This is a genomic window from Brevundimonas sp. A19_0 (genome assembly GCF_017744255.1).
GTDB lineage: Bacteria > Pseudomonadota > Alphaproteobacteria > Caulobacterales > Caulobacteraceae > Brevundimonas.
In genome coordinates this window covers 393157-448125 of the sequence record NZ_JAGHQP010000001.1, presented here as the reverse complement: position 1 = coordinate 448125, position 54969 = coordinate 393157, and the positions used below count along the sequence as shown (strand labels likewise).

The following is a 54969-nucleotide window of genomic DNA, read 5'->3' as shown; positions in this document are numbered from 1 at the left end:
TGCCGGCGACATGATCGCGCCCTTCCTGGCAGGGCCGCAGGACTGAACGTGCCGATTTGGGGCGAAAAGGCTTGAACCGCCGCGCCTTTCCGTGAACGATCCCGGGCTCGGGGGTGGGCGAAGGATGAGGTGCTGGATGCGACGGATCGTGCCGACGCTGGTGATTGCAGGGGTGGTTCTGGCCGGGCCGGTGGCCTGTGGCGGACAGAATACCGAAGCGTTACGGCGCGACGCCGTCGGGTGCTCGACCTATTTCACCGTTCTGAACGCGCAGATCCTTGAGGGTGACCCGGCCTTTGCCGATCGCATCATGGCGGCCCTGGTCGATCCGGCTGCGGTCGATGCCGATGCCCGGTCCGAGGAAATCAACCGCACCCTGGTAGAGATGTCGGCCGGCACCGACGCCTGGCGCGCCGAGCTGCCGCCGGAAGAGGTGACGACGCTTGAGGCGGAGCAGACCGCGTTGGCCCGCCGTCACGTCGCCGAAGACCGCTCGACCGAGGCGGCCGAGCGGATTTCGACCTGTGTCGAGACGTGGGAGCGGCTCGACCGCTAGATCAGTCGTCCTGGGACGGCGTGTGGATGACCTGGGTTTCCGGCTTGTCGGTCGCCACGATGATGCAGCCAGCAAGGGCGGGCGCAGCCAGGGCGGCGAGGGTGGCCAGAAGGGTCAGGCGGCGAAGCATAGGTGTATCCCCCGAAGGATGTTGACGTTACGCGCCTGTTTTCGCGCCAACAGGCGGCGCGTGCACGTGAATAATCCTCAATGCGGCGGGGAGCCGGGCCGGCGTCAGCCTAGCGCGGGGCGATAGGGGTTGGCCACCTGCACCCGGGTGCCCGGGGCAAGGCCCATTTCCTCGAAGGTCCAGCGCAGTTCAACGCCGTCTTCCGAGGGATTGGTGCAACCGTCGTCCCTCACCCGGCGAAGGGTAACGCGCGCGCCGTCATAGGTCTGGCGCACCACGGGGATCAGGTCGCTCTTTTCCGTGCAGCCATTGCTGCTGATCCAGAACAGCACCGTGCCCCGGCCGATCGCCGCGGCGCGGATAGGCTCGACCACGCCGGGGCCGTCTTCGACCGCCGGGCGTCCCGCCAGCCAGCCGGGCAGGCCTCCGCACCCCGCGAGGGTGAGGGCCAGCAGCACCGCCGCTCCGCCCGCGGCCAATGATGTGCGATGTACCGACATGGCAGGTCCCGTCGCCTTCCCGAGCGTCAACAATGCCTCAATTCGCCGCATCTGGCATCCCCGAACCCGACGCCATCCACGAAAAAGGGCTCCGGATCGCTCCGGAGCCCCACTTTCTTGTGCTACCGCTCGGTTCGCGGAACCTCGCTGCTTGAGCGCATTTGCTGGTCTTGCGCTCAAGTCGCGAGTGACCGCGTCACGAGCATAGCGCCCCAATCAGGACGAATAATATTCGACGACCAGGTTGGGCTCCATCTTCACCGGGAACGGCACATCGGCCAGTTCCGGCACGCGGACCCAGCGCACCGAGAAGCCGCGATCGCCGACTTCCAGATAGTCCGGAATGTCACGTTCCGACGACTGCATGGCCTCGAGGACCAGCGCCATGTTGCGCGACTTTTCCTTGACCTCGACGACGTCGCCGACCTTCACGCGGTACGAGCCGATGTCGACCTTCTTGCCGTTGACGGTCACGTGGCCGTGGCTGACAAACTGGCGGGCCGCCCACACGGTCGGCACGAACTTGGCGCGGTAGACGACGGCGTCCAGACGCGATTCCAGCAGGCCGATCAGCAGCTCCGAGGTGTTGCCCTTGCGACGGGCGGCTTCCTCATAGGTCTTGGCGAACTGCTTTTCGGTGATGTTGCCGTAATAGCCCTTCAGCTTCTGCTTGGCCTTCAGCTGCAGGCCGAAGTCCGAGACTTTCGACTTGCGGCGCTGGCCGTGCTGGCCGGGGCCGTACGAACGCTTGTTGACCGGGGACTTGGACCGGCCCCACAGGTTTTCACCCATGGCGCGGTCGATCTTGTACTTGGCGCTGTGGCGCTTGGACATGTGTCACTCTCTATCGTGATGCGGCCCGGCATCCCCGATATTGGGAATGCGATCTCAACGGCGGTCCACGCATCGTCCGTCATTAACCCCGCCCCGGTCTTGCGACGGGACGTGAAGGCGGGGCTTATGGCGGCCCAGCCCTCCGGAGTCAATGCCGATGCCTAGGGCTGAGCGGCCGTTTCCGGCGCCCAGACGAAGGTTTCGCCCTGCCGGCGCACATGGCCCAAGCCCGGCCAGAGGAAGTGAACGGCATAGAGGCGCAGGTCCTCATCGGCGGCCCGCTCCCACAGGGCCTTGCGGCTCGCCTCGGCCGTGTCGGGATCGCCATCGAACTGGATGGTCCAGTCCGGCCGCTGGACCGAGATCACCTGATGGTGGCCGGTGTCGCCGATGTAGAGCAGGCTCTGGTCCCCAGAGACGATCTCATAGGCCGTATGGCCCGGCGTATGGCCGTCGACCGGCACGGCCGTGACGCCGGGCAGCACCTCGGCACCGTCGGCGAAGGTCTCGACCTTCGGCGTGATGGCCGCTACCAGACCCGCCATCTCGCCATTGGCCTGCAGGGCAGCCCATTCCTCGGCCGTCATGCGGATGGTGGCATTCGGATAGGCAAGGGTGCCGTCCGCCTTGACCAGGCCGCCCACGTGGTCGCCGTGGCCATGGCTGATGAGGATGTCGGTGATCTGTTCCGGCGACACGCCCGCGGTTGCCAGGCTTGCCGTCAGCTTGCCGCCGGCGGGACCGAAGGCCGATCCGGCGCCCGCGTCGAACAACACGACCCGGTCCCCGGTCTTCACCAGCATGGGCTGGATGCTCAGGCTGAGCGGATCGGTCGGCACGCCGGCAGAGGTCAACAGGGTGTCGACGTCGGCCTTGGGCTCACCCATGGCGAGGACCGAGCCGTCGTTCGGCACTTCCAGTCCACCGTCACGCAGCGCCCAGGCCTCCAGTGTGCCGATCATGAACGGGTGGACGTCGGCGCTTTCGACCCGGCTGTCGGCGGCCGGTCGGTCCGCAGGCTCCGTCCCGGAATTGCAGGCCGCGAGCCCCAGGCCCGCGCTCATCAGGATCGCCGCCACAGCGGCAGAAGTGGTCAGTCGCATTGTGCATGCCCCCATAGGAAAAGCGCCCGCCGGACGATCCGGCGGGCGCTGATAGCTGCGGCCTAGGAAACGGCCTTGGCGTAGAGGTCGTTGACCTCGTTCCAGTTTACCACCGACCAGAAGGCCTTCAGATAGTCGGCCCGGCGGTTCTGGTATTTCAGATAATAGGCGTGCTCCCAGACGTCGGCGCCCAGCACCACGGTGCCCTGTTCGTCGGCGACGTCCATCAGCGGATTGTCCTGGTTCGGGGTCGAGGTGACCTTCAGCTTGCCGTTCTGGACGATCAGCCAGGCCCAGCCCGAGCCGAACTGGCCGGCGCCGGCGGCGTTGAACGCCTCCTTGAACTTGTCCATGCCGCCGAGGTCGCTGTCGATCGCAGCCTTGAGCGCGGCCGAGGGCTCGCCGACCTGATCCTGCGGGGCCAGCAGCTTCCAGAACAGGCTGTGGTTCCAGTGGCCGCCGCCGTTGTTGCGGACGGCCTTGGGCAGTTTCGACATGGTCTTGAACATATCTTCCAGCGACTTGCCTTTCAGGCTGTCGTCGCCGTCCACGGCCTCGTTCAGCTTGTCGACATAGGCCTGGTGGTGCTTGTCGTGGTGGAAGGTCATCGTCTCCTTGTCGATGGCCGGTTCCAGGGCGTCATAGGCGTAGGGAAGCGGGGGCAGGGTAAAGGCCATGTTTCGGGCTCCTGATCTGGGGTGAACCTTGGCCGTACACATAGGTCAGGCCGTCACAAACCCAAGGGACCGGAGGTCGAATTCGTTCCGAAAATGCCGGATCAGGGCAGGGGGGCGTGCGCCTTGATACAGTCGCGCACGGCCCGCTTCAGGTCGCCGGGGATCGAACCGGGGTCGGTGCCCTCGGCCGCGAACACGGCGCGCATGGCGGCATCATAGCCATTCGGCAGGGCGGCGATCACCCGCGCCTGCCCCTTGGGGTGCAGGCAGATGCCCAGCTTCACGCACAGTTCGGCGAACATGGCCTCACGGTCGGGTTCTCTCATGGATCAGGCCTTCATCCGCGGGTCGCGGGCAATATCCGCGCCTCGATATACCCGGCGGGCGGATCAAACTCTTCTTCGCGACGCATCCACCTTCCCCTCTCTTCGTCAGTCAAAGGACGACGAAGACCGCACCGGAGGGGGTGCTCCAAGGACCCCACCCTCTCCCCGGTATACGTGCCAGTCCCATGAGCGGGGATTTCCAGTGCGGTTGGCATGGTCTCGGTCATGGGATTGCTTGATGGCCCTGAAATACACACCAGAGACCACGACGAGATGGCTTCATCCGTAGGGTTGTTCAGCGTGGCGGATAGTGTCGAGGCCTGTATCGCTGTCGGTGTTTCCACCCCCTCCGGGAGTGAGCCATCGACATTGAGAGGGATTTCGCGACCAGGCATTAAGGTCAGATCGCTAAGATAAGGAAACTCCGAGCTGAACGGGGTGTCAACGGCTTCAGACTTGGGGGCTTCAGCAGCATCCTCACCGCCGGAGCAACCGGCACCCAAAATTGCGAAGGCGGCAATAGCGATCGAGGTTGCTCTGATGGTCATGGTTCGTCCTAGCTCTCGACCGACGCATGGAGCCGCTTCGCATGGAAGGCGAGATGATCGTCGATGAAGCTCGCCATGAAGAAGTAGGAGTGATCATAGCCCGGCTGCAGGCGCAGGGTCAGCTTCTGCCCGGCCAGGTCTGCTGCGGCGGTCAGCAGTTCAGGCTTCAGCTGATCGGCGAGGAAGGGATCGGCGTCGCCCTGATCGATCAGGATGTCGTCGTACTGGCCGTGGCCCGCGCCCGCCTCGATCAGCAGGGCGGCATCGTGCCGGGCCCAGCGGTCGGGATTGGACCCCAGATAGGCGCCCAGCGCCTTCTCGCCCCAGGGGCAGCGGGTCGGCGAGGCGATCGGGGCGAAGGCCGAGACCGAGGTGAACAGGTGCGGGTGGTTCAACGCCAGCGTCAGCGCCCCGTGCCCGCCCATGGAGTGGCCGAAGATGGCCCGGCGCCCGTTGGTCGGAAGCTCCGCGTCGATCATCTCGACCAGATCGCGGACGACATAGGTCTCCATGCAGAAATGCGGCGACCAGGGCGCCTCGGTCGCATCGACATAGAAGCCCGCACCCTGCCCCAGGTCATAGGCCTCGTCGTCGGCGACACCCTCGCCGCGCGGGCTGGTGTCGGGCGCCACCACGATCAGGCCCAGCCGGGCGGCGGCCTCATAGGCGCCGGCCTTGGTGGTGAAATTGTCCTCGGTGCAGGTCAGGCCGGACAGCCAGATGGCCACGGGGAAGGGGCCGTCGCCCGGGGGCACGAAGACCGAAAAGGCCATGGCCGTGCCGGTCGCCGCACTGTCGTGCCGCGCATAGGACAGGGTGCCGCCGTGGACGCGGTGTGTCTTGACGATATCCACGGCGGCGTCTCCTTCAGTCTCAGTCGTGATCCTTGCCGGCGGTCTTGTTCCCGCGAGCCAGGGCGAAGACCACACCCGACAGCGCCGCGAGCGCGATCAGGTTCGGCAGGGCCATGGCGGCGTTCGAGATGTCGCCCATGCGCCACACGAACTCGATGTGCTGGAACGATCCGACGAAGATCATGACCACCCACAGCAGGCGCCAGGGAATGGCGACGCCCTGACCGAACAGATGGGTCGCGGCCCGCTCCCCATAGTAGCTCCAGGTCAGCAGGGTGGTGAACACGAACAGGATCAGCGCCACCGACACGACCAGCCCGCCAAGCGTGGTCTGGCCGAACAGCATCTGCGGGAAGACGGCGGAATAGGCCGCCAGCGTCATCTCGAAGCCGCGCAGGTCCGAATTCCAGACGTGCTCGACCGTACCGGCGCCGGCGGGGAAGGCCCCCTGCACCGTCAGCATCACAAGGCCCGTCATGGTGCAGATCACCATGGTGTCGATGAAGGTGCCCATCATGGCGAACCGGCCCTGACGGGCGGGGTCGTCGGTCTGGGCCACGGCGTGGGCCATGGGGGTCGAGCCCTGACCGGCCTCGTTCGAGAACAGGCCGCGGGCCACACCGGCGCGGATCGCCATCATCACCGCTGCCCCGGCGAAGCCGCCGGTCGCGGCGCTGGGCTGGAAGGCGCTGCCGAAGATCATGCCGAAGGTGGCCGGCAGGTCTTGGAAGTTCAGGATCAGCGCCAGCAGCGCCAGGATCAGATAGGCGATGGCCATGACCGGCACGACCTTCTCGGCCACGCTGCCGATCGACTTGATGCCACCGATTATGACGACGAAGACGGCGCCGGCCACGATCAGGCCCGCGCCCCATTCCGGCATGGGCGCCAGCGCCACGATCGAGTCGGCGATCGAGTTCGCCTGGATCATGTTGCCCGTGGCCACGGCCGAGAACAGGGTGCCGAGGCAGAACAGGATGGCCAGCCAGCCCCACTTCTTGCCCAGACCCTTGCGGATGTAGCTCATCGGGCCGCCGCGATAGGTGCCGTCCGGCCCCACGTCACGGAAGCGGATGGCGAGTGAGCCCTCGGCGAAGGCCAGCGCCATGCCGAACAGGGCCGTCACCCACATCCAGAACAGGGCCCCCGGTCCGCCGAGGGTAATGGCGGTCGCCACGCCCGCGAGGTTGCCCGTGCCCACCTGTCCCGACAGGGCAGTAGACAGGGCCGCGAACGGCGAGATCTCGCCCTTGCCCGACGCGTCCTTTTTAAACAGTCCGGCAAACGCCTCGCCCAGCTTCAGGATCGGATAGAAGCGCAGACCGATCATGATCCAGGCGCCGACGCCCAGCAGCACGATCACCATGGGCGGGAAGGGCAGAACCTCCGCCCCGTTCCAGGTCCCGCCCCAGATGAAGTCACTGACGTTGGTGACCTGGTCGTAGAAGGCCTGCACGCCTGCGGGCGTTGCTGCGTCGCTCATTCCCCATTCCCCCGGGATGCCGATGAAAGGGGGCACCTTAACGGCCTGTCCCGGAATGGGAACGCTTTTCTGACCTTGCGGCGTTACCCGGGCCGGTGCAGCGCGCAGACCTTGTTGCCCGACGGATCGCGCAGATAGGCCAGCACCAGGGTGCCGAACGGACCGTTGCGCTCGCCGGGCGGATCCTCAATCGCCTTGCCGCCCGCGGCCACGCCGGCGTCGTGGAAGGCCTGGACCATCGCGGGCGACTTGGCGGCAAAGCCGATGGTGCCGCCGTTGGCGTGACAGGCCGGCTCGCCGTCGATCGGCGTGCCAATGGCAAAGGCCCCCATCCGCGTCCGCCACCAGAAGCGGCCCTTGGGGTCCGGCCCCTGTCCCGGCTCATGCCCCAATGCGCCCAACACGGCGTCATAGAAGCGGCGCGAGGCCTCGACGTCATTGGCGCCGACGGTGATGTGGGTGAACATGGCTTCCCTCCCGATGAACGATGTCCGTTGTTTTAGCGAACGGACGCAGACGCGCAAGGTGCGATCTGCGATGGCGCCTCGACGCTGATCTTCCGGGCGGCTACGCTTGCCGCTTCCTCAGCCTTCGGGACGATCCATGATGAAGCGCCTCGCCGCCACCGCTACCGCTGCCCTCCTGCTGTGTCTGTCTGCGGGGCCGGCTCTGGCCCAGGCCACCGTGCGCGTCGAGCGCAATGCCGTCGAAGCCCACATGAATTTCCTCGCCGGGCCTGAGCTTCAGGGGCGCGGCAGCGCCACCCGGGACGAGGCGATCGCCGCCGCCTATGTCGCCAGCCAGTTCCGTCTGGCGGGCCTGACGCCGGTGCCCGGCATGGACGGCTATCTGCAACAGGTGCCGGTGGTGATCACCACACCGTCGGGCGAGGCCCGGCTGACGGTGGGAGACATGACGCTCACCCAGGGCGAGGATTTCGCCATCCTGACCGGAGGGCTGGGCGCGGCCGGGGGCACGGTGACGGTCGCCACGGATGCCGCTGCCCTGCCGACTTCGGCCGAGGTGCTGATGATCGCCCCGCCCGAGGGGCCGGGCGTGCGGGCGGTGTTCGGCGCGGCCATGCGGTCGGGCGCGAAGGTCGTGGTGATGCGCCGTACCGAGGTTTTGGCCCAGGCCACGGCGAGCGGTGGTTCGCGCGATCCGGTGATCCGGCTGGCGGGTGATACGCCCCGGTCGGGGCCGGTTGTGCTGGTCGTCTCGCCCGAGGCCTGGGACCGGCTGGCTGCGGGTGCAGGCAGTAAGGCAGCGGCCTTCGACCCCGGCGCATCGGACGTGGTGGAAGGCGTGACCACCAATGCCATCGGCTGGCTACCCGGCACCAATCCCGAGGCCGGCACGATCATGGTGTCGGCGCACCTCGACCATATCGGGGTCCGCTCGGACGGCGTCGTCATGTATGGCGCCAACGATGATGCCTCGGGCACGGTCGCGGTCATCGAGCTGGCGCGCGCCCTGTCGGGCACCGGCCCGCACCGCATGAATGTGATGTTCGTGGCCTATGGCTCGGAAGAGGCGGGCCTGCTGGGCTCGCGCTACTTCGTCGACCATCCGCCGGTCGCGCTGGACACCATCAAGGCCAATCTCGAGATCGAGATGATCGCCGATCAGGACCCGCAGCTGCCGCCCGGCGTGATGATGATGACGGGCTTCGAGCGCTCGAACTTCGGCCCGGAGCTCAAGGCCCGCGGCGCCCTGATCGGACCCGACCCCTATCCCGAGCAGAACTTCTTCCAGCGGTCGGACAACTATGCGCTCGCCCTGCGCGGCGTGGTCGCCCACACCATCTCCGGCTGGGCGACCATCCCGACCTATCACACGCCCGAAGACACGATCGACAACATCAATTTCGACTATATGACCCAGGCGATCCAGTCACTGGTCGTGCCGCTGACGGCGCTGGCCGAAGGCGATTTCGTCCCGACCTGGGCCGAGGGCGGCCGCCCCGAAGGGCGGTAAGCGCGGGGTCTAGAACACCACCACCGACCGGATGCTCTTGCCCTCGTGCATCAGGTCAAAGGCCTTGTTGATGTCTTCCAGCGGCATTGTGTGGGTGATCATCGGGTCGATCTCGATCTTGCCGTCCATGTACCAGTCGACGATGCGGGGCGTGTCGGTGCGGCCGCGCGCGCCGCCAAAGGCACTGCCGCGCCAGACCCGGCCGGTGACCAGCTGGAACGGGCGGGTGGCGATCTCCTTGCCGGCCTCGGCCACGCCGATGACGATGCTCTCGCCCCAGCCGCGGTGGCACGCTTCCAGCGCCTGACGCATGACCGTGGTGTTGCCGGTGCAGTCAAAGGTGTAGTCCGCGCCGCCGCCGGTCAGCTCGACCAGATGGGCGACGACATCCGAGACATCCTTCGGATTGACGAAATGGGTCATGCCGAATTTGCGGCCCCACTCTTCCTTGTCATTGTTGATGTCGACGCCGACGATCATGTCGGCCCCGACCATCTTCAGGCCCTGGATGACGTTCAGCCCGATGCCGCCCAGGCCGAACACCACGCAGTTGGCGCCGGGCTCGACCTTGGCCGTATTGACCACCGCGCCCACGCCGGTGGTCACGCCACAGCCGACGTAGCAGGCCTTGTCGAACGGGGCGTCCTTGCGGATCTTCGCCAGGGCGATCTCGGGCAGCACCGTGTAGTTCGAGAAGGTCGAGCATCCCATGTAATGCGCGATCGCATGCCCCTTGTAGCTGAAGCGGCTGGTGCCATCCGGCATCAGGCCCTTGCCCTGCGTGCCCCGAATGGCGGTGCACAGATTGGTCTTGCGGCTCAGGCAGCTTTTGCACTGGCGACATTCGGGCGTGTACAGCGGGATCACATGGTCGCCGACCTCGACCGAGGTCACGCCCGGCCCCACCTCGACCACCACGCCCGCACCTTCATGGCCGAGGATCGAGGGGAAGATGCCCTCTGAATCCAGCCCGTCCAGCGTATAGGCGTCGGTGTGGCAGATGCCCGTGGCCTTGATCTCGACCAGCACCTCGAACGCCTTCGGCCCCTCCAGATCGACCTCGACGATCTCCAGCGGCTTCTTCGCTTCAAAGGCTACGGCGGCGCGGGTCTTCATGGGGGGCTCCTTCGTCCTCGACCGGATTGGCATTCCAGGCAGAGCGGATCAAGGCTTGACACATTTCCGCAGGAGGCAGGAGATGAGGCGTGGGCCGGTCGCGAAAATCCTATCTTCTGGTGCGACGGTGGGTTGACCGTAGCTGGATTGACCATGGGCCAAGGCCTCCGGCCATTCTCCCGACGCTTCTTCTGTGTCTGCTGGCACTTCTCGTACCTCACACTCCCGTCACGACGGCCCTGTTGGGGCTGGCGGCAGTCTGGTTCGCCTTTGTGACATGGCGGGGGATCCGACTGCTTCGAGCGATGGCGGTTTATGGCGACCGGCAGTTTGATCGTAAGGACAAGTACAGCCTGGCACCGGAATACAGACGTTCAGAAAGCACCCTTCGCGCCAACCGGCGAAAGCGGCCGGCTCAAACGTGACCCACCGCAACATCGTCATCCTGACCGGCGCGGGCATTTCGGCGGAGTCCGGCGTGCCGACCTTTCGCGCCTCGGACGGGCTGTGGATGGGCCATCGGATCGAGGATGTCGCCACGCCCGAGGCCTTTCACCGCGATCCGGCGACGGTCCACGAATTCTACAATGCCCGCCGACGTCAGCTGACCGAGGTCCAGCCCAATGCCGCGCACCGGGCGCTGGCGGAGCTCGCCGCGCGCTGGCCGGGGGCGCTGACACTCGTCACCCAGAATGTCGACGATCTGCACGCCCGCGCCCATGCGGAGGTGGAGCCCGCGTCCGGCTTTCGCCTGATCCCCATGCATGGCGAACTGCTGAAGGCCGCCTGCACCCGCACGGGGCGGATCAGTGACTGTCCCGGCGATCTGACGGTCGACAGCGCCTCGCCCCATCACCCCGAAGGTCGCCTGCGCCCGCACATCGTCTGGTTTGGCGAGATACCGCTGGAGATGGAGGTCATCCACGACGCCTTGCAGGCCTGCGACCTGTTCGTCGCCATCGGCACCTCGGGCGCCGTGTATCCGGCGGCCGGTTTCGTCGAGATCGCCCGCCACGCGGGCGCCCGCACGGTCGAGCTGAACCTCGAGCCGTCGCTGATTTCCGACCTCTTCGACGAGACGCATTTCGGCCCCGCAACCCGGGTGGTGCCGGAGTTCGTCAGATCGCTGTCAGGGTAGCTCGAAGCTCAGCACCATCTCTGATCCGGGCGAGAAGCGCGGGCTGCGGCTGATGACCAGCTGGGTGGAGCCGCTGCGCCAGACGGCTATGTCGGTGGTAGACTGTCCCTCGATGGATTGCACCAGCGGCTGCAGCCCCAGAGCCTGAACGAAGGGTTCGGCGGCCGGGGCCATGTTCGACGCCCCGCCCTCATAGACGCCGACGGAACACAGGCCGCGCCCGTAGCTGAGGTCCAGCGTCACCGTGCCATGATGACGGCGCGTCAGCCGCACATAGGCCCACGGCTGATCGGACTCGAGGTCCATCCCACTCTCGTCGGCAATGATCTCATAGCGCAGCTCCTCCGCCGCCCGGATGGCGGCCGCGACATCTCCGGTGCGGGCATAGGGCACGCAGATCTGACCCAGAACATCCTCGACAATCGCCGGCACATTCATCGACTGGGCCGAGGCGGGTGCCGCCATAGCCATCAGGCCGACGGTGGTCAGTCCGGAAAACAGCAGGGTTCGCATGGGCGTCTCTCCGGTTCACGGAGACTGTCCGCCCGTGGCGCAGGTGGCGCCAGTGATCAGTCCTGACGGTCGGCGTCGCGTTTCGCCGCCAGCTTGGCCAGGGCCCGTCCGCGACCCTTGGCCAGGGCATGGATCACGCCGCGAAAGGTCGCGACCTCCTGCGCGCTCAGACCCGCGCGGCCCAGCATGACGCGCAGGTTTCGGCTCATGGCCGGCTTCATCTCGGGGGGATGGAAAAAGCCCCCCGCCTCAAGCTCGGTCTCCAGATGACCGTACATGCCTTCCAGCTGCGCCTGCGATGCGGGCGGGGCCTCGTCGCGGAAGCGCGGCGGCGGGGCGTTCAGCACGCCGGTGCGCCACTCATAGGCATTGATCGCCACCGCTTGCGCTAGGTTCAGCGAGTGGTGCTTCGGGTCGATCGGAATGGTCACGATGCCCTGGGTCAGGGCGATGTCGGTCGTCTCGAGACCCGCGCGCTCGCCGCCGAACAGCAGGCCAATGCCCTGTCCCTGGGCGGCGGCATCATGCAGTCTCGCCGATCCCTCCCGCGGGGTCAGCACCGGCAGACGCAGCTCGCGATGGCGCGCCGTGGTGGCATAGACCAGCGTCAGATCGGCGACCGCCTCGGCCACGCTGTCGAAGACCTGCACCCCCTCCAGCACCCAGTCGGCGCCCGACGCCGTGGCCCACGCCCGGTCCTGCGGCCAGCCGTCGCGAGGCGAAACCAGCCGGAGCTTGTCGAGCCCGAAATTGGCCATCACCCGCGCGACCGCACCGATATTGTCGGCCAGCTGCGGCTTGTCGAGGATGACGACGGGCGGTGTCAGGGCGGGCGCGTCGTCCAAGGCTCAGTCCTGACCGATCATGGCCAGCCACGGGTCGGCGGTGCCGGCCTCGACCTCGGACACCTTGACGTTCGGCCAGCCGACCGACCGGGTTCCCGCCTCGCGCCAGGCCAGCACGATCAGGTCGCGCAGTTCCGAGGCCCCGGCGGCCAGACGCACCGTGGCAAAGTTCACGCCGCGCGGGTCGGCCTCGACGAAGCCCCCGGCCTTCTCCAGACGATAGAAGGGCACCACCTCGCCCAGCGAGACCAGCAGATAGTCGGCCATGCGGGCGCGTAGCTCAAAGCCATCCAGACGCGGCGCCATCATGGCCGCCTCGATGCCCTGCAGGTTGACGCGGTCGCGGACGAAATCACCCTCGAACATGCCATGCGTCCGGCGCGAGCGGGTGAAGTCTTCGGGGTTGTCCGTGTCGCGGTCCCAGCCGTTGTAGTGGATGGTCGTGTGCAGGGGCTGGGCGCCGTCACCAATGTAGTGCGACAGCATGCCGATATCGCGCAGGATCAGCGCCTCGCGCCGCAGCCGGTCCTCCCGGTACCAGGCCTGACGCGCCAGATCGGTCTCGCGGGCCTCTGCGGCGGCCAGGATGCGCCAGTAGGCAAAATCCTGAACCACCTGCTGCCAGGCGTCCATGATGGCATAGGGCAGATAGCCGGCGTCATTGACATTGATCCCGGCGGCCAGCAGCTGGGCGTCATACTCGGACTTGAGCTCCGGCAGCGCACGGATGTCCGGGCCGGCCTCCGTCATCACACGTCCGTCGGCGATCATGTCGACGAAGTGGGCCGTGTCCCGCTCGCGGTCGTGGGGCTGGCCTCCGCCCTTCCAGCGATCGGGCTCGCGCGACAGCTCGCCCACCTGGGCGGCGGCTTCCTGGGTGCGCAGGAAGGCCGGCAGCTCTTCGGGCAGGGCGCGCATGGCGGCCTGACCCACCATCCGGTGTCCACTGGCGCCCCAGGCCGCGACGTCCGCAGCGGGCAGGGCGATCAGGGTCAGGGCGACGGCGGCGGCAATCAGGCGTTTCATGGCAGGGCTCCGGCAACTGCGGGCGGGGTTAAATCCATGCGGCGATGGCGTCCAGCGGCTTCTTGTCCAGCGCGGCCAGCGGCACGGTGGCGTCGTCCGCCGGATGTCCCGCGACCAGCAACAGGAACGGCTTTTCCTCGGCGGGGCGACCGCAGATCTCGCTGAGGAAACTCATGGGCGCGGGCGTATGCGTCAGGGTCGCAAGGCCGGCCCGGTGAAGGGCCGCGATCAGCAGGCCGGTGGCGATGCCGACGCTCTCGGTGACGTAATAGTTCTTCTTGGCGTCGCCGGGGCGCGGCCCGCCGCGCTTCTGGGCAAAGATGGCGATCAGCACCGGCGCCACCTCCAGGAACCCCTTGTCCGGGTCGGTGCCCAGCGGCGCCAGCGCCTCCAGCCATTCCGGCGGCGCCTTGGTCTCGTAAAAGGCCTTCTCCTCGGCCTCGGCCGCCGCGCGAATGCGGGCGCGGGCCTCGGCGCTTTCGATGACGGAGAAGAACCAGGGCTGGTGATTGGCCCCCGACGGGGCGGAGCCTGCCGTCAGCAGCGCCTGTTCCACGACGGCGCGCGGCACGGGCCGGTCCGAGAACTCCCGCACGGTCCGCCGCCGGCCCATCTCGTCGCGAAACGCGGTGGCGCGCGCGACGGCTTCGGCATCCGACAGCGCCGCATAGCCGATCAGCGGCGTCGAGGGGTGATCCTTCATCGGGCGGCTCCACGGCAGTGAGCGCCCTTGATAGCCCGGCAGGGGCTCAGGGTTCCACCCGCACCGGGATGGCCAGGGTGCGCATCGGCTTTTCGGGCTCCCAGCCGGGGGCCTCGTTCAGCACCAGTTCGCCTTCGCCGGGTGCGGCAGCTCTCAGGTGGAAGACGAACCAGCTGGCCCCGCCGGTCTCGCCCCCGTCGCGCTGGGCGGTGGTGGTCGGTCCCGTCCCGGTTCCCAGCAGTTCCAACCCGTCGGGCAGGGCGGCGATCTGCCAGTCGAAATTCGAGCGCAGGGTCACCGCGAAGGTCTGGCCGGTTCTCACCGAAACCGGGCCGGTGGCCTCATCCACCACCAGCGCCACTCCCTCGGGCACCGGGGCGGGCAGGGGCCCGTCGGGCGAGGGCGTCACCCTGTCGCAGGCATAGACGGCCAGCACAGTGACGGCGACCACAGCCAGAAGTCCTAACCGCACGATCCGCATGAGTTTTCTCCCTCTTGGCCTCTACCCTGACGGCAACCGGTCCACAGGCCAACCCACAGGACCTGACCGACCATCGCTATCCCTGCCGTCTTCTTGTCCCATTCGGTGGGCACACCCCCGGCGCCGGTCGGGTTGAGGGCCGGTGATTCAGCGATCCGATCATGTTCAAGACCCTCGCCCTGGTGCTGGCCCTGGTGACCCCGTCGGTCACCTCATCCATCGATCCCGTTCCCTACGAAACGCTCGTTTCGGCCGAGGCCGAAGCGGCCGAGCACGGGTTCGCCGCCGATGTCTGGCTGGCCCTGAGCGAGGAACAGAAGGCCCTGGCTGTACGCCCGGCCGACTGGAACCTGTCGGCGCGCCTCTATCACGCAGGCGGGGGTGGAGCGACCGGCAACGACTCGCTGGGCTGCCGCCCGATCGCCATGCGCACCGTGGCCATCGACCCGCGCGTCGTGCCCCGGCGCACCCGTTTGTTCATCAAGGAAACGGTCGGTCTGGTGCTGGCCGACGGCACCATCCACGACGGCTACTGGTATGCCTCGGACACCGGCGGGGCCATCAAGGGCAACAAGATCGACCTCTACACCGGCCACGGCCGCGGATCGATGGCGCCGATCATGCCGCTGAACATGCGCAGCCTGACGGTGGTCCATGCCGGCACCTTCGACGGCTGCCCGCCCGCCTGGGACTGATCCTCAGAACCGGCGCTTGCCGGTGACGGTCTCGAAGAACATCCGCCAGTCGCCCATCAGGCTCCACAGCGGGTATTTGAAGGTCGCCGGCCGGTTCTTCTCGAAGAAGAAATGCCCGACCCAGGCAAAGCCATAGCCGACCAGCGGCATGGCCAGTAGCCACCAGGCGTTCCGTGTCGCGATCGCGGCAACCAGCACGACCAGCACCAGCGCCGATCCCACGATGTGGATGCGCCGGCATGTCCGGTTGGAATGCTCGTGGATGTAGTATGGATAGAAGGCCTCGAACGAGGCGAACCGTTCGTCAGGGGCGTGCGTGCTCATGGCCGAACACTGTCCCCCGACGCCCGGTAAGGCAAGACGTCAGATCAGCCCGCCCGCTTCTGAGGCTTGGGGCCCTTGCGGAAAGGCGGCTTTGACCGGGCCGGAGCGGGAGCACCCTCGGCGCGCGGCTTGGGTGCACCGCCCTTGAACGGCGCATTGCCCCGCAGCTTGCCATTGGTCTTGGGGCTGCCCTTGGCCTTCCACGGCTTGCGGTCCTCGGCCGGGGCGGCACCGGTGTCGGGCCGGAAGGCCGGCTTTTTGGCCTTCCAGGCGGGACGCGCGTCTTCGCCACCGACAGCTTCGCTCTCGGCGCGCGGCGCATAGGGCTTCTTGACGAAGGGCCGCTTGGGTCGGGCCTCATAGGCGCCGTCGGGGGCCTCCGAGGGGCTGACCGTGATCTCGGGCTTCCTGGCCGCGGCCAGCGTGCTCTGGAAGGCGTCCACCGCATCGCGCGCGATCTCGAAGCGCGTCTCATGGGCGAAGGTCCGGATCGAGCCGATCTGGCGCTTGGTGACCCCGCCCAGACGGCAGATCACCGGGATCAGCCATTTGGGATCGGCCGGACGGGGGGCAGAGTTCCGGCCCACATCGGCGCGGAACCACACCACTTCGTGCGGCTGCAGGCGTTCGGTCGGCCAGGCGGTGTCCGCGTCGCCGCGTTCCCGGCGCGCCGGACGCTCGCCCGGGTCGGTCAGTTCCTCGGGCGCCGGCATCTTGGCCCGCTGCAGGCGGATGAAGGCACAGGCGATCTCTTCCGGCGTGCGCTCGGCCATCAGCCGCTTCGCCAGGGCGAAATCCTCGTCCGTCACGGATTCATCGAAGATCGAGCCGGCGATCAGGCGCGCCTCGTCCTGCGCGCGGATGGCGTCGGCACCCGGCGCGGCATCCCAGCTGGCCTCGACCCCGGCCGAGGACAACAGCATTTCGGCCCGGCGGCGCTTCGGATTGGGCACCAGCAGAACGGACACGCCCTTCTTGCCGGCCCGGCCTGTCCGGCCCGACCGGTGCAGCAGGGTCGCCCGGTTGACCGGCAGTTCGGCATGGATGACCAGCCCCAGGTCGGGCAGGTCCAGCCCGCGCGCGGCCACGTCGGTGGCCACACAGACCCGCGCCTGACCGTCGCGCAGCGCCTGCAGGGCATCGGTGCGCTCCCGCTGACTCAGCTCGCCCGACAGGCCGACCGACTGGAATCCGCGTTCCCGCAGGGCCGCCTGCAGGTGCTTCACCGACTCGCGCGTCGAGCAGAACACCAGCGCGCCCGGCGCCTCGAAGAAGCGCAGCACATTGACCACGGCGTGTTCGATCTGGTTCGGCGCAATCCGCATGGCGCGGTATTCGATGTCGCCGTGCGGCTGGCTCTTGTTGGTCGTATCGATCCGTACCGCGTCGCGCTGATAGCGCTTGGCCATGAGGGCGATGTCGCGCGCGATGGTGGCCGAGAACAGCAGGGTCCGGCGCTCGGCCGGCGATTGGTCCAGAATGAACTCAAGGTCCTCGCGAAAGCCCATGTCGAGCATTTCGTCGGCCTCATCCAGCACCACCAGCTTCAGCTGGGACAGGTCCAGATTGCCGCGGTCGATGTGATCCTTCAGGCGGCCGGGCGTGCCTATGACGATATGGGTGCCCCAGCCCAGGGCGCGGGCTTCCTTTCGGGCGTCCATCCCGCCGACGCAGGTGCCCAGCTTGGCGTCCGTCCCGGCGTACAGCCAGGTCAGTTCGGTCGCGACCTGCAGAGCCAGTTCACGCGTCGGGGCGATCACCAGCGCCAGGGGCTTGTCCGCCTTGCCGAACCGTTCGGCCTCGCCGAGCAGGGTCGGGGCCGCCGCCAGGCCAAAGGCCACCGTCTTGCCCGAGCCGGTCTGGGCCGAGACCAGCAGGTCCGCCCCGGAATGGTCGCCCTCCAGCACGGCTTCCTGAACCGGGGTGGGTTCGGCATAGCCACGGTCGGCCAGGGCGCGATCAAGCGCGGGGTGGGTAGCGGGAAACGGCATCGAAGGTCCTGAACAGCAAGAGGGGTCGCCGAAACGACCGCGCCCGGCCAAGGCGTGAACCTCGGGCCGGGCGGTAAGGGAGGCCGCCTCTATACACGGATAAAGGCCATGGTGGGGCGGGTTTTGCGCGAGCCCCTTCCCCGCGTCCCCATTCCGGTGTCAGCTGGCCGCATACACCGCCCTCAAGTAGCGCGGCCCCGCGAGCCGAGCGACAGGGCAATCAAGGAGCCCCTCATGGCCTTTCTCGACATTACCGTCATCCCGGTCCCGACCGCCAACAAGGCCGCCTATCTGGAGCATTCGCGCCAGTCGACGGTCTTCTTCAAGGAGCAGGGTGCCCTGAAGGTGACCGAGTGCTGGGGCGAGGACGTGCCTGACGGCAAGGTCACCGACTTCAAGAAGGCCGTTCAGCTCAAGACCGATGAGACCGTCGCCGTCGGCTGGATCACCTGGCCCGACAAGGCGACGCGCGACACGGCATGGGAGGTCCTGATGCAGGACGAACGCATGATGAAGCTGGACATGCCGTTTGACGGCAAACGCATGATCTTTGCGGGCTTCGACGTCCTGATCGACGGCTAGGACGACCGGGGCACCAGACCGGAAGCCTCGTCCGGAGGGGCACTCCCGGGCGGGGCTTGCGCTTTCCCGAAGTCTCGCGCTCGACGGGCGAAGCAGAGACAGGCAGACTGGGGATGTGCGCGTCCCTCCCGTTATCCAGTCCCTCCGCGAAGGCACGGCCGTCGCGCATCAACGTCTCGACGAAGCCGTCGACCTCGAGGTCCGGGTGCGCCGGGCGGACGACCGCCTCGACCTGGTCCGGGCTTTTTACCGGTTTCATGCGGCGGCCGAGGCCGTCCTGCGGCGGTCACTGACGGGGGTCGACGGATATGATCCGGAGCGGGCCTCGCGCCTTCCCGTGCTCCGGTCCGACCTTCAGGCATTGGGGGCCGCCGAGCCCCCGGTAGACCTGATGCCCGATGGGTCAGACCGGGCCGGGGGCCTGGGGTGGCTCTATGTGGTCGAGGGCTCGGCTCTCGGGGGGCATGTCCTGTCCCGCCAGCTGTACGGCCAAGGTATCGATTTGACGGGGCTCGGGTTTTTGAGCTTTTATGGAGATGATGTCGGTGTTCGATGGCGTCAGGTGATGGCGATCATCGACCGCGAGGTCAGCACGCAACACGCCGATCCGGGACGCGTTGTCTCGGGTGCCCGGCACGCCTTCGACTTCGCCTTTTCCGTCCTTCGTTCCCCCGCTATTCCCCAGAACTCCCTGTATGATTGATGCCGCCAACCTGACCCTGACGGATTGCGATCGCGAGCCGATCCACATCCCCGGCGCCATCCAGCCGCACGGCCTTCTGTTCCGCCTCTCCGACTCCGGCGACGTCGTTCAGGGAGCCGGAGATATCGAGGCGCTGACCGGCGTTGACGACTGGCTGAACCGCCCGCTGGCCGACTTGATCGGGGCTGAACTCGCCCGCGCCGCGCGTCAGGTGGAGCCCGCCGTCTCGACCTTCGTCGGGCGGTGGCAGGACCAGGCCGGCGTTCCCCATGACGTCTCCGCCCTGCGTGGACCGCAGGGCCTGCTCGTTGAGCTGGAGCGGGCCTCGGACGAAGGCGTGATGTCGGTGGCCCGGATGGCGCAGCTGGATGAGGCGGCCGCCGCCTTCGAGCGCACCCGCACCCTCGATCAGCTGACGGACGAGGCCGCCCGCACCTTCCGCCGCCTGACCGGCTTTGACCGGGTCATGATCTACCGCTTCCTCGAGGATGACTCGGGCTGCGTGGTGGCCGAGGCCCATGCCGAGGGCATGGCGTCCTTCCTCAATCAGCATTTCCCGGCCGGGGACATCCCGCGACAGGCCCGCGCCCTCTATGTGCAGAATCCGGTGCGGATCATCCCCGACGCCGGCTATACGCCCCGCCCCCTCCGTCCGGCGGAGGGCGATCATCCGCTGGACCTCAGCGAATGCGTGCTGCGCAGTGTCTCGCCCGTCCACCTGCAGTATCTGCGGAACATGGGCGTCGGGGCCTCGGCCTCCATCTCGATCGTGATCGACGGCCGCCTGTGGGGTCTGGTCGCCTGCCATCACAACACCCCGCGCCTGATGGACCGCGAGACGCGCGCCGTCGCCGCCGTTCTCGCCCGCAACCTCGCTCGCCAGATCCAGGGGCGGATGGAGGCGACCGCCTATCGAGAGCGGGTCGAACAGCGCCTGATGGAAGAGCGCCTGATCGCCGACCTGCCCCTCGACCGGACGTTGATGGATGGCCTTGCTGCCGAGCTTCCCAGCCTGATGCGGCTGGTCGGCGCGACCGGCTTCGCGGTCGTCGGCGAACGCGATATCCACCAGACCGGCCTGACCCCCGATACACGGGCTCTGGCCGACATGGCCGACTGGCTGCGCGCCCGTCCCCACGGCCGGCTGGTGGTCAGTCGCTGCCTTGAAAAGCTGACGCCTCTGGGCAAGCCGTGGGTCCGCGAGGCCAGCGGCCTGGTCGGAGCGGTCGTGGGCGGGGCCGAACCGGTCTGCCTGCTCTGGTTCCGCGCCGAACATGTCGAGACGGTCCGCTGGGCCGGCGACCCTCACGCGGGGGTGCGCAACGGCTCGCCGTCGGCCCTGACCCCGCGCGCCTCGTTCGATGCCTGGGCGGAGACCGTCCAGGGCCAGTCGCGGCCCTGGACCCCGGCCGAGGTCGAATCTGCCCAGCGCTTCCGCGACGCCCTTGTGGAGTTCAGCGAAATCCGTGCGCTGCGGCGTCGCAACAGCAGTCTCGCGGCCGAGGTGGCGGATCGCGACCATCGACTGGTGCGTCAGGACTTCCTGCTGCGCGAGGTCAATCACCGGGTGCAGAACAGCCTTCAGCTGATCTCCAGCTTCCTCGGCCTGCAGGTACGCGAGCATGGCGGAGGGCCGGGCGCTCCGGCGCTTGAGGAAGCGCGCCGGCGGGTAAAGGCGGTGTCGCTGGTGCACAGCCGCCTCTACCGGTCCGAGACGGTCGAGACGGTCGATCTGGCCCGCTATCTGTCGGAGCTCATCGACGACCTCGGCGAGGCCTCAGGCCCGGAGTGGGGCGACCACATCCGCCACGACCTTGCACCGCTGGCCATCGAGCCGGAGCGCGCGGTGACCGTCGGTCTGATCTTCACCGAACTGGTCATCAACGCCCAGAAGTACGCCTATTCCGGCGAGCCCGGGCCGATCTCGGTGACGCTGGAGCCGCTGGACTCGCGGCTCAGCCTGCGCGTCGCCGATCAGGGCAAGGGTGAGCACACCAAGGGCAAGGGCTTCGGCTCGCGCATGGTCGAGTCCATGGCCCAGCAGCTGGGCGGCAGCATGTCCTACAGCCGGGGCAAGACCGGCCTCACGGCCGACCTCATCATCCCAGCGCGCCTCGACAGCAACGAATAAGCCGGGAGGCCCCGCAGGGCCGCTCCGTCCCTAGCTGTCGAGGAACGACCGCAGCTTCCGCGACCGGCTGGGGTGCTTCAGCTTGCGCAGCGCCTTGGCCTCGATCTGGCGGATCCGTTCGCGGGTCACGCTGAACTGCTGGCCGACCTCTTCAAGGGTGTGGTCGGTATTCATGCCGATGCCGAAGCGCATGCGCAGCACCCGCTCCTCACGCGGCGTCAGCGAGGCCAGCACGCGCGTGGTGGTTTCCCGCAGGTTCGACTGGATGGCCGCATCGATCGGCAGGACGGCGTTCTTGTCCTCGATGAAGTCGCCGAGGTGCGAGTCTTCCTCGTCGCCGATCGGGGTTTCGAGCGAGATCGGCTCCTTGGCGATCTTCAGGACCTTGCGCACCTTCTCCAGCGGCATGGCCAGCTTCTCGGCCAGCTCTTCCGGGGTCGGCTCGCGGCCGATCTCGTGCAGCATCTGACGGCTGGTGCGAACGATCTTGTTGATCGTCTCGATCATGTGCACCGGGATACGGATGGTGCGCGCCTGGTCGGCGATCGAGCGGGTGATCGCCTGCCGGATCCACCAGGTAGCGTAGGTCGAGAACTTGTAGCCGCGGCGATACTCGAACTTGTCGACCGCCTTCATCAGGCCGATGTTGCCCTCCTGGATCAGGTCCAGGAACTGCAGACCGCGGTTGGTGTATTTCTTGGCAATCGAGATCACCAGGCGGAGGTTGGCCTCGACCATCTCCTTCTTGGCCTGACGGGCCTCGCGCTCGCCCTTCTGCACCTTCTGGACGATGCGGCGATAGTCGTCGATCGGCAGGCCGGCTTCCGAGGCCACGGCGGCGACGTCAGCGCGGATCTGGCCGATCTGGGCGGATTCGTTCTCGCTGAACTTGGTCCAGCGCACCCCCAGCTCCTTGACCCGCTCGCCCCACTCGGGGTCGAGCTCCGAGCCGAAATAGGCCTTCAGGAATTCGGGGCGCGAGATGCCATAGCTGTCGGCCAGGCGCAGCAGGCGGCCTTCCAGCGACATCAGACGCTTGTTAATCGCATACAGCTGGTCGACCAGCGCCTCGATGCGATTGTTGTTCAGCTTCATGGACTTGAGGCGATCCGAGATCGCCACCGACAGGCTCTCATAGGCCTTCTGGTCCTTGGCCGAGAGGGTTTCGCCCTTCAGACGGGCCTCGACCAGCTTGTCCTGCAGCCGGCGGAAGGCGCCGAAGTCGTTGGCGACCTCGTCCAGCACTTCCATGACGCCGTCGCGCAGTTCGGCCTCGAGCGCCGAGATCGACATCCCGCCGCCGTCGTCGAAATCGTCCTCGTCTTCCTCTTCCTCGGCTTCCTTCTCCGCTTCCTCGGCAGTGCGCGGAGGCTTGGGCTGGCCGGGAATCGGCTGGGGCGGCTGGTTGTGCGGCAGGCTGGCGGGGTTCAGCACCCCATAGGTGGCGTCGAGGTCGATGACCTCGCGCAGCAGGATCCGGTTGTTCAGCAGTTCGTCGCGCCACACCATGATGGCCTCGAACGTCAGGGCGCTCTCGCACAGGCCCGAGATCATGGCGTCGCGACCGGCCTCGATCCGCTTGGCGATGGCGATCTCGCCCTCGCGGCTCAGCAGTTCGACCGAGCCCATCTCGCGCAGATACATGCGCACCGGGTCGTCGGTGCGGTCATAGGTCGGCTTGGCGTCGGTTTCGGAGACCGAGGTCTCGGCCTTTTCGGCCACCTCGGTGCCCTGGGCGGCCTCGCCGTCCTCTTCGGCCTCGACGACGTTGACGCCCATCTCGGACAGCATGGCCAGGGTGTCCTCGATCTGGTCGGGGGTCACCTCTTCGGACGGCAGGACCTTGTTCAGGTCCTCCATCGTCACATAGCCACGGGTCTTGGCCTGCTTGATGAATTTCTTGACGCCGGCATCGGTCAGATCGAGCAGGGGACCGTCGTTCGAGGTTTCGTTCTCCTGGGTGTCCGTCTGCGCGCTCATCCCGTTATCCGTCTCCGACCTGCCGCCGCACTGTGGCTAAACGGCACTATATGAACAGGAAAACGCCCGCGCCCTCGTTAGGCTCCTGCGGTGTCTTCCCAAAGGCTTCCCGACTTGATCGCACGCCGCAGGGCATCGCGTTCCGCCTTCAGCTGTGTGAAGGCCGAACTGTCGAACGCCCGGTGGGCCTCCGACTTCGCCAAGGCCAGCGCCCGCTCCAACGCCGCAATGCGGGTCAGGGCTTCGAACGCCTGCGACCACAGGGTGCGGGCCTCGCCGAGGGGCAGATCTTCTGCCAGGAAGGGCGCACCGGACTTCGCCGCCGCCTTCTCGACCTCGTGCAACAGGGCCTCGTAACCCGATTGCGCCAGATGGCGATGAAGGGCACCAGAGTCAAGGGAAGAAGGGCCACTCAGCCGGTGCCCGACCATCGTCTGGGTCAGGCCCTCGAGCGCCGGATCGCCAAAGCCGGTCTCGGCCACCGTCTCCAGATGGGCGTCCAGTCGCTCGGGATCGGCCAGCGCCGCAAGCGCCAGGGCGGCCGCCATCGGCTCGATCGAGCGGTTGAAGGCATGCAGGGCCTCGGCGCCCTCGGGCGTCTGCCCCAGCGGGGCGGGGGGCGCACCCCGGCGCCACTCCCGTCCGGGACGGTCCGGGCGCCCTGCGGTGCGGGGGGCGCGACCGGGCATGACGGCATCGAACCGCTCGTACAGGTCGCGCCGGTACTGTTCGGCCAGATCCCGGTCGGTGATCGCCTCGGTCGCCTGCCGCAGCCGGGCCTTAAGCCCCGCCCGCCGCTCGGGCGTGTCCAGCGGTTCGGCCTCGGCCTCCTTCTGGAACAGTACCTCGACGAAGGGCCGGGTCCGGGCCAGCGCCTCGCGCAGGGCCGGCGCCCCCGCCTCGCGCAGCATGTCGTCGGGGTCCCGGCCGTCGGTCAGCAGGCAGAAGCGGAAGCTCCGCCCCGGCTTCAGCAGCGGCAGGGCCCGTTCCACCGCCCGGCCGGCGGCTCGTTGCCCGGCCGCATCGCCGTCAAAGCACAGAATGGGCTCGGGCGTGACGCGCCACAGCCGCGCCATCTGCTCCTCGGTCAGGGCCGTGCCCATGGGCGCGACCGCCGGAATGCCCGCCCTCTGGCAGGCGATCACATCCATATAGCCTTCGACGACCACCAGCCCTGCCTGTTTCGAGACGCCCAGCAGTTTCCTCGCCTCGGGCATGCCGTAGAGCGTCGCCCCCTTGTGGAAGAGCGGGCTCTCCGGACCGTTCAGATATTTGGCGCGGTCGTCCGGATTCATGGCCCGGCCGCCGAAGCTGACCACCCGGCCCCGGTCGTCCAGGATGGGGAAGATCAGCCGGTCGCGGAACCGGTCATAGGGCGATCCGCCACCCTCGGGCGAGATCAGCAGGCCGGCCTCAACCAGATCGCCCGGCGTCGCCCCCTTCTGGATCAGGGCGGTCTTCAGCCCCTCGCGGTCGTTGGGGGCATAGCCCAGACCGAACCGCTCCCACTGGTCCTCGGGCAGACCGCGCTTTTTCAGATATTCGCGCGTGCCGGTCCCGACCGAGCGGCGCAGATTGGCGGCGAACCACTTCATGGCCAGCTCGGTCCAGTCGAACAGGGTGCTGCGCCGCTGTTCCTGGGCAGCGGCCTGCGGGTCGGGCGCGGGCAGCGCCAGCCCCGCCTCATTGGCCAGCCGCTCGACCGCCTCGACAAAGCTCAGCCGCTCGGTCTCCTGCAGGAAGCTGATGATGTCGCCGTGCTTGCCCGAGCTGAAGTCGTGGAAGAAGCCCTTCTCGTCATTGACGAAAAACGACGGGGACTTCTCCTTGGTGAAAGGCGACAGGCCGACGAATTCCCGCCCCTGACGCTTCAGCTTCACCGTCCGGCCGATCACGTCCGACGGTCGCAGCCGCGACTTCAGCTCCTCGATGTATCGTTCGTCGAACCTCACCGCGTCCCTATAGACCGGATTTCGCGCGCGCGTCAGGGACTCACGGCGGTCCCGCCTGCCGCCCTAGCGCCAGATCGACCCGTCCGTCGCGCCGGCGCGCCCGACCTCATAGATTTTCCGCATCGACTCGACGCTGAAGTCCAGCGGATCGCCCGCAGCGTCATCCGGCAGGGTGGCATAGCGAAAGGCGATGCCGTTGCGCTCGGCGAAGGCCCGGTTGCCCGCCAGGGTGTTGACCAGACTGGTCAGCATCAGGGTGTCGAGGCTGCGCTCCAGAACCCGGCCGAAGCTGTCCTCTGTGACCTTGAAGGCCGGGCCCGTCCGCCCGTTGACGATCACATGGATGCGCCCTCCGTTCAGGGCCCCGGTCTCGTCATGGAAGGACCAGAAGGTCTCCGGGAGGGCGAGAAAGGGCGTGGCCACCCCGCCGTCGACATGCATCTCCTCGAACTGCTGGCCGCCGCCCTCGGACGGGATCAGCACGGGCGGGAAGGCGCCCGGCACGCTGGCCGAGGCGATCAGGACATTGCGGAACAGGGCCAAGGCCTCGGGTCCACCCCGCTGCGCGATGGCGCCAAGGTCCCAGACGACGCCCCGCTGCGCATCCAGGTCGGTCGTCGCCACCAGCAAAAGACGCCCCTTGGCAGCCTCCGCGGCGACAGCCTCGACCACGGCCTCATCGATATAGCGCTCGACCAGCTCGCGCAGGGGATCGCCCTTGTAGAGGCCCGAGCCAAAGAACGCCCCCAGCCCCTGTGGCTGCAGCAGATTGCTGGCCGCGCCCCCCGTATAGGCCTCGGCCAGTTCATCGTCCCAGTCCGGGCCGAGGAAGACGAACGGAGCGGCCAGTGCGCCGGTCGAGACACCGGTCACCACCTCCATGTCCGGGCGCTCTCCCGAAGCGGTCCATCCCGCCAACACGCCGGCCCCGAAGGCGCCGTTCGACCCGCCCCCCGACAGGGCGACCAGGTCCAGATGGCCGTCGGGACCGATGGGAATGCCTTCTCTCAGCCGGGCCTCGAACACGCCCACCTGATCGGGATCGTCCAGATAGAAGCGATAGGGGTCGCGCTCGGGCGCCGTGAGCCCCATCGGCATCGCGCCCATGCGCGCCTCGGGTCCGAAGCTGGAGCGCTCACCGCTGACGCAGGCGCCGGTGGCCAGCACGAGACAGGCGATGAGGGCGAGGCGAACCATGGGGTCTCCCTTCGCGGATCAGACGACCGAGGACACAGCCCCCGTCCGGACTAGGCCATCAGCTTACGGAACCGCTCGAAAAGATACAGGCTGTCGGTCGGCCCGGGGCTGGCCTCGGGGTGGTGCTGCACGCTGAACACCGGCTTGTCCTTGAGCGCGATGCCGCAATTGGTGCCGTCGAACAGGCTGACGTGGGTCTCGGTCACGGCATCGGGCAGGCTGTCGCGATCCACGGTGAAGCCGTGGTTCATCGAGACGATCTCCACCTTGCCGGTAGTCAGGTCCTTGACCGGGTGATTGGCGCCGTGGTGCCCCTGATCCATCTTGATGGTCTTCGCGCCCATGGCGAGCGCCAGCATCTGGTGGCCCAGGCAGATGCCCATCACCGGCGTCCCCGAGGCGACCAGCTTCCGGATTTCGGGCACGGCATATTCGCCGGTCGCGGCCGGGTCGCCCGGGCCGTTCGACAGGACCACGCCGTCCGGCTTGCGGGCCAGGATGTCCTCGGCCGCCGTGGTGGCCGGCACCACGGTGATCTTCGCGCCCGTCGAGGCCAGCGCCCGCAGGATGTTCTTCTTCACGCCATAGTCGATGACCACGACCGACTTGTCGGCCGCGTCGACCCGGGGATAGCCCTCGGGCCAGTCCCACAGCCCCTGATCCCAGTCGAAGGCCTGAAGCGTCGAGGCGTCCTTCGCCAGGTCCAGTCCGACCAGACCCTGCCAGCCCTGCGCCTGCGCGACCAGGGCATCCAGATCGAACTGGCCGTCGGCGCTGTGAGCGATCACCGCGTGCGGCGCGCCGCTCTCGCGGATGCGGGCCGTCAGGGAGCGGGTGTCGACGCCGGCCAGTCCGACGACATTGCGGCTCTTCATCCAGGCGTCGAACGACTGTCCCGAGCGCCAGTTGGCCGGTGCGGTCGGCACGTCGCGGAAGATGGCCCCGCGCGCCGAGGTGGCCGCGCTCTCGCCCATCTGCTCCACATCCTCGGCGTTCACGCCGACATTGCCGACGTGCGGGAAGGTGAAGGCCAGGATCTGGCTCATATAGGAGGGGTCGGTCAGGATTTCCTGATAGCCGGTCATGGCGGTGTTGAAGACCACCTCGCCAAGGGCCGCGCCCTCTGCGCCGCAGCCGAGGCCCTGCAGAATGGTACCGTCAGCGAGCGCCAGCACGCCGGTTACGCCGGGAAGGGTTCGGGTCATGGCGGCATCCTATCGCGGAGTTCGCCCCCGCGCACCCGTCGCGTATCGACAGGGGCCGGAAGCGGCAGGGTGTTAGGAGGCCCGGACCGCGCGGTCAACCGGCACCGTTACAGGCTCAGCTTTTCCATGGGGGCAAAGACGGCGTGGGTGGCCCCGGCCTCATGGGCGGCGGGGGCCCATTCCGGCCGCAGATTGACCAGCAGCACCTGGGGCACGACCTGCCTCGCGACAGCGATCAGATCCCGCGCGCCGCTCTTGCCGTCCGCCGACACATGATCGACCCCGGCGAAGTCGAGGGTGACACAGGCGGCGTGAATGCCCTCCAGCTGTCGGACCAGTCCGGGGTCCGGCGCCGCATGCAGGATCATGCCGATCGGCCCGGTCCGGAACTGCTCGAACACCTCGGCCACGGCATCGAGACGCGAGCTCTCGGCCCCGCCCATGATCTCCAGCGACAGGCCGGTCGGTTGGGCCTCGTCGTGCGTCCCGGCGTACAGCAGGGCAAACCGGCCGTGGCTGGTGGCCAGCGTCCGCCAGAAGACCGGCAACACCCCGGTCAGCCCCGGCGTGCGCCTGAGCAGGGTCACCCCCATGCGCAAGGTCTGCAGGTCGATCCGCCTCAGGTCCGATCCTTCCAGAGTCCCGCGCCCGAACAGGCTGAGGCCCGCCTGTCCCCCCGTGTGCCGGATGATCCGGCGCACGCGCCGGGAAACGGCCTGACCCGTATCGAGTTCGACGATGTCCTGGGCGATCAGGCTGATGGACAGGCCGCGTCGCCCGCGGCTGGTCAGGCTGAAACTGGCCTCTTCCGGCTGATAGCGACGGGGGGGCTGCGACGGGTTGGCCGTCCCGATGAGGTTGGGGTCTGTCAGTCCGGCCCTGTCCTGAGGACCGTAGGGGAAGAGGGCCATGGGTCACCCTCCAGGTGACAACCGGGTTTCCGGCTCATGCAACCTGAACCTGCAAGTTGAAGGAAGGCTCAAGAAGTCCGGTGAATCTGCGGTTCACCCTGTCGGAGGTCAGGGGATGATCGGCTGGCCGTCCCAGGCGAACACCTTGCCGGTGTCGGCGGGCGAGAGCCCGGCCGTCACCGTCAGCAACTGGGCTGCCGCCCGCGCGGGCGTGAACAGCTTGTCCGGCGCGACCCCGGCCTGAAAGGGCGCACTCAGATCGGTCGCTACCGTGCCCGGGTGCAGACCCACGACAATGCCTTCGCGATGGGTGCGGGCATGTTCGATGGCCAGGTTGCGGATCAGCATGTTCAACGCCGCCTTGGACGCCCGATAGGCGTGCCAGCCGCCCAGCCGATTGTCGCCGATCGACCCCACCCGTGCGGACAGGGCGCCGAACACCGACCGGCCGGTGCGCGGCATCAGCGGCAGGAAATGTTTGGCGACCAGCGCCGGTCCCACGGCATTCAGCCGGTAGTCCCGCAGCAGATGCTCGGCCGAGAGCGCCCGATAGGTCCGCTCGGGCGCATGGTCGCCATGCAGCACGCCCGTCGCCACGAGCACGAGGGCAGGGGGCGGCCCTTCCGCCACTCTGTGCGCCGCCGCCGCGATCGAGGCCTCGTCCTCGAGGTCCAGCCCGGTTCCGGACCGGGAAAGGGCGTGCACCACGGCATGCCCGCCTGCCGTCTCCAGCGCCTCGACCAGCGCGGCCCCGATCCCGCCCGAGGCGCCGATCACGACTGCAGATGTCTCGCTCATCACCTCTCCCCAGAAACGGACGCCGGTGCTAGGCAGCGCCCATGCCCATCACCACCCTCGGCCTCGATGCCGACGACACCCTCTGGCACAATGAGACGATCTTTCGCCTCACCCAGGCCCGGTTTCTCGACCTTCTGACCGATCACGACAATGCGGTGATCTCGCACAGGCTGGCCGAGGTCGAGCGCCGCAACCTGCGCCTCTACGGCTATGGGGTGAAGGGGTTCACCCTGTCGATGATCGAGACGGCCATGGAGCTGTGCGACGGCAACCCCCCGTCCTCGGCCATCCGCGAGATCCTGGCCGCCGGACGGGAAATGCTGTCCCACCCCGTCGAGACCCTGCCCGGCGTGACCGAGACCCTGGCGCACCTGACCGACACCTACCGGCTGGTGCTGGTGACCAAGGGCGACCTGATGGATCAGGAACGCAAGCTGGCCGCCTCGGGCCTGGGCGAGCTGTTCTCGGGCGTCGAGATCGTCTCGGAGAAGGACCGCTCCACCTATGAGAGGGTGTTTGCCCGCCACGGCACCGGTCCGGAAGAGGGCGTCATGGTCGGCAATTCCATGCGCTCCGACGTGCTACCGGCGCTCGAGGCCGGCGCCTGGGGGGTGCACATTCCCTATGAGGTCACCTGGGCCCATGAACTGGCCGACGCCCCCGAGGGCCACCCCCGCTATGTCACCCTCGCCCGCTTCGACGAGCTGCCGGAATGGCTGGCGCGGATTGATCGCGATCCGGGCTGATTCAGGCCTTGCTAGCGGCGGCCCGCGTCTTTAGACCGGCCGCTTAACCGACAACCAGATGCGACCGCGCCGGGCCCTGCCCGCGGCGCGTCTTCGCGCGCCAGAGGACAGGCCCTTCGTGACCGCTGCCGATATCCCGCATGACGAGCGTGATGCCATGATCCGGGCGGCCCTGGCGGAGCACGGCGACAGCGGCGTCACCCCGCGTCACACCCTGTTCTACTTCTATGGCGAAGGCGACCACGACGACCTGAACGAGGTGGCCCGCCGGGCCGGCTTCGTTACGCGCGGCGCCGACGACTCGACCATTCTGGAAACGACCATGGCGGTGGACGAGACCTCGTTCGCGCCCGTTTCCGCCATGATGCAATCCTGGGCCGCGGCCTTCCAGCTTGACTACGACGGCTGGGAGTGTGCGGTCGTGACGAACTGACAAGAAGAGGCCCGCGATGCCCAGACGCACAGACATCCAGTCGATCCTGATCATTGGCGCCGGCCCGATCGTCATCGGTCAGGCCTGCGAGTTCGACTATTCGGGCGTGCAGGCCTGCAAGGCGCTGAAGGCCGAGGGCTACCGGGTCATTCTGGTGAACTCGAACCCCGCCACCATCATGACCGACCCGGAGGTGGCCGACGCCACCTATATCGAGCCGATCACGCCCGAGTTCGTCGAGAAAATCCTCGAGAAGGAGCGGCCCGACGCCCTCCTGCCGACCATGGGCGGCCAGACGGCCCTGAACACGGCCCTCGCCCTCGAGCAGTCGGGCGCGCTGGCCCGTCTGGGCGTCGAAATGATCGGGGCCCGCGCCGAGGTGATCGACAAGGCCGAGGATCGCCAGAAATTCCGCGACGCCATGGACAAGCTGGGTCTGGAAAGCCCCCGCTCGCGTGCCATCCATCACATCGACGAGGCCGAGGACGCCCTGGCCTTCGTCGGCCTGCCCGCCATCGTGCGCCCGTCCTTCACCCTGGCCGGAACCGGCGGCGGCATCGCCTACAACGTCGAGGAATTCCGCGAGATCGTCGAGCGCGGCCTCGACCTGTCGCCGACCACCGAGGTCCTGATCGAGGAAAGCGTCCTCGGCTGGAAGGAGTATGAGATGGAAGTCGTCCGCGACAAGGCGGACAACTGCATCATCATCTGCTCGATCGAGAACGTCGATCCGATGGGCGTCCACACGGGCGACTCGATCACCGTCGCCCCCGCACTGACGCTGACCGACAAGGAATACCAGCGGATGCGCACGGGCTCGATCAATGTGCTCCGTGAAATCGGGGTCGAGACCGGCGGGTCGAACGTCCAGTGGGCCATCAACCCCGACGACGGCCGCATGGTCGTGATCGAGATGAACCCCCGCGTGTCACGCTCCTCGGCGCTGGCGTCCAAGGCGACCGGCTTTCCGATCGCCAAGGTCGCTGCCCGTCTGGCCGTAGGCTACACCCTCGACGAACTGACCAATGACATCACCGGGGTGACCCCCGCCTCGTTCGAGCCCTCGATCGATTATGTGGTCACGAAGATCCCCCGTTTCGCCTTCGAGAAATACCCCGGCTCCGAGCCCCTGCTGTCGACCTCGATGAAGTCGGTGGGCGAGGTCATGGCCATCGGCCGGACCTTCCAGGAGTCGATGCAGAAGGCCCTGCGCGGTCTGGAAACCGGCCTGTCGGGCTTTGACGAGATCGAGATCGACGGCACCACCGACACCGATGACGACAGCGCCATCCGGGCCGCTGTGGTCCGCGCGCTGGGCACGCCCACGCCGGACCGCATCCGCGTCATCGCCCAGGCTTTCCGCCACGGCCTGACGGTTGAGGAAGTCCAGGCCGCCTGTTCGTACGAGCCGTGGTTCCTGCGCCAGATCGCCGACATCGTGCGCGAGGAAGGCCATCTGCGGGTCCGTGGCATGCCGACCGAGGCGCGCGCCTTCCGCCAGCTGAAAGCCAAGGGCTTTTCCGACGCTCGCATCGCCGCCCTGACCGGCATCACCGAGGCCGCCGTCCGCAAGGCCCGTCGCGGGCTGGACGTCCGCCCGGTGTTCAAGCGCATCGACACCTGCGCCGCCGAGTTCGCCTCGGCCACCGCCTATATGTATTCGACCTATGAGACCGGCGCCCTCGGCCAGGTGCCGGAGTGCGAGTCGCGTCCCTCGGACCGCAGGAAGGCCATCATCCTCGGCGGCGGTCCCAACCGGATCGGCCAGGGGATCGAGTTCGACTACTGCTGCTGTCACGCGGCCTTTGCCTTTGCCGAGATCGACGTCGAGTCGATCATGGTCAACTGCAACCCCGAGACGGTCTCGACCGACTATGACACCTCCGACCGCCTGTATTTCGAGCCGCTGACGGCCGAGGACGTGCTGGAGCTGATCGATGTCGAGCGCCGGGAGGGCGAACTGGCCGGCGTGGTCGTCCAGTTCGGCGGCCAGACCCCGCTCAAGCTGGCCCATGCCCTGCAGGAAGACGGTGTGCCCATCCTCGGCACCTCGGTCGACTCGATCGACCTCGCCGAAGACCGCGAGCGCTTCCAGCAGATGCTGAACGATATCGGCCTGATGCAGCCGCCCAACGCCCTGGCCCGCTCGGCCGAGGAGGCCGCCGCCAAGGCCGAACAGGTCGGCTATCCGGTCGTGCTCCGCCCCTCCTATGTGCTGGGCGGCCGCGGAATGATGATCGTACACGACCGCGAGCAGCTGGACCGCTATGTTCACGAGGCGATGAAGGTCTCGGGCGACGATCCGGTCCTGATCGACCACTATCTGAACCGTGCGACCGAGGTCGATGTGGACGCCCTGTGCGATGACGAGACCGTCTTCGTGGCCGGCGTGCTGGAGCATATCGAGGAAGCCGGAGTTCACTCGGGCGACAGCGCCTGCTCCATGCCCCCCTATTCCCTGTCGAAGGAAGTGGTGGCCGAGCTGATGCGCCAGACCGAGGCCATGGCCCGCGCGCTCAAGGTGCGCGGTCTGATGAACGTCCAGTTCGCCATCGAGGAGCCGCACTCGGACAATCCGCGCATCTTCGTGCTGGAGGTCAATCCGCGTGCCAGCCGCACGGCCCCGTTCGTCGCCAAGACCATCGGCCAGCCGATCGCGGCCATCGCGGCCAAGGTGATGGCCGGAGAGCCGCTGGCCTCCTTCCGGCTGGAGCACCGCCCCTATGACCACATCGCGGTCAAGGAAGCGGTCTTCCCCTTTGCCCGCTTCGCCGGGGTCGACACGGTCCTCGGGCCCGAGATGCGTTCGACGGGCGAGGTCATGGGCCTCGACTGGAAGCGCGAGGGCGAACCCGACATGGCCGAGGCCTTCGCCCGCGCCTTCGCCAAGAGCCAGATCGGCGGCGGCACCACCCTGCCGGTCAAGGGCTGCGCCTTCGTCTCGGTCAAGGATTCCGACAAGCCCTTCATCGTCGAGCCGGTGACCCTGCTGCTGAAACAGGGCTTTGACGTCATCGCCACCGGCGGCACCCATGCCTGGCTGGTCCAGCAGGGCCTTCCCGTCGGCCATGTGAAGAAGGTGCTGGAAGGGCGTCCCAACGTGGTCGACGCCATGAAGAACGGCGAGGTCCAGCTGGTCTTCAACACCACCGAGGGCAAGCAGTCCCTGCAGGACAGCTTCAGCCTGCGGCGCACGGCCCTGATGATGAAGATCCCCTATTACACCACGACCGCCGGCGCCCTTGCGGCCGTCCAGGCGATCGCGGCCATCCGCAACGATGATCTGGACGTCCGCCCGCTGCAGGCTTACGCCTGACGCAGGAGATAGAAAGGGGAGGGGCAAACATGCGCCATTCATCGCTCTTGGGAATGGTTGCCGCAGTCGTGATCGGATGTGCGGCAACTCCGGCGCTGGCGCAGGAGCAGGAGGCGCCCCGGATCAGTGCCGAGCAATGGGCGAAGCTGACTCCGACGCTCGACCTGTTCTTTTCGCGCCTCCAGGCGGGTGACGTCGAGGAGGCCTATGACGGGCTGATTGGCGATACACCCATGCCGAACCGGGCGGCCGTGATGCCGACGATGATCGCCCAATCGCAAAGCATGTTGTCGCTATATGAAGGCGTTCTTGGCTGGGAGGTTGTTGATCAAGAATGCCTGATCGAGACGGTCTGCCGGGTCCGGTACGTCGTTCACTCCGCGCAGCTTCCGGTCTTCTTCACATTCGATGTCTATCGGGCGCCCTCCGGCTGGAAGGTGACCAGCATCACGTTCACTGATTTGGCATCGCGGGTCTACTGATGTCCGCGGTCACCGCGACTACCTGAGCGACAGCCGGTCCCGGCGGGTGCTGTGGCTGCTCAAGGACCTGGGCCTGACAGAAGTTTAACGGGACAACGGCCTCTCCGACTGGCCCTGATGGGTCGGGGAGGTACGTCATGGTGAGACGACAGCGGATTGGAGCAGGATTCTACGCCCTGCTCTTCGGGGTCATGGTCCTGACGTTCGTGGTGCACGAGGCCGGCCATTGGGCTGCGGGCCGCGCCCTGGGCTATGAGGCCTATTTCAGCCTGAACAGCGCGGGCGTGCGCGACCCGTCGATCCCCGTGGAACACATGATCGCCGTCCGCGCCGGCGGCGTGGTCATGACGTTGCTTCAGGCCCTGCTGGGACTGACGCTGGTCCTGACACGCGGCAGTCTCGCGGCCTATGCGGTCCTGTTCTCGGCGGCCTTCATGCGTTTCATGGCCGCGGTCATGACGATGATGCAGCCGAACGACGAGGCCGCCATCACCCTGGCGATGGGGTGGGGACGGTGGTCGGGGCATGCCCTTGTGGTCGCTGTGCTGGTCGGGATGACAATTTGGGGTGCCCGGCACCTCCGGATCGGGTGGAAGGCCAATCTTCTGGCCTGGGCAGTCGCCAGCGTGGCCGTTACCGCCGTGGTCGGGCTGGACATGGCCTTGCAAGGCGGGCTTTGATCCGGACATCACCCCTCCAGCGCGTCGGATGTCCCCATGATCACTGTGCACCACCTGAACGACAGCCGGTCCCAGCGGGTCCTGTGGCTGCTCGAGGAACTGGGCCTGCCCTATGAGGTGAAGCGCTATGAGCGCGACGCGAAAACCATGCTGGCGCCGCCCGAGCTGAAGGCCATCCATCCGCTCGGCAAGTCGCCGGTGATCGATGACGGCGACGTCCGCGTGGCCGAGACCGGCGCCATCGTCGACTATCTGGTCGAGACCCACGGCAAGGGGCGTCTGGCCCCGCCGTCCGGCACCGAGGCGGGTCGCCGCTATCGCTACTGGCTGCACTATGCCGAGGGCTCGGCCATGCCGCCCCTGCTGCTCAAGCTGGTATTCGGCCAGCTGCCGAAACGGGCGCCCGGTCTCGTGCGACCGCTGGTCAAATCCATCGCCGCCAAGGCCCAGTCCGGCTTCATCGATCCCCAGCTCCAGACCCATATCGACTTCTGGGAAGCGGAACTGACCGCTCATCCCTGGTTCGCGGGCGGGGCCTTCTCGGCCGCCGACATCATGATGAGCTTTCCGATCGAGGCGGGCGCTACCCGCATTCCCGGCTTTGACCGCCGGCCGAAGCTGAAGGCCTTCCTGGAAACCATTCACGCGCGCCCGGCTTATCAGCGGGCGCTGGAGCGCGGCGGGCCCTACAGCTACGCCTGATCGCGTCGGATGCCGTCAGTAGGCCGGAGCCGTCCGGCCTGCCAGACTGGAGGTCTGATGAAAGTCTGGTTCTTGCTCAGCCTGCTTGCCGGCCTGTGCGGCCTGCCCGCGACCGGTCTGGCCCAGACCGCCGGGCCGGATGGGGCCGAGACCCGTGCGGCGCTTGAGGCCGAGGCCCGTATGGTCGAGTCGGTCCGCGTCGAAGAGGGTCCTGAAGCGGCCCTCGCGCGGGCCGAGCCGGCTCTGGCCCGGGCCCGCGCGGAGCTGGGCGAGGACCACCCGGTCACCCTGCATCTGATGGCGAACTCCGCCTTTGCGCTCGGGGAGCTGGGCCGGCCGGAAGAGGCGCTCGCCCGGCTGGATCATGTCGCCTCGCGCTGGGCCGCGCTGGGCTGGGACAGGACCGCCTTCAGCCAGGCCACTGACCTCTACCGCGCCGGACTGCTGGCCGAGCTGGATCGCAACGCTGCGGCGGAGGCTCTCCTGACCACCCTTCTGGGACAGCCCGATCTGTCGTCCGAGCTGCGTCTCCGGGCGCTGACCCAGATGGCGGACGTCCTCTATCGACAGTCCCGCTTCGAAGACGGGCTCGCGGTCGCCGCCGAAGCCCTCACTGCGGCCCGGACCCTCTATGGCGACCGCCATGACCAGACCCTTGAGGCACTGGGCCTCTACGGCACGGGGCTCGACCTGACAGGTGACGACCGGGCTCTGCCCATCCTGCGTCAGGCCGTCGAGGGCAATGTGACCCTGCACGGGGCGGCCGACCGTCGCTCGACGACGACCCTCTATCGTCTCGCCAGTGCCCGCATGGCCGCCGGTCGCCCCGATCTGGCCGAGCCCCTGCTGCGGCAGCTGTTCATGGGCGAGCCTGATCTTGCCCTGCGGGCCATCTATGGGCACCGGCTGGCATTGGCCCTGATGGCGCTCGATCGCCCCGGCGAGGCCGAGGCCATTCTGTCGGCGGCCGTGGAGATGAAGCGACAGGGCGGGCAATCGCTTTCGGCGGCGTCCAGCCTGTCGATGCAGGCCTCAGCCCTTGACCGTCTGGGCCGCCACCGGGAGGCCGAGCCCCTGCACCGCGAGGCTTTGGCCCTGCTCACCGCGAGCGGGGCAGGGTGGGAGGCGGAAAGCTCGGCCTGGCTCGCCCTGGGCGACAACCAGCGGGCGCTGGGCCATCCGCTTGCGGCCATTCAGGCCTTTGCCCGGGCGCGCGACCTTGCCACCGACCGTCTGCCGGACGGCCATCCCCGGCGGCTGATGCGGGATCAGCGTCTGGCCGCGGCCTGGCTGGACAGCGGCCAGAGCGACGCGGCCCTCGCCCTCGCACGGCAGACCGCCGACGCGGCTGTCCACCGGCTGCGGGACGCGCGCGCCAATGGCGATCTCGACCCGTGGGACACCCGCCGCGCGGTGTTCGGCACCCTGGTGCGTGCTGCCTGGGACACAGGGGCCGACCTTCCTTCACAATCGCGTTGATGAGCCCGCCCTCCGGGAAACCGGCAGGCCCATGCCGCGTTAACCGGGCATGAAGATCGCAGCCCTGTACATCCTCGCCCTGGCCCTCGTGGTCGTCGCCTTCAGCCTCGCGCTGATGTTCGCGAAGCTGGCAATCGTGTCGGTGCTCTTCATGGTCCTCGCCCTCGGGACCCTGGCCTGGTTGACGCGCAGTCTGATGCGCAAGGTGCGCCGCGCCACCATTCGGCCGACCGCTTGAGTTTGGCAAAAGCCTGACCTATCCTCTTTGCCCCGGTCGCGTGCGCCCCGCGACCTTCTGCCAAGGTTGACCATCCCCTCCTCAGTCGGGCGAAACAAGAAACTCACCACCCTATGGAAAAAGTGCCGATGACGGCCCCGGGCTATCGCGCCCTGGACGATCAGCTCAAGCAATTGAAGTCCGTGGAACGTCCCGCGGTGATCGCGGCCATTTCGGAGGCCCGTGAACACGGCGACCTGTCCGAAAACGCCGAGTACCACGCCGCCAAGGAGCGGCAGGGCTGGATCGAGGGCCAGATCGCCGAGATCGAGGACCGCATGTCGCGGGCCCAGGTCATCGACGTGTCGAAGCTGTCGGGGACCCAGGTCAAGTTCGGCGCCACCGTCACCGTGGTCGACGAGGACACGGACGAGGAGGCTCGGTACCAGATCGTTGGCGAGCACGAGGCCGATGTGAAGCAGGGCCGGATCTCGATCACCTCGCCGCTCTCGCGCGCCCTGATCTCCAAGGAGGTCGGCGACGTCGTCGAGGTCAACACGCCCGGCGGCGTGAAGGCCTATGAAGTCCTCAAGGTCGAGTGGATCTGACACGCGACAGCGCGTCTCCCCTCCGGATCCGGGTCGTCTCCGACGGCCGGGCCGGCATCCAGAATCAGGCGCTGGGCCTGGCCGAGGCCGTCCAGCGCCTTCGTCCCTCTGACATCGACGTCTGCCGGATCGGCTGGCGCCCCCTGTTCGACCGCTGGCCGTCGGTCGTGAAACAGCCGTGGATGCGCGATCCGGCGTCAGATGCGGCCCTGCCGTCCGACGGCGCGCCCTGGCCCGACATCTGGATCGCCACCGGCCGGGCCTCCCTTCCACTTTCAGTCAGGGCCGCCTCGGCCGGACCCGGGCGGCCTTTCGTCGTCCAGACGCAGGACCCCCGATGGCGGACCGACGCCTTCGATCTGGTGGTCGCCCCCGAGCACGACGGCCTGAGCGGTGCCAATGTGATCTCCATCCTCGGCTCGCCCCATCGCATCACGCCTGCGCGCATCGCCGGGGCAGCTTCGGCCTTTGACGTCCTTTCCGGCCTTCCCCGGCCGCGCGTGGCAGTGCTCATCGGCGGCCGGTCCGCCAGCCATGACCTGCCTGCGGACCACGCCGCCAGGCTGGCGCATGATATCGGGAAGGCGGTTCAGGCCGCAGGCGGCTCGGTCATGGTGACCCTGTCCCGTCGCACCCCGCCAGAGGCCGAGGCCGCCCTGCGCGACGGTCTGGCCGATGTGGCGGGCTGGATCTGGGATGGCCGGGGCGACAACCCCTATTTCGCCTTCCTCGATGCCGCCGATCAAGTGCTGGTGACCGAGGACAGCGCCAATATGGCGACCGAGGCGGCCTCGACCGGCAAGCCGGTGCAGCTGCTGCCCATGGTGGCGCGCAAGGCCCAGCCCAAGTTCGACCGTCTGCGACAGGCCCTGATCGCCCGGGGCCTCGCGCGTCCCTTCGACGGCACAATGGACGTTATGGGCATAGGGGCACAGCCTCTCGCCGAGACGGAGCGCGCGGCCCGCGAGCTGCTCAACCGCTACGACCGCTGGCGCGCCGCCTAGTTCAGGGACAGGCGCGCCACATTGATGTCGCCGCGCTGGCAGGCCGGTGCCCCCTCCGTACGCGTCGACACACCGGCGGCGGCGAGTTCGGCTATGAAGGTCTGTCCGGAATCCAGCCGTGCCGGTGCGTCCTCGCCGTCCGCCTTCGGGGATTCGGGCTCCGGCGGCTGTTCCGGGCGACAGGCCCGCACGGCCGGCGTCGCCCGCCAGCGGGACAGGGCCCAGGCCGCCCGCGTCCGGGCCTGAGGGTCGCCCAGGTCGACGGTGTCGAATACCTGCACGGGCGGCGTGACCAGCACGGTCAGGCCTTCGAAACGGCGGGCGAGGGCAGTCTCCAGCGCATAGGCACTTTGCAGGTCAAGACCCGCCTCGGGCCGCAGCAGGATGACGGCCCGGGAGCCCTCGGCATTCAGCATGATGGCGTCCGTGGCAAAGGGCACTGCCTCGATCAGGCGTCCGCGCAGGGCCGCCACCGGATCGGGGGCGGAGACCGGACTGGCCTGCACGGCGCGCGAGGCCGCCTCGGGGTCGGCCACGACGATCTGGTCCAGGTTGGCCACGACCGGCACATGCAGGGCGGCGGTCAGCCGCTGTTGCAGGCGGCTTTCGGCATCGGCGACCAGCGAGCGCGTGCTCACCAGGGCCGAGACGCTGACCTCGCCCGACTGGCTGCGCACATCCAGCAATGTGATGCGGGAGTCGGATCCCGAGAAGATGGCGTCCACCGCCAGCCGGGTCTCGGCCGTCGCCCGGCTCTCGAGGCCGATGGCGCGCAGAGACAGGGCCAGCGGCGCCGACAGCACGGCGAACACCAGCACCACGGCCACACCCCGCCACTTCACCGGCCGCTCCATCAGCCGGGGGCGGAAGCCATAGAAGCCGGCCGTCAGCGTCGCCGCCAGCGCAATCGCCACAAGGTTGGTCATGAACAGGAAGAAGGCCCCGCCCGCGATCCCCATATCCCCGGTGCCCAGGCCAAAGCCGACGGTCGCGACCGGCGGCATCAGGGCCGTGGCGATCGCCACCCCGATGATCGTCTCACCCCTTTGCTTGATCACCGCATAGGCGCCCGCGATGCCGGAGAAGACGGCGATCAGCAGGTCGAAGAAGTTGGGCCGGGTCCGCGCCAGGATCTCGGTCGTCGGCTCCTTCAGCGGTGACAGCAGCGTCAGCACCACGGCCACGATCAGCGCCAGTCCAAAGCCGAGGGCCAGCGCCCGGAGCGCCCGGTTCAGCTCGCTGAAGTCCAGCAGCGCCAGCGAAAAGCCCAGCGCCACGATCGGCCCCATCATGGGCGACATCAACATGGCGCCGATCACCACGGCCGGCGATGACAGCATCAGGCCGAGGATGGCGATGGCCGCCGAGATCCCGGTCATGATCAGATAGCGGCCGCTCAGCCCGCCGTTCTCATAGACGTTCTCGGCGACGGCCTCGTGGTCGACATTGCGGCGGGCAATGGCCAGGAACCGGCGGACGAAGGTGCGCGTCTCGCGCGCGCTCTGACCCAGATCGCTCATGGGGCCTTGTTTATCCGTCCGGCTCCGGCGTCAATCGCCTTTGGTGTCCTTGTCCGGTGTATCGTCCTTGTCGGTTTTCTTTCGGCCCGCCGCCGCGCCGCTGGCGCCGATGCCGGCCCCGATGGCCACGCCCAGCGCGATCCCCAGGCCGAGATTGTCCAGGGCAACGCCGATGGCGACCCCGATGGCGATCCCGACTCCGATGCCCATGGGCAGGAAGGCCGCGTTCTTGTTCTCACTCATCCCCAACTCCTTCGGCGTTCCCGGACAGACTAGCCATCGCACGATCGGGAATCAGCCCCTAAATAGGCGCCATGAGCAGCTCCTCTTCCGCCCCCCGCACCGTTCGCGTCGCCATTATCGGGTCCGGCCCCGCCGGCTGGACCGCCGCCATCTATGCCGCCCGCGCCTCGCTTGAGCCTGTGGTGATCGCCGGCATCCAGCCCGGCGGTCAGCTGACCATCACCACCGATGTCGAGAACTATCCGGGGTTTGCCGAGGTCATCCAGGGGCCCTGGCTGATGGAGCAGATGCAGGCCCAGGCCGAGCACGTCGGCACCGAGGTCATCCACGACATCGTCACCAGGGCCGACCTGTCGCAACGCCCGTTCCGGCTGACGCTCGATTCCGGCACCGAACTGCTGGCCGAGACGGTGATCATCTCGACCGGGGCCCAGGCCAAGTGGCTGGGCCTCGAGAGCGAGGCGAAATACCAGGGGTTCGGCGTGTCCGCCTGTGCCACCTGCGACGGCTTCTTCTACCGGGGCAAGGAAGTCGTGGTGGTCGGGGGCGGCAACACCGCCGTCGAGGAAGCGCTGTTCCTGACGAACTTTGCGTCCAAGGTCACCGTCGTCCATCGCCGCGATGAGTTCCGCGCCGAGAAGATCCTGCAGGAACGCCTGTTCGCCCATCCGAAGATCGAGGTGGTCTGGAACCACGTGGTCGACGAAATCCTCGGCCAGACGGACGGCATGGCCTCGAATGTCACCGGGGTGCGCCTTCGCGAGACCGAGGGCACCGGGACGCGCGAAATTCCAGCCGACGGCGTGTTCATCGCCATCGGTCACGCCCCGTCGTCCGAGGTGTTCGCCGGCCAGCTTGAGACCAAGTCCGGCGGCTATCTGGTGGTCAAGCCGGGCACGACCTCGACCTCGATCGAGGGGGTCTATGCGGCGGGGGATGTCACCGACGACGTCTATCGTCAGGCCGTAACGGCCGCCGGAATGGGCTGTATGGCCGCGCTTGAGGCTGCCCGCTACCTGGCCGAGGTTGACCATGCCCGGGCGGGCAATCCCATCTCGCACGCGGAAGCAGAAAAGATCGGCGCCTGGTAGGCCTGACCTAGGCGCCGGCCTGGTTGAACAGCTGAAGCTGGGGCGGCGCCATATTTGTCGGGGCCCCAGCCCTCACGCCGAGCGCATAGGACACGGCATTCTGCACGATATGCTCGTCGGTAGGCTTTGACAGCACACCGATAGTGCCGGCGACGCCGTCGCGCACCATGCCCGGGTTGGCCGTCATGAACAGCACCGCAACCTTGTGATCGGTCGCCAGCTCGCGGCCGATCGACACGCCCGTGGGGCCGTCCGACAGGTGAATGTCCACGAGCGCCAGATCGACGTCCGTTTCCTTGGCGAGGTTCAGGGCCATTTGCGAGTCTGCGGCCGTACCCACGACTTCGTGGCCCAGGTCCTCCAGCACGAAGCGAAGTTCCATGGCCACGAGGGCTTCGTCTTCAACGATGAGGATACGGGCGGGCATGGCAGGCAGGAGTGTCAAAAACTGTGAACGGGAGAGTCTTCAAAACGAACGTGCAAGGGATATGCCGGTTGCGTGGTTACGCCTTTGTAACCACGCGTGCGGCGTTACGGCGCGACAGGGCGGTCGCGGGCAGCTCCACCAATACTTCCAGCCCGTCGGGGTTCCAGTTCCGCGTCAATTTGCCCGCCAGCTGCCCCTCGACTGACAGGGTCGCGAGCGATGACCCAAACCCGGACTTCTGCGGCACACCGTTTATGGCGGGTCCCTGACGCTCCCGCCAGGCCAGCCGATACTGGCCCTCCTGGCTGTGGTCCGTCTCGACCTCCACATAGCCCCCCTCGACCGATAGCGCGCCGTATTTGGCGGCATTGGTGGCCAGTTCGTGGAACAGCAGGGCGACCGAGGTGGCAGCCTGGTCGTCAAAGGCGGCGTCATCGCCGGTGATCCGCACCCGGGGCTGGCCCTGTTCGTCGGTGTAAGGCGTGAACAGCGCGGCGAGGAAACCGTGCAGCGTCATGTCGCCCATGGTGGGGCGCGAGACGTCGCTGTGGGGCCGCACGAACTCGTGGGCCCGCGCCAGCGCATTGATGCGGGTACGCAGCGACTGGGCGAAGGGCCGCGCCTCGGGATGCTGGCGCGCCGACAGGGCCACCAGCGCCGACACCACGGCAAAGATGTTCTTGATCCGGTGGCTCAGCTCCTGGCTCAGCAGCTCCTTGGCCTGATCCATGCGCTTGAGATCGTCGATATCGGTGCAGGTCCCGAACCAGCGCACGATCCGGCCCTCGGTGTCCCGCACCGGCATGGCCCGGCCCAGCGTCCAGCAATAGACCCCGTCGTGGCGACGCAGGCGGTATTCAATCTCATAGGGGTCGCCGGTCGCCAGCGAATGACGCCACCGCTCCCACGCCCGCTCCTGGTCTTCGGGGTGGAACATGTCGTTCCAGCCTTCGCCGTCGGTCGAGCCCGCCGGCACGCCCGTGAACTCGTACCAGCGCGCATTGTAATAGTCGTGGTGGCCGTCCGGCAGGGTCGACCACACCATCTGCGGCATGGAGTCGGCGATGGCGCGAAACTCGGCTTCCGACCTCTGCTGGTGCTTGAGCGCGCGGCGCAGGTTCAGCTGGGTCATGACCTGATCCGCCAGCACCTCGAGCGCCTTCAACTGGACCTCGGTTGGGCCTTCCGGCCGGGCCTTGGTGTCCAGAACGCACAGGGTGCCGAGTGGCAGGCCCTCCGCCGACTTCAGCAGCTGACCGGCATAGAAGCGCAGGCCGGGTGTATCGGTCACCAGAGGATTGCAGGTGAAGCGGGGGTCCTGGGTGGCGTCCGGCACGACCATACGGTCAGCCTCGAGGATGGCATGGGCGCAGAAGCTGGTCTCCAGCGGCGTCTCGCGCACGCCCAGGCCCTTCTCGGCCTTGAACCACTGCCGCCCCTCGTCAATCAGATTGACCACGGCGATCGGGGCGTCGAACAGGGTGGCGATCAGATCGACGATATCGTCGAAGGCGCGCTCCGGCTCCGTGTCCAGAATGTCGTAGTCGCGCAGGGCGGCCAGACGTTCGGCTTCGGTCCAGCCCGAGGGGGCAGAGGTGGTGTCGGACATCCCGGTTCCGGAAAAGGCAGAAGTGCCACAAGACCCTATCAATGCAGGGGCGGCCCGCGGGTTTCAATAAGGAACTATCGGCCTGCCGCCTGGCGTGAAGGGCGGCCCACTTCCTCGACTTCCAACCCGACCACGCCGGGCACGGGCGTCGGGGCGACACGCGTGGGCGCAGGGTCCTGTTCCTCGAAATCCGCCAGATTGCGATTGATCTCGGCGATCTCTTCGGGCGTCGGCTGACGCCGGCCGCCCAGACTGGCCGCGCCGACCACACGGGTCTGGCCGTTGATCTCGACCGTACGCGGCGGCGCGCCCACCACCGTCCCGTCGGGTGCGGTCAGGTCTTCCTCCGCCACGGCATCGGCCATCAGCACGCGCGGCTGCGAGAAGCGCGCCTCGTCGATCACCGGCTCGCGCCCCGCGTAGGACTGGGAAAAGGCCGCCGTCTCGCCGGGATAGCCCTTCCAGCGATAGAAGATGTGCGCCCCGATCTGGTCGATCTTGCCCAGACTGGGCGCCCACCAGGGGAAGACATAGTCGGCGTGATAGTGGGTGGCGGTGCCCACGCGCTCGGAGACATGGCCGTCCAGCGCCCGACGGGCGACGTCCTCGGCCCGCTTCCAGGCCCAGCCGACCGGGGCCTGGCCCAGTGCGCCGTCGCAGGTGAAGCTGAACTGGCAGCCCGTCACCCGCTCCGCCCCCTCGAACACCACACCGCAGACCGTATTGGGGAAGTTCGGGTCGCGAACCCGGTTCAGCACGACCTGGGCGACGGCTTCCTGACCGGCGCGCGGCTCCAGAGCCGCTTCGTAATAGACGGCTTGCGTCAGGCACCGCAGGGCACGGTTGCGATCGGCCGTGGCGATCCGGCCGAGGCTGAAGGGGCGCGCGGGCCGCAGCAGCCCGGCGGCGACCGGGCGGGCCGCGTTCAGACGCTGAGCCTCCAGCCCGGTCTCGCCCACGACCAGCGTCGGCGTAGCGGCAAGCCCCAGCTGCTCAGGGGTGGTTCTTGCGGCCAGGGCATCGAGATCGTCAGGGCCCGGATCGCCGCCGCTGGCGCTCAGGACGGCGCGCCCGGTGTCATCCTGCTCGGGCCGGGCCGCAGAGCTGGCCGTCATCGCGACCCCGGACAGGGCCATGAGGGCGACAAGGCTCAGCCCCGACAGACGGCCGTCCGGGAACCGGGCCTTCACCCACGCCAGCAGTGTCGCAAGCTGTTTCATCACAGGAAATATAGGGCTTTCATCGCTCTGGAGCACGACGATATCCCGCCAGTCGGGCCTTTTTCAGGCGCGGGCAGGCGGTCGGGCGACCGCCTGCCTCCGACCAGGTCAGCGACCGCCCAGGGTAGAGCGCAGCATCCAGGCGAATTTCTCGTGGGCCGCCAGACGCTGGGTCATCAGGTCGGCCGTCGCCTCGTCACCGGCCTCGTCGGCCAGCGACAGGGTATCCCGCGTCGTCGCGATCAGCGTCTCGTGGTCGCGCATCAGCTCCTTGAGCATGGCCTCGGCCTCCTGCTCGGGATCGCCGTCCTTGATGGCCGTCAGATTGCCGAAGGTGGCATAGCCCTGCGGCGCCAGGATGCCGAGCGCGCGGATCCGTTCGGCGATATCGTCGAGCGCGCCCCAGATTTCCGTGTACTGTTGCTCCAGAAGGTTGTGCAGGGTGAAAAACTCCGGGCCCCGCACATTCCAGTGATAGCCGTGGGTTTTCAGATAGACAGCGAAGCTGTCGGCCAGCACCTTGGTCAGGGCTTCGGACACCTGGCTGCGGTCCGCCTTCTTCAGGCCGGTCTGGATGGTCGCGGTGGTCATGACAACTCCTCGGGTTGCGGATGCGGATCAGGGATTGCAGATGGGCACGGACACGGCATGGAACAACCATCTACAGTCGCTCGCGGTCCGCCCTGTGCGCTCCGGAACGCGACAGCCACGCTTGCGTTCAAACCTCAGTGAAATTCGGGTGATGCGGCGGGGGCCAGACGCATGAATCGCAGCGGGGACCAGGACTCGACCGACCCCGGCCGCGCCCGCCTCAGTGCCGACGCCATGCTGGCCCGTCTGGCCCGCACGCCACCGCCCGGCATCGTCCAGTCCATCGTCATCGGCCTGCTGGCCGCCGCGGCGGGCCTCGCCGTACGCTTGGCCCTGTCGACCTTCTACGAGGGCGTCACGGGCTTCATGATCCTTCTGCCGGCGGTGGTGCTGGCCGCGCTGGCGGGAGGCCGGATTGCCGGCGGCGTGGCGGTGATCGTCTGCCTGCTGGGGGGCTGGTGGGTGGCCGGGCCCGACACGGCGGGAGTCGGTATCACCAGCAACCTCGGCCGCGTGGCCACCGCGAATTTCATCCTGGTCGGCCTGTTCGTCACCTGGGTCGCTTCCGCCCTCAGACGCGCCATGCGGCGTCTGGACGAGACGGTCGCGGACCTGCGTGCCGCCGCGGTTCGCGTCGACGAATATGAGGCGCGCTTCCGGGACATCGCCGATGTCGCGCCCGTCATGCTCTGGACCGCCGATGTCGAGGGTCGGGTCTATCTGAATGCCGAGTATCGCCGCTTCTGGGGCGACCGACCGACCGACCTCGGCGACCCGACGCCCTGGCTCGAAGCCATTCATCCGGAGGATCGCGAGCGGGTCTGGAACGCCAGCCTGGCGGCGCTGAAATCCCGCACCCCCCTGCAGATCGAAGCCCGGTATCTGCGAGCCGACGGGGATTGGCGCATCCTGGAGACCCACGCCCGTCCGCGGTTCGATGCCCAAGGGGTCTTTCTCGGCATGGTCGGCGCCAATATCGATCTGTCCGAGGTCCGGCAGGTGGAAAGTGCGCTCCGCGAAAGCGAGGGGCGCTTCCGCGACATGGCCAATGACGCGCCCGTCCTGATCTGGGTGACGGCGGCTGACCGCACCCGCGAGTTCGTCAACGAAGCCTATCGCCGTTTCATGGGCGCGGATCATGCGACCACCCTCCAGACCGACTGGCGCGCGTTCATTCACCCGGACGATCATGACCGCGTCGTCGCCGAGTCGATCGCCGGAGAGGCCACCGGCCAGCCCTTCAGCCTCGAGGCGCGATACCGTCGCGCGGACGGGGAATGGCGCTGGCTCCGGTCCTTCTCCCGGCCACGCCTCGACGCCCAGGGCAAGGTCCAGGGCTTTGTCGGGGTGGCCTTCGACGTCACCGACGCCAAACAGGCCGAGGTCGACCTCAAGCGCATCAATGAGCTGCTCGAGGAGCGGGTCGGCAAGGCCCTGATGGGCAAGGCCCAAGCCGAGGCCGACCTCATGCATGCCCAGCGGATGGAGGCGGTCGGACGGCTGACCGGGGGCGTGGCCCATGACTTCAACAACCTGCTGACGGTCGTCATCGGCGGCCTCGACATGCTGCTGAACAACAAGGTGGACGAGGCCCGGCGCCTAAAGCTGACCGAGGCGGCCCTCAGCGCGGCCCGACGTGGCGAGCGGCTGACCCACCAGCTGCTGGCCTTCTCGCGGCGCCAGGCGCTCCGGCCGGAAACCGTCGATGTGAACGCCCTGATCCGCGAGGGCGAACCCCTGATCCGGGGGGCGCTGGGCGGCGGCATGACCTACAGCTCGAAGCTTCGCCGCGGCGGCGCCCGCATCCGGGTCGATACCGCCCAGTTCGAGGCTGCCCTGCTGAATCTGCTGGTCAATGCGCGCGATGCCGTGGGCGGCACGGGCAAGGTCGAGGTCGAGACCCGCCAGATGAAGGTGCGGGCCGGCGAAGTCGCTGACCTTGAGCCCGGCGACTATGTGCGCATCAGCGTGGTGGACGACGGCCCCGGCATTCCCGACGATCTGCGCGACCGGATCTTCGAGCCCTTCTACACCACCAAGGCCGTCGGCAAGGGCACCGGCCTGGGCCTGTCCCAGGTCTATGGTTTCCTCAAGCAGAGCGGGGGCGCCATCCACGTCACGTCGGCGGACGGCACCGGAACCCGGATGGAAATGTATCTGCCGGTCGCCACGGCCGAGGACGCCGGCCAGCCGGTGGCCGCCGCGACAGGGGGCGAAGACCCGGTGGAGCGCCGCTCGGTCCTGCTGGTCGAGGATGATCCCGAGGTCCAGGCGATTGCGGTGGCGATCCTTGAGACCCTTGGCCTCAAGGTCACCACGGCCGCTGACGGCGCTTCGGCCCTCAAGCGACTCAAGAGCGGCGCGTTTGATCTGCTTCTGACGGACATCGTCATGCCGGGTGGCATGTCCGGACTGGATCTCGCGCGACGGGCGGCGGACCTCTATCCCGCCATGCGGATCGTGCTGGCCACCGGCTATGCGGGCGACGATGTCGACGAGGCCCTGCGCGACGCGCCCTGGGCGCTGATCCGCAAGCCGTTTGCCGCCGATGCCCTGAAGGCGGTGCTCAAGGTCTGACTGCGGTCAGACGATCAGCGGCGCATCTTCTTTTCGGCGCGACGGGCGCGTTGCTCGGCCTTGATCGCGGCCTTGCGTTCGCGGCGCTCATTGCGGCGCTCTTCCGCGATCTGCTCGGCGGTCTGGAACTTGGCCTGTTCGGCGGCGGCCTTCTTGGCCTCGGCCTCGCGGCGGGCGGCTTCCTGGGCGGCGCGCTTCTCTGCGTCCTTCTCTTCCTTCAGGCGCAGCTTTTCCAGCCGGGCCGCTTCCTTCTCGGCAGCAGCACGTTCCGCGCGCTTGTCGAAGTCGGGATCGGGGATCGACGGCTTGGGCTTGAACCGGGCCAGAAGGGCCTTTTTGGCTTCGGCCTGTGTGGCCAGGCGATCGGCAAAGCCGGTCTGCTTCAGATCTCTCATCAAGTCTCGGTCAGCTGGAGTGTTCGGTCAGCGAATAGGCGACGGCCCGGCTTCTGCAGCCAGACCCGGTCAGCGGCTGAGGCACGCTGACCGGGGGCCTTTACGGCTCGAAGGCCGGGGGATCAAGTCATACAGCCATGCAGCGGCGCTGTATTGCCCGGCTGTGTCTTCCTTGCCGGGCGCAGGCTCAGTCGTCCTTGCCGGCCTGGCCCATGGCGGTCCCGGCGGCGCCACCGACGGCTGCTCCCACCGGACCCGCCACCACGGCGCCGGCCACGGCACCGGTCGCGGCCTTCTGTTCGATCGTGCTGCCGCACGCGGTCACGCCCAGGCCAAAGGTGGTGATCAGGGCGGCGGCCATCAGGGTCTTGCGGGTCATGGGTCAAACCTTTCTTGGGGACGGACACCCGTCCGGGGAGGGATCATCGCCGGGGAAAACGTGGCCGTAACCCTCGCGGTTCCGCTTCACAGATTTCGAGAAGCGTTTTCCGTTGGTCAGGTCGGCTGGAATACTGGGAGTGGCCCTCTGTGCACACACTGTGTGCGCAAGAGGGGGTTCTCAACTCAGTTTATGTCACGCCGCCCAGTTGTCGCGGCCTGATCTATCAAGAATAACTCGGTCTCCGCACGGATCATCTACTGGCATGGCGGGGGGTGGGGCAAAATTGCTGCACTACCCTCGATTCTTGCGAATCAACCCTATTTGCGCCACAGTGCCTATGTTAAAGGCGCGTCCCCGACGATCGGCGGACTGCCGGTGCGTCGGCCTCGTCGTGTGCGTGGTTTCGCCTGAATCCCCGCAGACTGACAGACTACCTAAGGGGCGGCATTGCGCCCTGCGGACCTGGATTGAGCCTTTGTCATCGCCCCTGTCGCCCCGGACTGCCGACACCAATTCTGCGCGCTCACGCGTGACGCCCGGTGTCGCGGCGGCCCTGGTTGGAGGCCTGTTCGGTCTCACGATCGGTGTTGCCTATCTCGGGGGTACAATGGCCAAGGCCACGACCCTGCGTGCCCAGGCCGTGCGCCTGGACGGCGCCGCGTCGGCCGGCTTCACGGAAGAGGCCATGGTGGCCGCGGCCGGCGGTCTGGACGCCAGCGCGCTCGCCATCGCCCGTCGCCACGATCCCTATACTGTCGCCGGTCCCAGCCGTCGCGACCGTCAGGCTGAACTGCTGACCGCCCGTCTGGAACAGCTGCGCCCGGCCGCGCCGTCGGGCATGCCCGGCCTGCGCCTCGCCTCGACCGGCCCGGCGCATCCGGCGGCCTCGCCCTTCCGCCTCGGCAATGCGCTGGACGCCAGTCGCGATCTCGAATGCCTGACCCAGGCGGTCTACTACGAAGCGCGCGGCGAAGGTCGTGACGGCATGAAGGCGGTCGCCCAGGTCGTGATCAACCGTGCCCGTCACCCGGCCTTCCCCAAGACCATCTGCGCCGTCGTCTTCCAGGGTGCCGGTCGCCGCACCGGCTGCCAGTTCAGCTTCACCTGCGACGGCTCCATGCGTCGCGGTGTGAACCGGGGCGCCTGGAACCGCGCCCGCCAGGTCGCGAGCGAAGCCCTGTCCGGCTCGGTCTATGCTCCGGTCGGCAATGCCACCCACTTCCACACCACGGGCGTCAGCCCGCGCTGGCGCTCCTCGCTGATCCGCGTCAGCCAGGTCGGCGATCACGTCTTCTACCGCTTCGGCGGCCGCAGCGGCTCCAGCCGCGCCTTCGCCTATGATCCCGCACCGTCCACCGGCTCGGACGAGCCGCGCCTGATCCAGGCGGGCATGGACCCGAGCGAACCCGTCCGTCAGGTCGGTCAGGCTGTGGCCTATAGCCTGCTGCTGGCCCAGGAAGGCCGCACCGAGGATGACGTCCGCGCCCAGGCGGCTCCGGAGACGGCGGCTCCGGCCCCGGCGGCCCCCCGTCCGCAAGGGCAGGCGGCGACCCGTCCGGCAGCTCAGGCTGGCGCCGTCCCGGTTCCGGCCGAGGCCCCCGCGCGTCGTCCGGCCGCGCCGGCGCCCCGCGACAGTGTCCCGGCCGCTGCAACTGGGGTGTCGACCGAGAGCTGATCGGGCCTCAGACGGCGTCCAGCCCGATGTCGAGATTGGGCACGGAGTGCGTCAGCGCTCCGACCGAGATGACGTTCACCCCGGTCTCCGCGATCGCGCGCACGGTCTCGAGCGTTACCCCGCCCGAGGCTTCGAGCGTCACGCGCTGGCCGGCGCGCGCCACCGCCTCGCTGAGGTCGGTCAGGCTGAAGTTGTCCAGCATGATCACATCGGGTCCTTCGGCCAGGGCCGCGTCCAGCTGATCCAGCCCGTCGACCTCGACCTCGACCTTCATCAGGTGTCCGGCATGGACCCGGGCCCGGCGCACGGCCTCTCCCACCCCGCCGCATACGGCCACGTGGTTGTCCTTGATCAGGATGGCGTCATCCAGACCGAAGCGGTGGTTCAGCCCGCCGCCACAGGCCACGGCATGCTTTTCAAGCGCGCGCAGGCCGGGCGTGGTCTTGCGTGTATCCGCGATCCGGGCGCCGGTCCCCTCGACGGCCTGCACATAGGCACGGGTCTGGGTGGCGATCCCGCACAGTCGTCCCAGCAGGTTCAGCGCCGTGCGCTCGGCGGCCAGAATGGCCCGGGCCTGTCCTTCAACCGAAATCAGGGTGTCGCCGGCCGAGAAGGCCTCGCCCTCCGGAACCCGGACCGAAATCGTCGCCTGCGGGTCCAGCGCGGTGATGGCCAGCCGCACACAGGCGCCGCCGGCCATGACGCCGTCCGCGCGCGCGGCGAAGACGGCCTTCAGCCGCGCATCCTCGGGAATGCAGGCAGCGGCTGTCACGTCTCCCGCCCGTCCAAGGTCCTCGGCCAGGGCGGCGGTCACGACCGGCTGGATCAGGATGTCGGGCAGGGCAGGGCGCATTCCGGACGGGTCCTCTATTCGGCGGCCAGCACGGGCGCTGCCGACTGTTCGGTCTGCCGGACCAGCCGGCTGTGCCGCGCGGGGGTCAGGGTGTCGGGATAGTCGCGGCGATAGTGGCCCCCGCGGCTCTCCTCACGGCCCAGCGCCGCCTCTACCACCAGCCGGGCCGCGACCAGCGGCAGGGCATCGGGATACGCCCCATCCAGCGTGCTCAGGCAGTCCAGCGCGGTCGACAGTCCGGCCCGGTCCCTGACCACGCCGACGTACCGGTCCATCACGTCGCGTAACGCGTCCAGTCCTGCCTCGGGCAGGGGCTCCCCGGCGAGCAGCGTCAGGGCGCGGCTGTCACCGGCCGTTTCCCGGCGGGCTGCCTGTCCGGCCCGTCGTCCGAACGCCGCCGCCTCGAGCAGGGAGTTGGAGGCCAGCCGGTTCGCCCCGTGCACCCCGGTCGCCGCGCACTCGCCGACGGCATAAAGGCCGGCCAGCGTGGTCCGCCCGTCCGCATCGGCGGCGATGCCTCCCATGTGATAGTGGGCCGCCGCAACGACGGGGATGGGCGCCTGGCGCGGGTCCAGTCCCATGCGCATGCAGGCGGCGAAGACGGCCGGGAAGTCCGTCGGGAAGGCCTCGCCGATCGCCCGGGTCGCATTGAGGAAGGCGCCCCGTCCGTCCATCTCGGCGGCAAACACGGCGCGCGCCACCTGATCCCGGGGGGCGAGGTCGGCGCTGTCGTCATCGCCGAGCAGATAGGCCCCCGTCCGGTCGACCAGTCGCGCGCCTTCGCCCCTGAGCGCTTCGGTTGCCAAGGGCAGCGGCGAAATCAGCGGGCTGTCCGGCCCGGCCACCGTCAGGCGGATGGCCGTCGGATGGAACTGCACGAATTCGGGGTCGAGGATCTCGGCCCCGGCCATCCAGGCCAGCGCCATGCCCTCGCCTTGCAGGGCGCCCGGTGTGGTGGTGCGGGCATAAAGTCCGCCGATCCCGCCGGTCGCCAGGATCACGGCCGGGGCCAGAACCCGCACCTTGCGGGTGCCGCGCTGCAGGATGGCGCCCCGGATCCGCCCGGTCTCGTCCTGCACCAGACCGGTCAGCCGGGCATCGTCCCAGACGCTGACATGAGCGCTGGCGCGCACCGCCGTCACCAGCGCCGACAGGATCGCCCGGCCTGCGCCGTCGCCGCCGACCCGGGCCACCCGGGCGCGAGAGTGCGCGGCCTCGCGGCTGAGGTGATAGGTGCCGTCCGCGCCCCGGTCGAAGGGGGCTCCCAGCTGGTCCAGCCACTGGATCGTCGCGCGGGCGTCCTCGGTCAGGGCCCGCGCGCGTTCGGCCTCCACCAGCCCCGCGCCCGCCTCCACCGTGTCCTCGGCATGCAGGGTCGCGCTGTCGTCGATTGCGAGTGCGGCGGCCATTCCCCCCTGTGCCCAGGCCGAGGCGCAGGCTTCCAGCAGGGGGGAGGGCGTGGCCACGATCACCCTGGCCGGCGCCGCCTCCAGCGCCGCTGAAAGGCCGGCCAGTCCGGCGCCGATGACCAGCGGCCCGTCATGCCGCAGGGTCTTCATCGACCGAAGCCCGCAAAGCGCGCGATCATGTCAAAGGCACCCTGGATGTCGCCGCCTGTGGGGATCAGGAAGGCCGAGGTCGTCACCGCCACACAGGCGATCGTGGTGGCCCCGAACAGGCCGACGCTCATGGCTGCTTCGGACCAGCTCAGCTGCCGTCCCTCGGGCCGCCACCGGCCGCGCTTCAGATGGCCGATCAGGGCGATGGCCAGGAAGGCCGCAAAGATGAAGCTGCCGTTCGAGACACCCCACCACACCACCAGCGCCCCGACCGCGATCATGGCGCCATACTCGACCATGGGATGGATGCGGGCCAGCACCGGGCCGAGCGCCTTGGAGCCGTCCAGCGGCGGGGCCGGGGCCAGATTGACCAGATTGATCAGGCCGATGGCGAACACGCCGTTCAGCCACATCCCCTGACCCGTCCAGAAATAGAGGCCGAGGAACGGGATCGCCGCCAGCAGGCCGAAGGCCGGGCCGGCCAGCGAGACCAACACCCCGTCCCACTCGCTCTTCGGCATGCGCTGGCCGCGCGCCAGCCCGCCCAGGAAGGGGATGATGAAGATCTTCGCCGGACCCATGCCCAGCCGGTTCATGGCCAGCACATGGCCGTACTCGTGCACGAACAGGCCGACAATCGCGGCGACCGCGATCACCCAGCTCTGGCTCAGGTACCAGATGAAGCCGCCCAGCAGCAGGGTCGACAAAAGCCCCCACACCACGCCCTGGCCCTTGTCCTCGGGGGCGGGCGTCGGGCGTGTCTCCGTACGCCCGGCAGGGCGCTCGGGCAGCGACCCCCACGGGCCGGCATAGGGCGGACGGGAGGAGGGGGGGGGCTGGCTCATGGCCTCAATGTGGGCCGGGTGACGCCCAGCCACAATGCGACCAATGCCAACAGTTTCAGGGTACGCGGCTCGATCTTCGCCACCACCCGGGTCGGGGCCACATAGTACATCAGATCAGCTCCACATCGACGTGGTGGCGCGCCCGCACCAGGTCATAGCGCGCGGGCTTTTCGGGCGGGGGCAGGTCGACCATCCGCTGGACCGCGCGCCGCGCGGGCTCGATCAGCGCCCCGGGCACCGTCACCTCGAACTGCATGTTCACCAGACAGTCGCGGATGTTCTCCAGCGTGATGCGTTTCATGTGCGGGCACAGGTTGCACGGGCCGATGAAGCGCGTGTCCGGAGAGTCCGCCGCCACGTTCGAGGCCATCGAGCACTCGGTGATCATCACCACCTGCTTGGGCTTCCGTTGGGTGACATAGTCGCTCATGGCCGCCGTCGAGCCGGCAAAGTCCGAGGCGGCCAGCACCTCCTCCGGGCATTCCGGGTGGGCCAGGATTTCCGCGCCCGGATAGGCCGCGCGCATCTCGGCGATGTCATCGGCGGTAAAGCGCTCGTGCACCTCGCAGCGGCCCTTCCAGGCGATGATGCCCACGTTCGTCTGCGCCGCGACGTTCCGCGCCAGGAATTCGTCGGGGATCAGGATGACGCGGTCGACGCCCCATTCCTTCGCCGCCCACTCGACCACCTGCACCGCATTGGCGCTGGTGCAGCAGATGTCGGTCTCGGCCTTCACATCGGCCGTGGTGTTCACATAGGTGACGACCGGCAGGCCCGGATAGCGCGCCTTGATCAGCCGCACATCCGCCCCGGTGATCGAGGCCGCCAGCGAGCACCCGGCCCTGAGGTCGGGGATCAGTACCGTCTTGTCGGGGCTCAGGATCTTGGAGGTCTCGGCCATGAAGTGCACACCGGCCTGCACGATCACCTTCGCCTTGGACTTGGCGGCTTCCTTGGCCAGTCCCAGACTGTCGCCGACATAGTCGCCGACGCCGTGGAAGATGTCGGGCGTCATATAGTTGTGGGCCAGGATGAC

The 54969-nt window shown here is 68.0% G+C and carries 57 protein-coding genes (2 of these 57 cut by a window edge); 21 read left to right on the top strand and 36 right to left on the bottom strand.

What is annotated here, in order from left to right; translation table 11 throughout:
• Nucleotides 1-46, top strand: the 3' end of a protein-coding gene (locus J7346_RS02155; protein WP_209117263.1) for an acyl-CoA thioesterase. 392 nt of this gene lie to the left of the window's left edge; only the last 46 of its 438 coding nucleotides appear in the window; its start codon lies off the left edge, out of view; it ends in the stop codon at nucleotides 44-46.
• A gap of 90 nt (nucleotides 47-136) precedes the next feature.
• A complete protein-coding gene (locus tag J7346_RS02150) occupies nucleotides 137-556 on the top strand; it encodes a hypothetical protein (protein ID WP_209117261.1) in 420 nt (139 codons plus the stop codon).
• Between the two features lies 1 nt (nucleotide 557).
• Here the strand turns inward: J7346_RS02150 and J7346_RS15110 are convergent, their stop codons facing one another.
• From J7346_RS15110 to J7346_RS02105, 10 genes are all read right to left on the bottom strand, one after another.
• A complete protein-coding gene (locus J7346_RS15110; protein ID WP_280636438.1) occupies nucleotides 558-686 on the bottom strand; it encodes a hypothetical protein in 129 nt (42 codons plus the stop codon).
• Nucleotides 687-790: 104 nt separating this feature from the next.
• A complete protein-coding gene (locus J7346_RS02145; RefSeq protein ID WP_209117259.1) occupies nucleotides 791-1186 on the bottom strand; it encodes a hypothetical protein in 396 nt (131 codons plus the stop codon).
• A 216-nt stretch (nucleotides 1187-1402) separates the two neighbouring features.
• Nucleotides 1403-2020, bottom strand: coding sequence for a 30S ribosomal protein S4 (gene rpsD / locus J7346_RS02140; protein ID WP_209117257.1), 618 nt, complete (start codon nucleotides 2018-2020; stop codon nucleotides 1403-1405).
• A gap of 161 nt (nucleotides 2021-2181) precedes the next feature.
• A complete protein-coding gene (locus tag J7346_RS02135; protein ID WP_209117255.1) occupies nucleotides 2182-3123 on the bottom strand; it encodes an MBL fold metallo-hydrolase in 942 nt (313 codons plus the stop codon).
• A gap of 62 nt (nucleotides 3124-3185) precedes the next feature.
• Nucleotides 3186-3800, bottom strand: a complete 615-nt coding sequence (locus tag J7346_RS02130) for a superoxide dismutase (protein WP_209117253.1) — start codon at nucleotides 3798-3800, stop codon at nucleotides 3186-3188.
• Between the two features lie 101 nt (nucleotides 3801-3901).
• The gene (locus J7346_RS02125) at nucleotides 3902-4126 is read right to left on the bottom strand and encodes a hypothetical protein (protein ID WP_209117252.1); all 225 of its coding nucleotides are present in this window, start codon (nucleotides 4124-4126) and stop codon (nucleotides 3902-3904) included.
• Between the two features lie 11 nt (nucleotides 4127-4137).
• Nucleotides 4138-4674, bottom strand: a complete 537-nt coding sequence (locus tag J7346_RS02120) for a hypothetical protein (protein ID WP_209117250.1) — start codon at nucleotides 4672-4674, stop codon at nucleotides 4138-4140.
• An 8-nt stretch (nucleotides 4675-4682) separates the two neighbouring features.
• The gene (fghA, locus tag J7346_RS02115) at nucleotides 4683-5528 is read right to left on the bottom strand and encodes an S-formylglutathione hydrolase (RefSeq protein WP_209117248.1); all 846 of its coding nucleotides are present in this window, start codon (nucleotides 5526-5528) and stop codon (nucleotides 4683-4685) included.
• Between the two features lie 19 nt (nucleotides 5529-5547).
• A complete protein-coding gene (locus J7346_RS02110) occupies nucleotides 5548-7011 on the bottom strand; it encodes a sodium:alanine symporter family protein (RefSeq protein ID WP_209117246.1) in 1464 nt (487 codons plus the stop codon).
• An 83-nt stretch (nucleotides 7012-7094) separates the two neighbouring features.
• Nucleotides 7095-7478: a VOC family protein gene (locus J7346_RS02105; RefSeq protein WP_209117244.1), complete on the bottom strand. Its 384-nt coding sequence runs from the start codon at nucleotides 7476-7478 to the stop codon at nucleotides 7095-7097.
• 136 nt (nucleotides 7479-7614) lie between these two features.
• On the opposite strand from J7346_RS02105, the gene J7346_RS02100 reads away from it, so the two are divergent.
• Nucleotides 7615-8988 carry a M20/M25/M40 family metallo-hydrolase gene (locus J7346_RS02100; RefSeq protein WP_245157551.1) on the top strand — a complete coding sequence of 458 codons (1374 nt, stop codon included), beginning with the start codon at nucleotides 7615-7617 and terminating at the stop codon, nucleotides 8986-8988.
• 9 nt (nucleotides 8989-8997) lie between these two features.
• Here J7346_RS02100 and J7346_RS02095 read toward each other — a convergent pair whose 3' ends face one another.
• Complete coding sequence (locus J7346_RS02095; RefSeq protein WP_209117242.1) at nucleotides 8998-10104, bottom strand: S-(hydroxymethyl)glutathione dehydrogenase/class III alcohol dehydrogenase; 1107 nt, start codon at nucleotides 10102-10104, stop codon at nucleotides 8998-9000.
• 421 nt (nucleotides 10105-10525) lie between these two features.
• Here J7346_RS02095 and J7346_RS02090 point away from each other — a divergent pair, with 421 nt between their 5' ends.
• Nucleotides 10526-11242: an NAD-dependent deacylase gene (locus tag J7346_RS02090; RefSeq protein WP_209117240.1), complete on the top strand. Its 717-nt coding sequence runs from the start codon at nucleotides 10526-10528 to the stop codon at nucleotides 11240-11242.
• Here J7346_RS02090 and J7346_RS02085 read toward each other — a convergent pair.
• Genes J7346_RS02085 through J7346_RS02065 form a run of 5 tightly spaced genes read right to left on the bottom strand, consistent with a single transcriptional unit; the run spans nucleotide 11234 to nucleotide 14810 of the window.
• A complete protein-coding gene (locus J7346_RS02085) occupies nucleotides 11234-11755 on the bottom strand; it encodes a hypothetical protein (protein WP_209117238.1) in 522 nt (173 codons plus the stop codon). The two genes, J7346_RS02090 and J7346_RS02085, sit on opposite strands and share 9 nt — an antisense overlap.
• 56 nt (nucleotides 11756-11811) lie before the next feature.
• Complete coding sequence (locus J7346_RS02080) at nucleotides 11812-12600, bottom strand: RNA methyltransferase (protein WP_209117236.1); 789 nt, start codon at nucleotides 12598-12600, stop codon at nucleotides 11812-11814.
• Between the two features lie 3 nt (nucleotides 12601-12603).
• Entirely contained in the window at nucleotides 12604-13626 is a 1023-nt protein-coding gene (locus tag J7346_RS02075) for a S1/P1 Nuclease (RefSeq protein WP_209117234.1), read from the bottom strand.
• Nucleotides 13627-13654: 28 nt separating this feature from the next.
• Nucleotides 13655-14329 carry a nitroreductase family protein gene (locus J7346_RS02070; protein ID WP_209117232.1) on the bottom strand — a complete coding sequence of 225 codons (675 nt, stop codon included), beginning with the start codon at nucleotides 14327-14329 and terminating at the stop codon, nucleotides 13655-13657.
• 46 nt (nucleotides 14330-14375) lie between these two features.
• On the bottom strand, nucleotides 14376-14810 hold the full coding sequence (locus tag J7346_RS02065; RefSeq protein ID WP_209117231.1) for a protease inhibitor I42 family protein: 435 nt from the start codon (nucleotides 14808-14810) through the stop codon (nucleotides 14376-14378).
• 161 nt (nucleotides 14811-14971) lie between these two features.
• Between J7346_RS02065 and J7346_RS02060 the strand changes: the two genes are divergently transcribed.
• Nucleotides 14972-15505 carry a 3D domain-containing protein gene (locus tag J7346_RS02060; protein WP_209117229.1) on the top strand — a complete coding sequence of 178 codons (534 nt, stop codon included), beginning with the start codon at nucleotides 14972-14974 and terminating at the stop codon, nucleotides 15503-15505.
• A gap of 3 nt (nucleotides 15506-15508) precedes the next feature.
• Here J7346_RS02060 and J7346_RS02055 read toward each other — a convergent pair whose 3' ends face one another.
• Together J7346_RS02055 and J7346_RS02050 are read right to left on the bottom strand one after the other, a co-directional pair.
• On the bottom strand, nucleotides 15509-15829 hold the full coding sequence (locus tag J7346_RS02055) for an Mpo1-like protein (protein WP_209117227.1): 321 nt from the start codon (nucleotides 15827-15829) through the stop codon (nucleotides 15509-15511).
• Nucleotides 15830-15873: 44 nt separating this feature from the next.
• Nucleotides 15874-17820, bottom strand: a complete 1947-nt coding sequence (locus J7346_RS02050) for a DEAD/DEAH box helicase (protein ID WP_209117225.1) — start codon at nucleotides 17818-17820, stop codon at nucleotides 15874-15876.
• A gap of 234 nt (nucleotides 17821-18054) precedes the next feature.
• On the opposite strand from J7346_RS02050, the gene J7346_RS02045 reads away from it, so the two are divergent.
• From J7346_RS02045 to J7346_RS02035, 3 genes are all read left to right on the top strand, one after another.
• Nucleotides 18055-18402: a DUF1428 domain-containing protein gene (locus tag J7346_RS02045; RefSeq protein ID WP_209117223.1), complete on the top strand. Its 348-nt coding sequence runs from the start codon at nucleotides 18055-18057 to the stop codon at nucleotides 18400-18402.
• Between the two features lie 115 nt (nucleotides 18403-18517).
• A complete protein-coding gene (locus J7346_RS02040) occupies nucleotides 18518-19105 on the top strand; it encodes a biliverdin-producing heme oxygenase (protein ID WP_209117221.1) in 588 nt (195 codons plus the stop codon).
• Nucleotides 19098-21236, top strand: coding sequence for a histidine kinase dimerization/phosphoacceptor domain -containing protein (locus J7346_RS02035; RefSeq protein WP_209117219.1), 2139 nt, complete (start codon nucleotides 19098-19100; stop codon nucleotides 21234-21236). The genes J7346_RS02040 and J7346_RS02035 overlap by 8 nt, the downstream gene beginning before the upstream one ends.
• Nucleotides 21237-21266: 30 nt before the next feature.
• On the opposite strand, the gene rpoD is transcribed toward J7346_RS02035, so the two are convergent.
• The 6 genes from rpoD to J7346_RS02005 all read right to left on the bottom strand — a co-directional run bounded on the left by rpoD (nucleotide 21267) and on the right by J7346_RS02005 (nucleotide 29279).
• A complete protein-coding gene (gene rpoD / locus J7346_RS02030) occupies nucleotides 21267-23216 on the bottom strand; it encodes an RNA polymerase sigma factor RpoD (protein ID WP_209117217.1) in 1950 nt (649 codons plus the stop codon).
• A gap of 77 nt (nucleotides 23217-23293) precedes the next feature.
• Entirely contained in the window at nucleotides 23294-25168 is a 1875-nt protein-coding gene (dnaG, locus tag J7346_RS02025) for a DNA primase (RefSeq protein WP_209117215.1), read from the bottom strand.
• 63 nt (nucleotides 25169-25231) lie between these two features.
• Nucleotides 25232-26365: a patatin-like phospholipase family protein gene (locus J7346_RS02020; protein WP_209117213.1), complete on the bottom strand. Its 1134-nt coding sequence runs from the start codon at nucleotides 26363-26365 to the stop codon at nucleotides 25232-25234.
• 50 nt (nucleotides 26366-26415) lie between these two features.
• Nucleotides 26416-27570, bottom strand: coding sequence for a glutamine-hydrolyzing carbamoyl-phosphate synthase small subunit (gene carA, locus J7346_RS02015; RefSeq protein WP_209117211.1), 1155 nt, complete (start codon nucleotides 27568-27570; stop codon nucleotides 26416-26418).
• A 107-nt stretch (nucleotides 27571-27677) separates the two neighbouring features.
• Nucleotides 27678-28481 (bottom strand): hypothetical protein, encoded by an 804-nt coding sequence (locus tag J7346_RS02010; RefSeq protein ID WP_209117209.1) that lies wholly within the window; start codon nucleotides 28479-28481, stop codon nucleotides 27678-27680.
• A gap of 108 nt (nucleotides 28482-28589) precedes the next feature.
• The gene (locus tag J7346_RS02005; protein WP_209117207.1) at nucleotides 28590-29279 is read right to left on the bottom strand and encodes an SDR family NAD(P)-dependent oxidoreductase; all 690 of its coding nucleotides are present in this window, start codon (nucleotides 29277-29279) and stop codon (nucleotides 28590-28592) included.
• Nucleotides 29280-29320: 41 nt separating this feature from the next.
• Between J7346_RS02005 and J7346_RS02000 the strand changes: the two genes are divergently transcribed.
• From J7346_RS02000 to J7346_RS01955, 10 genes are all read left to right on the top strand, one after another.
• Nucleotides 29321-30025, top strand: coding sequence for an HAD family hydrolase (locus J7346_RS02000; protein WP_209117205.1), 705 nt, complete (start codon nucleotides 29321-29323; stop codon nucleotides 30023-30025).
• Between the two features lie 118 nt (nucleotides 30026-30143).
• A complete protein-coding gene (locus tag J7346_RS01995; RefSeq protein WP_226635333.1) occupies nucleotides 30144-30458 on the top strand; it encodes a ribonuclease E inhibitor RraB in 315 nt (104 codons plus the stop codon).
• 16 nt (nucleotides 30459-30474) lie between these two features.
• Nucleotides 30475-33774, top strand: a complete 3300-nt coding sequence (gene carB / locus J7346_RS01990) for a carbamoyl-phosphate synthase large subunit (protein WP_209117204.1) — start codon at nucleotides 30475-30477, stop codon at nucleotides 33772-33774.
• Between the two features lie 29 nt (nucleotides 33775-33803).
• On the top strand, nucleotides 33804-34256 hold the full coding sequence (locus J7346_RS01985) for a hypothetical protein (RefSeq protein WP_209117202.1): 453 nt from the start codon (nucleotides 33804-33806) through the stop codon (nucleotides 34254-34256).
• Nucleotides 34257-34393: 137 nt separating this feature from the next.
• The gene (locus J7346_RS01980; RefSeq protein ID WP_209117200.1) at nucleotides 34394-34936 is read left to right on the top strand and encodes a hypothetical protein; all 543 of its coding nucleotides are present in this window, start codon (nucleotides 34394-34396) and stop codon (nucleotides 34934-34936) included.
• A 36-nt stretch (nucleotides 34937-34972) separates the two neighbouring features.
• Entirely contained in the window at nucleotides 34973-35638 is a 666-nt protein-coding gene (locus J7346_RS01975; RefSeq protein ID WP_209117198.1) for a glutathione S-transferase, read from the top strand.
• A 57-nt stretch (nucleotides 35639-35695) separates the two neighbouring features.
• Complete coding sequence (locus tag J7346_RS15105) at nucleotides 35696-37117, top strand: tetratricopeptide repeat protein (protein ID WP_209117196.1); 1422 nt, start codon at nucleotides 35696-35698, stop codon at nucleotides 37115-37117.
• Between the two features lie 49 nt (nucleotides 37118-37166).
• Nucleotides 37167-37355, top strand: coding sequence for a hypothetical protein (locus J7346_RS01965; RefSeq protein WP_209117194.1), 189 nt, complete (start codon nucleotides 37167-37169; stop codon nucleotides 37353-37355).
• A gap of 113 nt (nucleotides 37356-37468) precedes the next feature.
• Nucleotides 37469-37942, top strand: coding sequence for a transcription elongation factor GreA (gene greA / locus J7346_RS01960; protein ID WP_209117192.1), 474 nt, complete (start codon nucleotides 37469-37471; stop codon nucleotides 37940-37942).
• Nucleotides 37933-38946 carry a mitochondrial fission ELM1 family protein gene (locus tag J7346_RS01955; RefSeq protein WP_348521433.1) on the top strand — a complete coding sequence of 338 codons (1014 nt, stop codon included), beginning with the start codon at nucleotides 37933-37935 and terminating at the stop codon, nucleotides 38944-38946. Before greA ends, J7346_RS01955 begins: the two co-directional genes overlap by 10 nt.
• Here the strand turns inward: J7346_RS01955 and J7346_RS01950 are convergent.
• Both J7346_RS01950 and J7346_RS01945 read right to left on the bottom strand, forming a co-directional pair.
• Complete coding sequence (locus tag J7346_RS01950) at nucleotides 38943-40466, bottom strand: TIGR00341 family protein (protein ID WP_209117190.1); 1524 nt, start codon at nucleotides 40464-40466, stop codon at nucleotides 38943-38945. The genes J7346_RS01955 and J7346_RS01950 overlap by 4 nt on opposite strands.
• A gap of 30 nt (nucleotides 40467-40496) precedes the next feature.
• Nucleotides 40497-40709: a hypothetical protein gene (locus tag J7346_RS01945; protein WP_209117357.1), complete on the bottom strand. Its 213-nt coding sequence runs from the start codon at nucleotides 40707-40709 to the stop codon at nucleotides 40497-40499.
• Nucleotides 40710-40780: 71 nt separating this feature from the next.
• Between J7346_RS01945 and trxB the strand changes: the two genes are divergently transcribed.
• Nucleotides 40781-41800, top strand: a complete 1020-nt coding sequence (trxB, locus tag J7346_RS01940; protein WP_209117188.1) for a thioredoxin-disulfide reductase — start codon at nucleotides 40781-40783, stop codon at nucleotides 41798-41800.
• A gap of 7 nt (nucleotides 41801-41807) precedes the next feature.
• Here trxB and J7346_RS01935 read toward each other — a convergent pair whose 3' ends face one another.
• From J7346_RS01935 to J7346_RS01920, 4 genes are all read right to left on the bottom strand, one after another.
• Nucleotides 41808-42227 (bottom strand): response regulator, encoded by a 420-nt coding sequence (locus J7346_RS01935; RefSeq protein ID WP_209117186.1) that lies wholly within the window; start codon nucleotides 42225-42227, stop codon nucleotides 41808-41810.
• Nucleotides 42228-42303: 76 nt separating this feature from the next.
• Nucleotides 42304-43836, bottom strand: coding sequence for a PAS domain-containing protein (locus J7346_RS01930; protein WP_209117184.1), 1533 nt, complete (start codon nucleotides 43834-43836; stop codon nucleotides 42304-42306).
• A gap of 74 nt (nucleotides 43837-43910) precedes the next feature.
• Entirely contained in the window at nucleotides 43911-45056 is a 1146-nt protein-coding gene (locus tag J7346_RS01925; RefSeq protein ID WP_209117182.1) for a cell wall hydrolase, read from the bottom strand.
• A gap of 108 nt (nucleotides 45057-45164) precedes the next feature.
• Nucleotides 45165-45647: a Dps family protein gene (locus J7346_RS01920; RefSeq protein WP_209117180.1), complete on the bottom strand. Its 483-nt coding sequence runs from the start codon at nucleotides 45645-45647 to the stop codon at nucleotides 45165-45167.
• A 171-nt stretch (nucleotides 45648-45818) separates the two neighbouring features.
• On the opposite strand from J7346_RS01920, the gene J7346_RS01915 reads away from it, so the two are divergent.
• Entirely contained in the window at nucleotides 45819-48224 is a 2406-nt protein-coding gene (locus tag J7346_RS01915) for a PAS domain-containing protein (RefSeq protein WP_209117178.1), read from the top strand.
• A gap of 14 nt (nucleotides 48225-48238) precedes the next feature.
• On the opposite strand, the gene J7346_RS01910 is transcribed toward J7346_RS01915, so the two are convergent.
• Nucleotides 48239-48619 (bottom strand): DUF6481 family protein, encoded by a 381-nt coding sequence (locus J7346_RS01910; RefSeq protein ID WP_209117176.1) that lies wholly within the window; start codon nucleotides 48617-48619, stop codon nucleotides 48239-48241.
• Between the two features lie 187 nt (nucleotides 48620-48806).
• The gene (locus J7346_RS01905; RefSeq protein ID WP_209117355.1) at nucleotides 48807-48998 is read right to left on the bottom strand and encodes a hypothetical protein; all 192 of its coding nucleotides are present in this window, start codon (nucleotides 48996-48998) and stop codon (nucleotides 48807-48809) included.
• A 610-nt stretch (nucleotides 48999-49608) separates the two neighbouring features.
• Between J7346_RS01905 and J7346_RS01900 the strand changes: the two genes are divergently transcribed.
• Complete coding sequence (locus J7346_RS01900; protein ID WP_209117174.1) at nucleotides 49609-50676, top strand: cell wall hydrolase; 1068 nt, start codon at nucleotides 49609-49611, stop codon at nucleotides 50674-50676.
• A 7-nt stretch (nucleotides 50677-50683) separates the two neighbouring features.
• On the opposite strand, the gene nadC is transcribed toward J7346_RS01900, so the two are convergent.
• The 4 genes from nadC to nadA all read right to left on the bottom strand — a co-directional run.
• A complete protein-coding gene (gene nadC, locus J7346_RS01895; protein WP_209117172.1) occupies nucleotides 50684-51529 on the bottom strand; it encodes a carboxylating nicotinate-nucleotide diphosphorylase in 846 nt (281 codons plus the stop codon).
• Between the two features lie 14 nt (nucleotides 51530-51543).
• Nucleotides 51544-53088, bottom strand: a complete 1545-nt coding sequence (locus J7346_RS01890) for an L-aspartate oxidase (RefSeq protein WP_209117170.1) — start codon at nucleotides 53086-53088, stop codon at nucleotides 51544-51546.
• Nucleotides 53085-53933: a site-2 protease family protein gene (locus J7346_RS01885; RefSeq protein ID WP_209117169.1), complete on the bottom strand. Its 849-nt coding sequence runs from the start codon at nucleotides 53931-53933 to the stop codon at nucleotides 53085-53087. Before J7346_RS01885 ends, J7346_RS01890 begins: the two co-directional genes overlap by 4 nt.
• Before the next feature lie 109 nt (nucleotides 53934-54042).
• On the bottom strand, nucleotides 54043-54969 hold the 3' portion of the coding sequence (gene nadA, locus J7346_RS01880; RefSeq protein ID WP_209117167.1) for a quinolinate synthase NadA. Its footprint extends 153 nt past the window's final position; only the last 927 of its 1080 coding nucleotides appear in the window; its start codon lies beyond the right edge, outside the window; the stop codon is at nucleotides 54043-54045.

Bases quoted from the DNA above. Each gene is read 5' to 3' on its own strand.
- J7346_RS02045 (WP_209117223.1), top strand. From the start codon at position 18,055: ATGGCCTTTCTCGACATTACCGTCATCCCGGTCCCGACCGCCAACAAG.
- J7346_RS01900 (WP_209117174.1), top strand. From the start codon at position 49,609: ATGGCCAAGGCCACGACCCTGCGTGCCCAGGCCGTGCGCCTGGACGGC.
- J7346_RS01950 (WP_209117190.1), bottom strand. From the start codon at position 40,466: ATGAGCGATCTGGGTCAGAGCGCGCGCGAGACGCGCACCTTCGTCCGC.
- J7346_RS01920 (WP_209117180.1), bottom strand. From the start codon at position 45,647: ATGACCACCGCGACCATCCAGACCGGCCTGAAGAAGGCGGACCGCAGC.
- J7346_RS01935 (WP_209117186.1), bottom strand. From the start codon at position 42,227: ATGCCCGCCCGTATCCTCATCGTTGAAGACGAAGCCCTCGTGGCCATG.
- J7346_RS02105 (WP_209117244.1), bottom strand. From the start codon at position 7,478: ATGTTCACCCACATCACCGTCGGCGCCAATGACGTCGAGGCCTCGCGC.
- trxB (WP_209117188.1), top strand. From the start codon at position 40,781: ATGAGCAGCTCCTCTTCCGCCCCCCGCACCGTTCGCGTCGCCATTATC.
- rpsD (WP_209117257.1), bottom strand. From the start codon at position 2,020: ATGTCCAAGCGCCACAGCGCCAAGTACAAGATCGACCGCGCCATGGGT.
- J7346_RS02020 (WP_209117213.1), bottom strand. From the start codon at position 26,365: ATGGTTCGCCTCGCCCTCATCGCCTGTCTCGTGCTGGCCACCGGCGCC.
- J7346_RS02085 (WP_209117238.1), bottom strand. From the start codon at position 11,755: ATGCGAACCCTGCTGTTTTCCGGACTGACCACCGTCGGCCTGATGGCT.
- J7346_RS02110 (WP_209117246.1), bottom strand. From the start codon at position 7,011: ATGAGCGACGCAGCAACGCCCGCAGGCGTGCAGGCCTTCTACGACCAG.
- J7346_RS01905 (WP_209117355.1), bottom strand. From the start codon at position 48,998: ATGACCCGCAAGACCCTGATGGCCGCCGCCCTGATCACCACCTTTGGC.
- J7346_RS15110 (WP_280636438.1), bottom strand. From the start codon at position 686: ATGCTTCGCCGCCTGACCCTTCTGGCCACCCTCGCCGCCCTGGCTGCG.
- J7346_RS02055 (WP_209117227.1), bottom strand. From the start codon at position 15,829: ATGAGCACGCACGCCCCTGACGAACGGTTCGCCTCGTTCGAGGCCTTC.
- J7346_RS01965 (WP_209117194.1), top strand. From the start codon at position 37,167: ATGAAGATCGCAGCCCTGTACATCCTCGCCCTGGCCCTCGTGGTCGTC.
- J7346_RS02075 (WP_209117234.1), bottom strand. From the start codon at position 13,626: ATGAAACGCCTGATTGCCGCCGCCGTCGCCCTGACCCTGATCGCCCTG.
- J7346_RS02060 (WP_209117229.1), top strand. From the start codon at position 14,972: ATGTTCAAGACCCTCGCCCTGGTGCTGGCCCTGGTGACCCCGTCGGTC.
- J7346_RS02050 (WP_209117225.1), bottom strand. From the start codon at position 17,820: ATGCCGTTTCCCGCTACCCACCCCGCGCTTGATCGCGCCCTGGCCGAC.
- J7346_RS01885 (WP_209117169.1), bottom strand. From the start codon at position 53,933: ATGAGCCAGCCCCCCCCCTCCTCCCGTCCGCCCTATGCCGGCCCGTGG.
- greA (WP_209117192.1), top strand. From the start codon at position 37,469: ATGGAAAAAGTGCCGATGACGGCCCCGGGCTATCGCGCCCTGGACGAT.
- J7346_RS01910 (WP_209117176.1), bottom strand. From the start codon at position 48,619: ATGAGAGATCTGAAGCAGACCGGCTTTGCCGATCGCCTGGCCACACAG.
- J7346_RS01985 (WP_209117202.1), top strand. From the start codon at position 33,804: ATGCGCCATTCATCGCTCTTGGGAATGGTTGCCGCAGTCGTGATCGGA.
- carA (WP_209117211.1), bottom strand. From the start codon at position 27,570: ATGACCCGAACCCTTCCCGGCGTAACCGGCGTGCTGGCGCTCGCTGAC.
- J7346_RS02130 (WP_209117253.1), bottom strand. From the start codon at position 3,800: ATGGCCTTTACCCTGCCCCCGCTTCCCTACGCCTATGACGCCCTGGAA.
- J7346_RS02150 (WP_209117261.1), top strand. From the start codon at position 137: ATGCGACGGATCGTGCCGACGCTGGTGATTGCAGGGGTGGTTCTGGCC.
- J7346_RS01915 (WP_209117178.1), top strand. From the start codon at position 45,819: ATGAATCGCAGCGGGGACCAGGACTCGACCGACCCCGGCCGCGCCCGC.
- J7346_RS02135 (WP_209117255.1), bottom strand. From the start codon at position 3,123: ATGCGACTGACCACTTCTGCCGCTGTGGCGGCGATCCTGATGAGCGCG.
- J7346_RS02070 (WP_209117232.1), bottom strand. From the start codon at position 14,329: ATGAAGGATCACCCCTCGACGCCGCTGATCGGCTATGCGGCGCTGTCG.
- J7346_RS02100 (WP_245157551.1), top strand. From the start codon at position 7,615: ATGATGAAGCGCCTCGCCGCCACCGCTACCGCTGCCCTCCTGCTGTGT.
- J7346_RS02145 (WP_209117259.1), bottom strand. From the start codon at position 1,186: ATGTCGGTACATCGCACATCATTGGCCGCGGGCGGAGCGGCGGTGCTG.
- J7346_RS01975 (WP_209117198.1), top strand. From the start codon at position 34,973: ATGATCACTGTGCACCACCTGAACGACAGCCGGTCCCAGCGGGTCCTG.
- J7346_RS02065 (WP_209117231.1), bottom strand. From the start codon at position 14,810: ATGCGGATCGTGCGGTTAGGACTTCTGGCTGTGGTCGCCGTCACTGTG.
- rpoD (WP_209117217.1), bottom strand. From the start codon at position 23,216: ATGAGCGCGCAGACGGACACCCAGGAGAACGAAACCTCGAACGACGGT.
- J7346_RS01890 (WP_209117170.1), bottom strand. From the start codon at position 53,088: ATGAAGACCCTGCGGCATGACGGGCCGCTGGTCATCGGCGCCGGACTG.
- J7346_RS01925 (WP_209117182.1), bottom strand. From the start codon at position 45,056: ATGAAACAGCTTGCGACACTGCTGGCGTGGGTGAAGGCCCGGTTCCCG.
- J7346_RS01945 (WP_209117357.1), bottom strand. From the start codon at position 40,709: ATGAGTGAGAACAAGAACGCGGCCTTCCTGCCCATGGGCATCGGAGTC.
- J7346_RS02125 (WP_209117252.1), bottom strand. From the start codon at position 4,126: ATGAGAGAACCCGACCGTGAGGCCATGTTCGCCGAACTGTGCGTGAAG.
- J7346_RS02000 (WP_209117205.1), top strand. From the start codon at position 29,321: ATGCCCATCACCACCCTCGGCCTCGATGCCGACGACACCCTCTGGCAC.
- J7346_RS02035 (WP_209117219.1), top strand. From the start codon at position 19,098: ATGATTGATGCCGCCAACCTGACCCTGACGGATTGCGATCGCGAGCCG.
- J7346_RS15105 (WP_209117196.1), top strand. From the start codon at position 35,696: ATGAAAGTCTGGTTCTTGCTCAGCCTGCTTGCCGGCCTGTGCGGCCTG.
- carB (WP_209117204.1), top strand. From the start codon at position 30,475: ATGCCCAGACGCACAGACATCCAGTCGATCCTGATCATTGGCGCCGGC.
- J7346_RS02005 (WP_209117207.1), bottom strand. From the start codon at position 29,279: ATGAGCGAGACATCTGCAGTCGTGATCGGCGCCTCGGGCGGGATCGGG.
- nadC (WP_209117172.1), bottom strand. From the start codon at position 51,529: ATGCGCCCTGCCCTGCCCGACATCCTGATCCAGCCGGTCGTGACCGCC.
- J7346_RS01930 (WP_209117184.1), bottom strand. From the start codon at position 43,836: ATGTCCGACACCACCTCTGCCCCCTCGGGCTGGACCGAAGCCGAACGT.
- J7346_RS02010 (WP_209117209.1), bottom strand. From the start codon at position 28,481: ATGGCCCTCTTCCCCTACGGTCCTCAGGACAGGGCCGGACTGACAGAC.
- J7346_RS01980 (WP_209117200.1), top strand. From the start codon at position 34,394: ATGGTGAGACGACAGCGGATTGGAGCAGGATTCTACGCCCTGCTCTTC.
- J7346_RS02095 (WP_209117242.1), bottom strand. From the start codon at position 10,104: ATGAAGACCCGCGCCGCCGTAGCCTTTGAAGCGAAGAAGCCGCTGGAG.
- J7346_RS02120 (WP_209117250.1), bottom strand. From the start codon at position 4,674: ATGACCATCAGAGCAACCTCGATCGCTATTGCCGCCTTCGCAATTTTG.